48 protein-coding genes and 1 pseudogene (2 of these 49 cut by a window edge) are annotated in these 57,671 nt (G+C 44.8%); 24 read left to right on the top strand and 25 right to left on the bottom strand.

What is annotated here, in order from left to right:
* Window positions 1-179 carry the beginning of an NAD(P)H-dependent oxidoreductase gene (locus OC193_RS17330; RefSeq protein ID WP_048663379.1) on the bottom strand. The gene continues 439 nt to the left of window position 1, outside the view, so the window shows 179 of its 618 coding nt (coding positions 1-179); the start codon lies at window positions 177-179; its stop codon lies beyond the left edge, outside the window.
* A gap of 303 nt (window positions 180-482) precedes the next feature.
* Here OC193_RS17330 and OC193_RS17335 point away from each other — a divergent pair, with 303 nt between their 5' ends.
* Window positions 483-1,559, top strand: coding sequence for a threonine aldolase family protein (locus OC193_RS17335; RefSeq protein WP_048663380.1), 1,077 nt, complete (start codon window positions 483-485; stop codon window positions 1,557-1,559).
* A 116-nt stretch (window positions 1,560-1,675) separates the two neighbouring features.
* Here OC193_RS17335 and OC193_RS17340 read toward each other — a convergent pair whose 3' ends face one another.
* Window positions 1,676-1,801 (bottom strand): hypothetical protein, encoded by a 126-nt coding sequence (locus OC193_RS17340; protein WP_259739748.1) that lies wholly within the window; start codon window positions 1,799-1,801, stop codon window positions 1,676-1,678.
* Between the two features lie 234 nt (window positions 1,802-2,035).
* Between OC193_RS17340 and OC193_RS17345 the strand changes: the two genes are divergently transcribed.
* A complete protein-coding gene (locus OC193_RS17345) occupies window positions 2,036-2,470 on the top strand; it encodes a YccF domain-containing protein (RefSeq protein ID WP_004730224.1) in 435 nt (144 codons plus the stop codon).
* A 143-nt stretch (window positions 2,471-2,613) separates the two neighbouring features.
* Here the strand turns inward: OC193_RS17345 and OC193_RS17350 are convergent, their stop codons facing one another.
* The 3 genes from OC193_RS17350 to OC193_RS17360 all read right to left on the bottom strand — a co-directional run bounded on the left by OC193_RS17350 (window position 2,614) and on the right by OC193_RS17360 (window position 5,293).
* Complete coding sequence (locus tag OC193_RS17350; protein WP_048663381.1) at window positions 2,614-3,537, bottom strand: hypothetical protein; 924 nt, start codon at window positions 3,535-3,537, stop codon at window positions 2,614-2,616.
* A gap of 193 nt (window positions 3,538-3,730) precedes the next feature.
* Window positions 3,731-4,879, bottom strand: coding sequence for an L-threonine dehydrogenase (gene yiaY, locus OC193_RS17355; protein ID WP_048660391.1), 1,149 nt, complete (start codon window positions 4,877-4,879; stop codon window positions 3,731-3,733).
* Between the two features lie 237 nt (window positions 4,880-5,116).
* A complete protein-coding gene (locus OC193_RS17360) occupies window positions 5,117-5,293 on the bottom strand; it encodes a hypothetical protein (protein ID WP_165904223.1) in 177 nt (58 codons plus the stop codon).
* Window positions 5,294-5,528: 235 nt separating this feature from the next.
* Here OC193_RS17360 and yjjG point away from each other — a divergent pair, with 235 nt between their 5' ends.
* Together yjjG and yddG are read left to right on the top strand one after the other, a co-directional pair.
* On the top strand, window positions 5,529-6,203 hold the full coding sequence (yjjG, locus tag OC193_RS17365) for a pyrimidine 5'-nucleotidase (RefSeq protein ID WP_048663382.1): 675 nt from the start codon (window positions 5,529-5,531) through the stop codon (window positions 6,201-6,203).
* Window positions 6,204-6,390: 187 nt separating this feature from the next.
* Window positions 6,391-7,323: an aromatic amino acid DMT transporter YddG gene (gene yddG / locus OC193_RS17370; RefSeq protein WP_048660388.1), complete on the top strand. Its 933-nt coding sequence runs from the start codon at window positions 6,391-6,393 to the stop codon at window positions 7,321-7,323.
* A 23-nt stretch (window positions 7,324-7,346) separates the two neighbouring features.
* On the opposite strand, the gene OC193_RS17375 is transcribed toward yddG, so the two are convergent.
* The gene (locus tag OC193_RS17375) at window positions 7,347-8,243 is read right to left on the bottom strand and encodes a cation diffusion facilitator family transporter (protein WP_017629660.1); all 897 of its coding nucleotides are present in this window, start codon (window positions 8,241-8,243) and stop codon (window positions 7,347-7,349) included.
* A gap of 288 nt (window positions 8,244-8,531) precedes the next feature.
* Here OC193_RS17375 and OC193_RS17380 point away from each other — a divergent pair, with 288 nt between their 5' ends.
* Complete coding sequence (locus OC193_RS17380) at window positions 8,532-8,882, top strand: hypothetical protein (RefSeq protein WP_048663383.1); 351 nt, start codon at window positions 8,532-8,534, stop codon at window positions 8,880-8,882.
* A 120-nt stretch (window positions 8,883-9,002) separates the two neighbouring features.
* On the opposite strand, the gene OC193_RS17385 is transcribed toward OC193_RS17380, so the two are convergent.
* Window positions 9,003-9,881 (bottom strand): LysR family transcriptional regulator, encoded by an 879-nt coding sequence (locus OC193_RS17385; protein ID WP_019825766.1) that lies wholly within the window; start codon window positions 9,879-9,881, stop codon window positions 9,003-9,005.
* Between the two features lie 162 nt (window positions 9,882-10,043).
* Here OC193_RS17385 and OC193_RS17390 point away from each other — a divergent pair, with 162 nt between their 5' ends.
* The 3 genes from OC193_RS17390 (at window position 10,044) to OC193_RS17400 (ending at window position 13,479) form a co-directional block, all read left to right on the top strand.
* Complete coding sequence (locus OC193_RS17390; RefSeq protein WP_048660386.1) at window positions 10,044-10,643, top strand: class I SAM-dependent DNA methyltransferase; 600 nt, start codon at window positions 10,044-10,046, stop codon at window positions 10,641-10,643.
* Between the two features lie 299 nt (window positions 10,644-10,942).
* Window positions 10,943-12,508 (top strand): YjjI family glycine radical enzyme, encoded by a 1,566-nt coding sequence (locus OC193_RS17395; RefSeq protein ID WP_048663384.1) that lies wholly within the window; start codon window positions 10,943-10,945, stop codon window positions 12,506-12,508.
* 56 nt (window positions 12,509-12,564) lie between these two features.
* On the top strand, window positions 12,565-13,479 hold the full coding sequence (locus OC193_RS17400) for a YjjW family glycine radical enzyme activase (RefSeq protein WP_048663385.1): 915 nt from the start codon (window positions 12,565-12,567) through the stop codon (window positions 13,477-13,479).
* Window positions 13,480-13,537: 58 nt separating this feature from the next.
* Here OC193_RS17400 and OC193_RS17405 read toward each other — a convergent pair whose 3' ends face one another.
* The 5 genes from OC193_RS17405 to yccS all read right to left on the bottom strand — a co-directional run bounded on the left by OC193_RS17405 (window position 13,538) and on the right by yccS (window position 19,092).
* Window positions 13,538-14,449: a LysR family transcriptional regulator gene (locus tag OC193_RS17405; protein WP_048663386.1), complete on the bottom strand. Its 912-nt coding sequence runs from the start codon at window positions 14,447-14,449 to the stop codon at window positions 13,538-13,540.
* Between the two features lie 75 nt (window positions 14,450-14,524).
* Window positions 14,525-15,787: a hydroxymethylglutaryl-CoA reductase gene (locus tag OC193_RS17410; RefSeq protein WP_048663517.1), complete on the bottom strand. Its 1,263-nt coding sequence runs from the start codon at window positions 15,785-15,787 to the stop codon at window positions 14,525-14,527.
* A gap of 161 nt (window positions 15,788-15,948) precedes the next feature.
* A complete protein-coding gene (locus OC193_RS17415) occupies window positions 15,949-16,269 on the bottom strand; it encodes a hypothetical protein (RefSeq protein ID WP_048663387.1) in 321 nt (106 codons plus the stop codon).
* A 121-nt stretch (window positions 16,270-16,390) separates the two neighbouring features.
* Window positions 16,391-16,552: a hypothetical protein gene (locus OC193_RS17420; protein ID WP_165690294.1), complete on the bottom strand. Its 162-nt coding sequence runs from the start codon at window positions 16,550-16,552 to the stop codon at window positions 16,391-16,393.
* A gap of 356 nt (window positions 16,553-16,908) precedes the next feature.
* A complete protein-coding gene (gene yccS / locus OC193_RS17425) occupies window positions 16,909-19,092 on the bottom strand; it encodes a YccS family putative transporter (protein WP_048660380.1) in 2,184 nt (727 codons plus the stop codon).
* A gap of 177 nt (window positions 19,093-19,269) precedes the next feature.
* Between yccS and helD the strand changes: the two genes are divergently transcribed.
* Both helD and OC193_RS17435 read left to right on the top strand, forming a co-directional pair.
* Complete coding sequence (gene helD, locus OC193_RS17430; protein ID WP_048663388.1) at window positions 19,270-21,345, top strand: DNA helicase IV; 2,076 nt, start codon at window positions 19,270-19,272, stop codon at window positions 21,343-21,345.
* An 87-nt stretch (window positions 21,346-21,432) separates the two neighbouring features.
* Complete coding sequence (locus OC193_RS17435) at window positions 21,433-21,783, top strand: VOC family protein (RefSeq protein ID WP_048660378.1); 351 nt, start codon at window positions 21,433-21,435, stop codon at window positions 21,781-21,783.
* An 86-nt stretch (window positions 21,784-21,869) separates the two neighbouring features.
* On the opposite strand, the gene OC193_RS17440 is transcribed toward OC193_RS17435, so the two are convergent.
* A complete protein-coding gene (locus OC193_RS17440; RefSeq protein WP_017064778.1) occupies window positions 21,870-22,325 on the bottom strand; it encodes a methylglyoxal synthase in 456 nt (151 codons plus the stop codon).
* A gap of 60 nt (window positions 22,326-22,385) precedes the next feature.
* A complete protein-coding gene (gene torT, locus OC193_RS17445; RefSeq protein ID WP_243655950.1) occupies window positions 22,386-23,333 on the bottom strand; it encodes a TMAO reductase system periplasmic protein TorT in 948 nt (315 codons plus the stop codon).
* On the opposite strand from torT, the gene OC193_RS26085 reads away from it, so the two are divergent.
* Together OC193_RS26085 and torS are read left to right on the top strand one after the other, a co-directional pair.
* Window positions 23,278-23,442, top strand: a complete 165-nt coding sequence (locus OC193_RS26085; protein WP_243655949.1) for a hypothetical protein — start codon at window positions 23,278-23,280, stop codon at window positions 23,440-23,442. The two genes, torT and OC193_RS26085, sit on opposite strands and share 56 nt — an antisense overlap.
* A 64-nt stretch (window positions 23,443-23,506) precedes the next feature.
* Complete coding sequence (torS, locus tag OC193_RS17450; RefSeq protein WP_048663390.1) at window positions 23,507-26,518, top strand: TMAO reductase system sensor histidine kinase/response regulator TorS; 3,012 nt, start codon at window positions 23,507-23,509, stop codon at window positions 26,516-26,518.
* 174 nt (window positions 26,519-26,692) lie between these two features.
* Here torS and OC193_RS17455 read toward each other — a convergent pair whose 3' ends face one another.
* The 3 genes from OC193_RS17455 to OC193_RS17465 form a co-directional block, all read right to left on the bottom strand.
* On the bottom strand, window positions 26,693-29,047 hold the full coding sequence (locus OC193_RS17455) for a fatty acid cis/trans isomerase (RefSeq protein WP_048663391.1): 2,355 nt from the start codon (window positions 29,045-29,047) through the stop codon (window positions 26,693-26,695).
* 200 nt (window positions 29,048-29,247) lie between these two features.
* Window positions 29,248-30,912: a VRR-NUC domain-containing protein gene (locus tag OC193_RS17460; RefSeq protein ID WP_048663392.1), complete on the bottom strand. Its 1,665-nt coding sequence runs from the start codon at window positions 30,910-30,912 to the stop codon at window positions 29,248-29,250.
* A 57-nt stretch (window positions 30,913-30,969) separates the two neighbouring features.
* Complete coding sequence (locus OC193_RS17465; RefSeq protein ID WP_048660372.1) at window positions 30,970-32,208, bottom strand: L-lactate MFS transporter; 1,239 nt, start codon at window positions 32,206-32,208, stop codon at window positions 30,970-30,972.
* Window positions 32,209-32,802: 594 nt separating this feature from the next.
* On the opposite strand from OC193_RS17465, the gene OC193_RS17470 reads away from it, so the two are divergent.
* The gene (locus OC193_RS17470; RefSeq protein ID WP_048660371.1) at window positions 32,803-33,183 is read left to right on the top strand and encodes a hypothetical protein; all 381 of its coding nucleotides are present in this window, start codon (window positions 32,803-32,805) and stop codon (window positions 33,181-33,183) included.
* A gap of 180 nt (window positions 33,184-33,363) precedes the next feature.
* Here the strand turns inward: OC193_RS17470 and OC193_RS17475 are convergent, their stop codons facing one another.
* Window positions 33,364-33,708 carry a YajD family HNH nuclease gene (locus OC193_RS17475; protein ID WP_017060876.1) on the bottom strand — a complete coding sequence of 115 codons (345 nt, stop codon included), beginning with the start codon at window positions 33,706-33,708 and terminating at the stop codon, window positions 33,364-33,366.
* Window positions 33,709-33,983: 275 nt separating this feature from the next.
* On the opposite strand from OC193_RS17475, the gene yghU reads away from it, so the two are divergent.
* From yghU to OC193_RS17520, 9 genes and pseudogenes are all read left to right on the top strand, one after another.
* Entirely contained in the window at window positions 33,984-34,841 is an 858-nt protein-coding gene (gene yghU, locus OC193_RS17480; RefSeq protein ID WP_048663393.1) for a glutathione-dependent disulfide-bond oxidoreductase, read from the top strand.
* 330 nt (window positions 34,842-35,171) lie between these two features.
* Entirely contained in the window at window positions 35,172-36,308 is a 1,137-nt protein-coding gene (locus OC193_RS17485; RefSeq protein ID WP_080967373.1) for a hypothetical protein, read from the top strand.
* A 16-nt stretch (window positions 36,309-36,324) separates the two neighbouring features.
* Window positions 36,325-37,230, top strand: coding sequence for a metal ABC transporter solute-binding protein, Zn/Mn family (locus tag OC193_RS17490; protein ID WP_132957303.1), 906 nt, complete (start codon window positions 36,325-36,327; stop codon window positions 37,228-37,230).
* A gap of 2 nt (window positions 37,231-37,232) precedes the next feature.
* Entirely contained in the window at window positions 37,233-38,030 is a 798-nt protein-coding gene (locus OC193_RS17495) for a metal ABC transporter permease (protein WP_048663518.1), read from the top strand.
* Window positions 38,031-38,181: 151 nt separating this feature from the next.
* Window positions 38,182-38,505 (top strand): DOPA 4,5-dioxygenase family protein, encoded by a 324-nt coding sequence (locus OC193_RS17500; protein ID WP_048663396.1) that lies wholly within the window; start codon window positions 38,182-38,184, stop codon window positions 38,503-38,505.
* Window positions 38,506-38,785: 280 nt separating this feature from the next.
* Window positions 38,786-39,673: an ABC transporter six-transmembrane domain-containing protein gene (locus OC193_RS17505; protein ID WP_048663397.1), complete on the top strand. Its 888-nt coding sequence runs from the start codon at window positions 38,786-38,788 to the stop codon at window positions 39,671-39,673.
* Window positions 39,663-40,818: pseudogene (locus OC193_RS17510) on the top strand (efflux RND transporter periplasmic adaptor subunit). The gene OC193_RS17505 and the pseudogene OC193_RS17510 overlap by 11 nt, the downstream one beginning before the upstream one ends.
* Window positions 40,815-44,000, top strand: coding sequence for an efflux RND transporter permease subunit (locus tag OC193_RS17515; protein ID WP_048663398.1), 3,186 nt, complete (start codon window positions 40,815-40,817; stop codon window positions 43,998-44,000). Before OC193_RS17510 ends, OC193_RS17515 begins: the two are co-directional and overlap by 4 nt.
* Complete coding sequence (locus tag OC193_RS17520) at window positions 43,997-45,019, top strand: helix-turn-helix transcriptional regulator (RefSeq protein WP_048663399.1); 1,023 nt, start codon at window positions 43,997-43,999, stop codon at window positions 45,017-45,019. Before OC193_RS17515 ends, OC193_RS17520 begins: the two co-directional genes overlap by 4 nt.
* 89 nt (window positions 45,020-45,108) lie before the next feature.
* Here OC193_RS17520 and fruA read toward each other — a convergent pair whose 3' ends face one another.
* From fruA to fruB, 3 genes are read right to left on the bottom strand one after another with little or no spacing between them, the layout of a single operon-like run.
* The gene (gene fruA / locus OC193_RS17525; protein ID WP_048663401.1) at window positions 45,109-46,866 is read right to left on the bottom strand and encodes a PTS fructose transporter subunit IIBC; all 1,758 of its coding nucleotides are present in this window, start codon (window positions 46,864-46,866) and stop codon (window positions 45,109-45,111) included.
* A gap of 15 nt (window positions 46,867-46,881) precedes the next feature.
* A complete protein-coding gene (pfkB, locus tag OC193_RS17530) occupies window positions 46,882-47,859 on the bottom strand; it encodes a 1-phosphofructokinase (protein WP_048663402.1) in 978 nt (325 codons plus the stop codon).
* 9 nt (window positions 47,860-47,868) lie between these two features.
* Entirely contained in the window at window positions 47,869-49,002 is a 1,134-nt protein-coding gene (fruB, locus tag OC193_RS17535; protein ID WP_048663403.1) for a fused PTS fructose transporter subunit IIA/HPr protein, read from the bottom strand.
* Window positions 49,003-49,386: 384 nt separating this feature from the next.
* On the opposite strand from fruB, the gene cra reads away from it, so the two are divergent.
* The gene (gene cra, locus OC193_RS17540) at window positions 49,387-50,391 is read left to right on the top strand and encodes a catabolite repressor/activator (RefSeq protein ID WP_048663404.1); all 1,005 of its coding nucleotides are present in this window, start codon (window positions 49,387-49,389) and stop codon (window positions 50,389-50,391) included.
* A 50-nt stretch (window positions 50,392-50,441) separates the two neighbouring features.
* Here the strand turns inward: cra and OC193_RS17545 are convergent, their stop codons facing one another.
* From OC193_RS17545 to nirB, 4 genes are all read right to left on the bottom strand, one after another.
* Window positions 50,442-52,232 carry a bifunctional protein-serine/threonine kinase/phosphatase gene (locus OC193_RS17545; protein ID WP_048663405.1) on the bottom strand — a complete coding sequence of 597 codons (1,791 nt, stop codon included), beginning with the start codon at window positions 52,230-52,232 and terminating at the stop codon, window positions 50,442-50,444.
* Window positions 52,233-52,379: 147 nt separating this feature from the next.
* A complete protein-coding gene (locus OC193_RS17550; protein ID WP_048663406.1) occupies window positions 52,380-53,849 on the bottom strand; it encodes a NarK family nitrate/nitrite MFS transporter in 1,470 nt (489 codons plus the stop codon).
* Window positions 53,850-53,991: 142 nt separating this feature from the next.
* Window positions 53,992-54,336, bottom strand: a complete 345-nt coding sequence (gene nirD, locus OC193_RS17555; RefSeq protein WP_048660354.1) for a nitrite reductase small subunit NirD — start codon at window positions 54,334-54,336, stop codon at window positions 53,992-53,994.
* A 138-nt stretch (window positions 54,337-54,474) separates the two neighbouring features.
* Window positions 54,475-57,057, bottom strand: a complete 2,583-nt coding sequence (gene nirB, locus OC193_RS17560) for a nitrite reductase large subunit NirB (protein ID WP_048663407.1) — start codon at window positions 57,055-57,057, stop codon at window positions 54,475-54,477.
* A 473-nt stretch (window positions 57,058-57,530) separates the two neighbouring features.
* Between nirB and OC193_RS17565 the strand changes: the two genes are divergently transcribed.
* Window positions 57,531-57,671 carry the 5' portion of a molybdopterin oxidoreductase family protein gene (locus OC193_RS17565; RefSeq protein WP_048663409.1) on the top strand. 2,457 nt of this gene lie beyond the right edge of the window, so only the first 141 of its 2,598 coding nucleotides appear in the window; its start codon is at window positions 57,531-57,533; its stop codon lies off the right edge, out of view.

A 57,671-nucleotide genomic window follows, 5' to 3' on the forward strand; every position in this document is an offset into this window, starting at 1 on the left:
TGGTCCAACAGGCGTTTCTGTTCGCGATCGATATTGATCTTGAAGGTTGGGTATTCAGCATAAAGGTCGACACAGGTGACGCCTTCAATACGTTTGGCTTGCTCAAATAAGGGTTTGTTAGCTTCAGAGCGATGCTGAGAAGGGTGGGCGAATAGCACCAAGACTCGATTTTTCGACATATAGCCCTCTTTGTCCATTAACGAATAATATTTATTGGAATTATAGATATACAATAATAGAAGAATGGTTGAACAACAACGAATTAGCCCATACTTATCTAGTTAGAAGCGCGTGTTTTTAGGGACTTAATTATATAAAACACCCGTCAATTTGAGTATTTCCGGCACACGCAGCCGGTGACTGAGTAAAACTAATTATTCGCTAATAATAAAAGCGAATAGGTGTACTTTATGTCACCGTTGAAGGCTAACGTAAATAATTCAATCACCCTACATAGAACGACAATGAATAAAGGAAAAGGTATGAGCACGGACTTGCGTCAACAATGTAATTTGTTGCTTTCTGGTCACTTTGAACCGACTCCAGCACAAACATTTGCTCAGATGGCTGAATGGTGTGAAGCGAACAATGTGCGTCATGACAGTTATGGCGACGGTGAATTCATCGAAGGCTTTGAAGCCAAAGTTGCAGACCTGCTTGGCTATGAAGCGGCGGTGTTTGTTATTACTGGCACAATGAACCAACCGACGGCGTTAGAGATTGCCTGCCAAGAGAAAAGAAACCCACTCGTTGCGATGCATGAGTCGAGTCATATCATGCGTCATGAACGCCAAGGGTATCAGCTCCAGAACCGTTTCAACGTACTTCCGGTTGGTAATGTATTTCGAACTTGGAATGTTGATGATTTAAAAGCTTGGCCAGATGAGATCGCGGCGGCGTTGTATGAACTACCGATGCGTGAGATTGGTGGGCAACTGCCAGAGTGGGAAGAGCTTGAAGTAATAAAGCAATATTGCAAAGAACAATCGATCCATCTTCATATGGATGGTGCACGTTTGTGGGAGTGCGGCGCGTATTACCAAAAGCCTTACAGCGAGATCGCGAAGGGTTTCGATACGGCTTATGTTTCGCTCTACAAAGGGTTAAATGGCCTTGGAGGTTCACTCTTATTAGGTGATAAGGCTTTTGTAGCGAAAGCGTCGGCATGGATGAAGCGTCAAGGTGGCAATGTGTACCATAGAACGCCTTACGTGGTTTCGGCAGCAATGCAGTTTGATCAACGGATTGAGTTGATGCCAGCATTGTATGAGCGTACTAAGCAAATCTATCAAATCTTACAAGATTACCCGCAGTTCAAAGTGAACCCGCAGGAACCCCAAGTAAACATGCTTCACCTCTATTTACCAGTGAGCTATGAAGACGGTATTATTGTGAGAGACAACATAGCGAAGAAATACAAGATTTGGATAGGAAACCCAGCGATCAGCGAGTTGCCAAACCAATGTAAGATTGAATGGTATGTTGGTGATAACTTACTGAATCTGCCTGATCATGAGCTGATCGACATTCTTGATTTTATTAACGAAGAGCTGATTTGATTACGGAAAAGTTGATTTGATTACAGAAGAGCTGACTGCAGAAGAACTGATTTAATGGAAATGGATACAGGAAATCGTTCCGGCATCCATTTATGCAGCTAGGCCGGCGGGCTCTGTCACATGTACTGGTTGATGTACACGTCGACTAAGAACATGAACACTGGAACCGTACTGAGAAGCCCGAAGAAGACGATTGGCACCCAGTTTTTCATGTTCTTTTTAGGTTGCTCTGTATTGTTCATAGGTTCGGCCTTAAATTCGTTGTTGAGTCTGCGCTTAGGTTAGATATGAATGGTATCAAATAAATGGGTTGAGCCCTATGCGGATTTAGAGAACCGTGGTGTGTATCAATCACATAAAATGTAAGTGATTCATAAACGGTTCATAAAGGTTCAACAATAATGAACCTATTACAACAAGCATTGCCTTACTCGGCATATGAAATAAACAGCATTCAAAGATTTGGAGAATACAGAATGAAAACAATAGGAAACATCATTTGGTTTCTGTTCGGTGGCGTATTTATGGGACTAGCTTGGTGGTTTTTCGGACTGCTCGCATTCCTAACCATCGTTGGTATTCCATGGGGTAGAGCGTGTTTTGTTATGGGTAACTTCTCATTCTTCCCATTTGGTCAGGAAGCGATTTCACGCGATGAACTGACCAATGAAATGGACATTGGCACGAGCCCGCTAGGTGTGATTGGTAACGTTATTTGGTTCTTATTTGCGGGAATCTGGCTTGCGATTGGTCACATCATGTCAGCTGTGGCGTGTTTCATTACCATCATCGGTATTCCGTTTGCGATTCAGCACCTTAAACTAGCGGTTATCTCCTTAGCGCCAATTGGTAAAACGGTTGTTGACAAGCGTGAAGCAGAAGCGGCGCGAGTAAGAAACTACAAAGGTTAAGAATACAGGCTTAGCCTTGATTGAACTGGGAAAGCACATCGCATGATGTGCTTTTTTATTAGCGCTATATCAATTTTATAAACGTAAGCTAACTGTTCGTAATAGCCAAGTGTTTAGACATTGTTGAGCTATACATTATTGAACTATACGTTGTTGAATAAGACTTCAAGCCGAAGGGTTATATTGGCTTCTTCAGTGTGCTTCTCATAAGGTTCTCGTTCCCATTGATAACGAGGAATGAGTTCGTAGAACAGCCATTCTTTCCATACGTTCTGTCGGTAAGTAATCGAAACCTGAGCGTATTCGTAGTGATTATAAGGCTCATCCGTTGCATTAATCGTGGCGCTATATTGGAGTGCTTGGTCTTGAGAAAGGTAATGATACAAGCTTAATCCCGTACCATAGGTCCAACCTTTAAGATCGTCGTTATACCCAGCAAAACTTGACCATCGGGCCAGGAACTTATCACTGAGCGATAGGTCAAAATCAATATCAGTGATCTCGCCAGTTTCTTGTTTTTCCTGATAAATACGCTGAGTTAACCTAAATACCACATCGGTTGTAAGAGGGTAGGTAAAGCGGTAACGAGCTTCAATGCGTGGTCGTAATGTCGCCTTAATATTGAAGCTGCTATAGCCTTTGGCGTACGCGTCGTAACGCAGACCTAACGCACTTTCTAATTCATCTGAATCATTCGGAAAAAAATCCAAGAACTCTTCATCGCTGACAGACTCGTAGATTAATTTCAGCCGCTTGCTCACAAAGGGAAGGTGTAAACGCGCTTTGAGTTTTGTGGAGTAGTCGACATCGCCGCCTTCCAAGTAAATGAAATCGTTGTACCAACGCACAGAGGTGCCCGCACGAGCGTCTTCAGTTATTCGGTCATCCACAAAGAAGCTGTCAAACCACAACGCAGGTTGGCAAAATTTACTGTTCAGGAAATGGTAAGCCTTTTCGACAGGGGCGTCTTCTAACGGCTGACTGTGACACTCATTTTGTTCCTCTGCTTGAGCGGAGTATGCAAGGAATGACGTCAATAATGAGGTGCTAACTATCCTACGACTCAATGGAACCTATTGGTTATTCTATTTATCAATGGTTTAACTATAACTAAGCAATTTGGGTAATGCGACTTTTTATGGCTAATATCTGGTAGCTAATGTTGAAGGTAAAGGTTTGAAAGGGGTTGGACGGACAATTGAAAACGGACTCAGAAGGTGAGCCCGTTTGTTTTAGCTATAAGAGTGACTTGTATCTAGATTACATTGCCGCTTCGAAGATCGCTGAGATTTCTTCGTGAGTCGCTTGTTTAGGGTTAGTAAAACCGCATGCGTCTTTCAGTGCGTTGTCTGACAATGTAGGAATGTCTTCAAGCTTAGCACCAAGTTGCGCGATACCGGTTGGGATGTTCACGTCGTTTGCTAGTTGAACAATCGCGTTGATAGCCGCTTCTGCGCCTTGTTCTGCTGTCATACCTTCAACATTCACGCCCATTGCTTTTGCAACATCACGTAGACGCTCTGGGCACACTTGTGCGTTGTAGCGTTGAACGTGTGGCAGTAGGATAGCGTTACATACACCGTGTGGAAGGTCGTAGAAACCACCCAGTTGGTGCGCCATTGCGTGAACATAGCCAAGAGAAGCGTTGTTGAAAGCCATGCCAGCCATGAATTGTGCGTAAGCCATTTGCTCACGCGCTTCAATGTCTTCGCCGTGTGCTACTGCTGTTCTTAGGTGTGCTTGAACAAGCTCGATTGCTTTAATTGCTACCGCGTCTGTAATTGGCGTTGCGGCGATAGAAACGTAAGCTTCGATTGCGTGTGTTAGCGCGTCCATACCCGTTGCTGCAGTCAGTGATGCAGGTTTAGCAAGCATCAACTCAGGGTCGTTTACTGAGATAAGCGGTGTTGTGTGCTTATCAACGATAGCCATCTTAATGTGACGCTCTTCATCGGTGATGATGCAGAAACGTGTCATTTCAGATGCTGTACCTGCTGTCGTGTTGATAGCAATAAGAGGCATCATTGGTTTTTCAGACTGATCGACACCTTCGTAATCTGCGATCTTGCCGCCGTTAGAAGCAACTAGTGCGATGCCTTTTGCACAGTCGTGTGGAGAGCCGCCACCTAGAGAAACAACGAAATCACAATCGTTGTCAGTCAGCAATTCTAGACCATCGTTCACGTTAGTGATGGTTGGGTTTGGTTGAGTGCCATCGAATACAACTGCGTCTACGCCGCGCTGGCTAAGAAGGTCTTGTACCTGCTTAACTACACCAATTTGATTCAGGATCTTATCTGTAACGATCAGACCTTTTTTAAAGCCTTGAGACTGGATGCTATCAGCAGCATCTTTCAAACAGCCAGTGCCCATGAAGTTGATTGTAGGGATGTAAAATGCAGTAGACATTGGAAAACTCCGTTAATTATGATTTTTAATTTCCTACATGTTGTCGGCATTCAAGTGGTCGACCATTGATCTGGAACAACTTTGATTCCGAACTACCACTTTGTGGCTAGTCGTTGTGATAGGACTCATATAGCAATCGTTTTTATGGTTTTCTGGTGTGTTCTTTGTCAGTAGTGGATCGTGATAAATTGACTCGATCAGAAACAGAATTGCGCTCTATAACAATGAAAAATAAGCTTATTCACTGAAAGTCGGTTCAATTTCAGCCAGGATTGAGCTTTTCTCTGAGTTATCACTGCATTCAGTTTGAGGAGCTTGTGACTCTTCAGAGTTAGGGGGGTCTTCTGGTTCCTCATCATAGTATTTGACAAGAAAAGGGGTGAGCATGACAGATGACGGTAAAAAGTGCTTCATAATACCTCCCGGTACCTAACGTGTATTTCTTGTATGGTATTGGTTTAATATGTGGCAAAATTTGCGATACATCATGACTTGTGGCTTGTTATCTATAAATTATTAGATTTATATACAGGATCACAGATTTGCGAGTAAAGTGATTGCCAGCCTACAAGGCGAAAAGAAAAATTAAGCAAAACTACGATAAAAACAGACACAGCATTGCTCAACAGCGCGAATAACAGGACAGAAAATGAAGTACGATTGGATATTCTTTGATGCGGATGAAACCTTGTTCCACTTTGATGCTTTTCAAGGAATGAAGCTGATGTTCTCCCGTTTTGGTGTGGACTTTAGTGAACAGGATTATTCGGTTTACCAAGAGGTGAATTTACCACTTTGGGTAGATTACCAAGATGGGCGCATTACGGCAGCTCAACTGAAGCACGCGCGTTTTGAAAGCTGGGCAACAAAGTTAGAGACGACAACAGCAGAACTCAACAGTGCATTTTTGACCGCAATGGCGGATATCTGTTCTCTGCTCCCTGGTGCAAAAGAGTTGATGGAGTCTTTAAAAGGCAAAGTGAACATGGGCATCATCACGAATGGTTTTACCGAACTGCAATCTATCCGTTTAGAGCGCACCGGAATGACAGATTACTTTGACCATGTGATCATCTCTGAAGAAGTAGGTGTTGCTAAACCAGACGCTGAAATCTTTGAACATGCACACAAGCTTGTTGGTTTACCAGCAAAACAACGCGTATTGATGGTCGGAGATAACCCGCATTCAGATATTCTAGGTGGTTTGGATTTTGGTATTGAGACGTGTTGGTTGAACAGCCAAGAGAAAGCGGCACCATCAGGTATTAACCCTCATTATCAAGTTAAGTCTTTAGCTGACCTGCAGACACTCCTATTGGCATAATTGCTAATTGCTAATTGCTAATTGCAAATTGCTTTTAGATTTTTGAGTGAATGATTGATAGCCGAGTACAGTTATGTGCTCGGCTACTTATTTTTACCTACTGCAAGTTATCGATAGTGGTGCTTAAGCCTATCTTTGCTTTAAGCTCGCTTTGATTACCCAATAACAATAAAGAAAAGGAAGAGGCGTGCTGAAATCTCATCGCCATAGCTGCTACGGCATTGCTGCCATTTTACTTTGGAGCTGCTTAATCGCGCTATCTCGTAGCGTATCAGAACAACTGGGCCCAATCGGTGGCGCTGCCAGCCTTTATACAGTGAGCTCACTGTTGTTGGTCTGTGTTATGGGTTTACCTAAGTTGTCGCGCTTCTCTAAGTCGTATCTGTTGATTGGTGGTGCTCTGTTCGTTTGTTATGAGATCTTCTTGGCTTTGGCTTTAGGAATGGCAAACAACCGACATCAAGCTTTGGAAATGGCCGTTATTAACTACTTATGGCCAGCATTGACGGTGTTGTTCGCAGTATTACTGAGCGATAAGAAGATTAACTGGTTGGTTTACCCAAGTATCTTCTTAGCCTTCTTTGGTGTGGCTTGGAGTATCAGCGGCGATCAGGGACTTTCTGTTGAACAAATCGCTGCCAATGTTGCTACTAACCCTAAAACCTATTCAATGGCGTTTTTCGGTGCGATTATTTGGGCGGTTTACTGTAATTACACTCAAAAAGTGGCGAAAGGGCAGAATGCGATTGTGTTGTTCTTTATCGCGACGGCAATCACCTTGTGGATCAAATACGCATTGAGTAATGAAACCGGCATGATGATGACAACCAGTGCTGCAATTGACTTAGTGTTGGCAGGCGTGTGTATGGCCGCAGGTTACGCGCTTTGGAATACAGCGATACTTGGCGGTAATATGGTCTTCTTGGCGACCATGTCGTATTTCACGCCTATTTTTGCGACCTTACTGTCTTCTATGATTTTGGGCTTGTCATTGAGCATGACGTTTTGGCAGGGCGTTTGTATGGTAACGATTGGCTCTTTAGCTTGTTGGTGGGTAACCAGAGACAAAAAGCCGACGGTTACGGCGTCGGCTTCTAAAAAGGTTCAATCAGAGTCTTAGTTAGTAAGAGGTTTTCTTGACTCTTAACTCGCGATATTGAGATTCAATTGAAGCTCATAAGGCATCTTCGATAAGCGTCGCTTAAGTTGGCGGCGCGTACGTTCAATATCATCAACCGCAATCGCATCTTGGTCATTGGTATGAATATCAACGTTGATTCTTAGCTCAGGACCAACTTTAGTCACGCCCATTAGCTCCAAATCTTGATCCGCTTCTTTGTCTACAGCGACCACGTTTTTATCTACCGCATCACAAATGTCTTTGGTTGCCGACATCATCAGCAGTTCACGCATCGCTTCTCTTAACATGTCGAATGGCACTTTGATGAAGTAGAAAGACATCAGTAACATCATCATTGGGTCGGCATATACTGCGTATGACGCAAGAGGCGAGAATGTCATTGCCCACGCTACGACGAAACCAGCTGTCACCGCGACACTCAATAGTGTATCCATCTGCCACTGTTTAGATTCCGCTTGAATCAAACCTGAAGAGATACGTTTGCTCTTGTTAGCGATGTACCACCAAGCGTAACCACAACCCAACACGTTGAAAATACCAAACAGAGTTGCGATAGAGGCATCGACCTCACGACCACCTGTCATCAAGGCACCAATCGCAGAGTAAAGCGAATAACCAACCACAAGTAGAATCACCACGGCTTTAATCGCAATCACAATCGGCTCGATGATAGCTCGACCGAACGGAAACTCTCTATCTGAAGGGCGATTAATGTATTTTGAAGCAGCTAGTGACAATAAAGTTAACAGTAAACTGATAAGAGAATAGACACCGTCAAATACTATGACCAGAGAGCCAACGATAAGACCCAACACCAATCCGCCAATAGCGAAGCCTGATGCTAAAAGGGCTGAGAACAATAGTACTCGATTTTCGTTTTGGCTTTTCCTGTCACACATAATATTTTCCAGATGTTTTTGATAACTTCATTGTTCTAATATTGAGCTAACTTTACAAACTTTATCTGATGACGTTTATATGTCTTATTTAACCAATACATATAAATTCATTAAATTCAGTGGTTTAAGTTGAAAGTCAGGTGTCAATAAAACTGACGTTGAGTGTTTTTTGGGGATGATGTGCAACTGAAATAGGATCGTTTATGATTAATAAAACACATTAGTCGCTAAGGTCTTATTAGTCCTCTAGATTTGGCTGCGACTGCGATGGACAAGGAATGAATCGATATGAAGTTTGACGATATCAATGATAACGAGTTGTGGGCGATTGCTAACCCGATCATGGATAACCTGATGGATGGTTCAACCAAGGTTGATCATGAACAGCACTGTCGAGACTTTACTCAAAGAATGAAAGACATTGTTACGCCAGAATATTTAGAAAAGGTGTGTCACCATTATCAGCACAGTAATGGCTTTTTTGCTGAGCGTGAGCCAGTGGCGCTATTCAGACGCTCTGATTCCATCGCCTTTGTCTGGAAGCAGGCTTATACCATCGCCAAAGGTGAGTTTGTCGCCGAAATGGTATTGGTTGAAGAGGATGGACGTTACTTGGTAGATCACGTCATGGTTTTCTAAGCGGTTCAGTCTTTGGTTATATCAGTATGAGGTTACATCAGTATTAGGCTGTATAAGGCTTAGATCGCAAAAGATGGCGCAGGCAATAGCACGCGCCGCTCTTATATTTGGAAGATAAAATTAGAAATCGAACAAGTAGTCGCTGAGCTGATCCGCGAGCCAGTTCATACCAGGGTGTTCTGCCATGCCTGCAGCGGTAAACATGCAGTAGTCTTCTTGAGTCAGGCCGTAGGTGTGTTTGATCACCGCTAACTCTTGTTCACGTAGTAAGTGACGAATCAGTGGCTCTGGCATTACGCCCCATGCTTCTTCACGCAAAATTGTATCCAGCATAAAATCAAAGCTAGAGAAGCCGATGTAACGGCGCGAGAAGGGCTCAAGTTCAGGATTATCCTTTTCATTGAGATAAACCATGGTCGCTTGCATCGAATTTCTTAACACCTCATCTGAAACACGTCGCATCGCGCTCAAATCATGCCCTTTCTTACAAACAGACATCATTCGAATCTTACCAAGTGGGTTGTAGATAATTCTTGGGTCATCGACACGTTCGTAATCGACGCCAAATGCGAAGTCGACTTGCTGAGTTTCAACTAGGTTAGCTAAATCGCCGCTCGACGCGAGAACGAAGTTGAATGAGGTCGAAGGGTACTTGTTATTGAGAGCGTGCGATAAATCCTGCCACATCTCATCGGGTAATGAGTCATCTCGTGCAATCCAAATCTCGGCGTTGAATTCGCCAGACACATGCAAGCAGGTTTGTTTAATACGTGCCGCTGTCACCAACAGGCCTTCGCAATCTTTGTAAATCGCTTTGCCTGCTTCAGAAAGTTCAACGTGGTTTCCGCTACGTACAAACAACTCGACATCTAACTCTTTTTCCAAGGCTTTAATCGACATGCTGAGCTTGGTTCGGTTGCATTCTAGCTGGCGTGCAGCTTCAGAGACTGATCCTAAATCAGCAACGGAACAAAAGGCTTGGACTTGAGAAAGGTTCATTTCATTTCCATATTAAGCGGGGGGCTGGTGCATATTATCTGAATATTGTGCTGACTATCTTAGAAATAGTCCATCTTTGCATGATAACTCTATGACGAATTGACTAATTTGGTTTACTCTGGGGGGGTTCCGAACCTACAAGAAGTAAAGATGGAGGCCATGATGGCGAAACAATGGGACGAGTACGCCGTTGATTGGGATAAAGATCCCGCGACCGCAGTATTCGCACAGTCCGTATTTGACCAGTTAACACAGCTCGTTGACTTAAACGGAACCCGTGTCCTTGATTTTGGTTGTGGTACAGGACTACTCAGCCAGAAAATATCTCCTTTAGCAAAAGAGATCATCGCACTCGACATCTCCGAAGGGATGATTGAAGAGTTAGATAAGAAAGAGCTACCTAACGTTGAACCGGTTGTTGATATTTTATCGCGCGGACTAGCAGCGCAGCATCCAGCATTCAGAAACCAGTTTGACCTAGTGGTCGCTTCTTCGGTGTGTGGTTTTATCCCTAACCTACAAGACACAGTCAGTCTGATTTACACGTTGCTTGAAAATGATGGCACGTTTGTACACTGGGATTGGTACTTAGAAAACGGCAGTGAAGACTATGGCGTAAGCCAACAGCGCTCAGAGAATGTCTTGAGTGCGGCAGGTTTCTCTGTTGTTGAAGTGTCGACACCGTTCTCGGTTGATACACCACAAGGTGAGTTAAAAGTACTGATGGGCGTTGGACGCAAACAAGTGCTTCCTCATCTGTAATTGCTTCCTTTATCTGTAAAGAGTATTGCCTTTAGCTAACTCTGACAGCGCTAACCTAAATAACGAAACCCACATTAACGGCCTTAAAGCCAGTTATGTGGGTTTTTCTATTTTTACGGCTTCGTGTTTTAAACGGACTATTCCTATTCCTATTCCTATTGCTATTCCTAGTGTCTTAATGCCGGTTAACTTCAAGTATCTAATTTCCATTTTGGAAAAGCAGTCTTGCATACATTTCATTAGTGGAAATGTAACGGTGAGATATAGAATAAGCCCATAACAATTTTAAGGGTTTAATCATGAGCCACCAATCTGCGTCATCTACTTCTTCACCACTTTCAGAGCAACAACAACGCTTTAGCAATATCATTTCAGATGTCAATCTGTCTCCAAAACAGAAATCGAGTTATCTTGCCTTAGAAGCTGAAGCTAGCCTACCGTACATGCCGGTAAGCAATGAAGTAGAGCAAGCCTTACAACAAGGTGTGCTATGTGACATGTTTGAAGGTCACGCCCCATTTAAGCCGCGCTATGTGCTTCCCGATTATTCTAAATACTTACATCAAGGCTCAAAGTATTTAGAGCTTAGCGCGGCAACTAATTTTGATGAAGCATTGAACATGCTGACCATCCTTTATCATCACGTTCCGTCAGTGACTTCCATTCCGGTTTACTTAGGTCAACTGGACGATGTGTTGATGCCTTTCGTAGTCGACTTAACGGAAGAGCAGGTTTATCAAAAGCTCAAGCTGTTTTGGATTATGTTGGATCGCACGCTGCCAGATGCCTTCATGCATGTGAATGTAGGCCCTACGGACAACATCATCTGCCGTACTATTTTACGTGTCGATGCTGAGCTCAAGCAGATCGCACCTAACTTAACCTTTATGTACGACCCTGCAGTAACGCCTGATGATCTGCTGCGTCATGCTGCGAGTAACATCTGTGAATGCAGCAAGCCACACATTGCCAACTATCCTGCACACGCTGCGGCATACGGTGATAAGCGCTTTGGTATTGTGAGCTGTTACAACTCTCTACCTTTGGCGGGTGGTTCAAATACGCTAGTACGTATGAACCTGAAACAAGTGGCGTTAAAGTCTGAGGAAAGTGTCGATTTCTTACAACAAGTATTGCCGAACTACAGTAGCATCATGGTTGAGTTGATGAACGCACGTAGCCGTTTCTTGCATGAAGAGTCTAATTTCTTCGAAGGCTTCTTAACCAAAGAAGGTTTGATCGAAGAAGATCGCTTCGCACCAATGTTTGGCATTTACGGCATGGCTGAAGCTGTCAACATCTTGATGGAAAAAGAGGGCAACGCAGGGCGTTATGGTCATGACGAACAAGCTAACCAACTTGGGCATCGTATCTCAGAAAAGCTGGCTGAGATTGTTGAAAGCTCTGAAGTGAAGTATGGGTTGGAAGGCAAGGCTCTGTTGCACGCTCAAGGAGGTATCAGCTTAGATGAAGATGTAACCCCAGGCGTTCGTATTCCTTATGGAACAGAACCTGATCCTGTCTCTTACGTGCGTGCTACTGCGGGTCACCACAAGTTCTATACCTCAGGTATCAGCGACATTCTGACCATCGATGAAACAGTGAAATCTAACCCAGAAGCGATGTTTAACTTGTGCAAAGGCGCAATCCAAGCTGGTTACCGTGAGTTTACCGCTAACGTTGCATCGAACGACTTAGTTCGTGTGACGGGCTATATGATTAAACTGTCTGATATTGCGAAATACGATGAGCACGGCTCACGCACCAATACCACCTTCTTAGGTGCTGAAGCTGCGAAGAACACGGGCATATTAGAGCGTAAACCACGCGTGGCGAGCTTAGAGATGTCGCCGACATACGAATAGCTTTAACGTGCGTACGTTATGTGTGTGATGCGTTTCGAATACGAACAATGTGAATTATGAAAGTTTCTGATCTAACAACTCAAATGGCTAGGGTTAAAAATAATAAGACAGAAAGACAAGCGAAGGTCAGCCGTGTGCTGACCTTTTCTTGTGTTGATGGCCCGGGAAACCGCTTGGTGCTGTTTCTTCAGGGCTGCAATTTTGACTGCATTACTTGCCATAACCCTCATACAATCAATCACTGTAACCATTGTGGAGACTGCGTTAGCGGCTGTCCAAGCAGTGCTTTAAGCATGATTGATGGCAAAGTGAAATGGGACCCGGCAGCCTGTACCAATTGCGATCAGTGCATTGATGTTTGCGATCATAAGTCGAGCCCGAAAATCACCACAATGGCAGTCTCTGAGGTGCTTGAACTCGTCAGGCATAACCAATTTTTCTTAAGCGGAATCACTATCTCAGGTGGCGAGGCGACCATGCAGTTGCCGTTTATCATTGAGCTATTTCAAGCGATAAAAAGCGACGCGCAGTTGGCACACTTAACGTGTTTTATTGATAGTAACGGTTCGTTGTCTAGACAAGGTTGGGAGAGAGTATTGCCTTACCTTGATGGCGCGATGATTGACTTAAAATCGTGGCAATCAGAAACACACCAATGGTTAGTCGGTAGAGGCAATCATCGAGTGATTGAAACCATTAACTATTTGGCTGAACAAGGTAAGTTACATGAAGTTCGGTTACTGCATATTCCAAATAAAAGTGACCTTGAGGACGAGATAGAGCAAGTTAGCTATTACTTGAAAGGATTGCCAAGTGACGTCCGGATTCGGCTCAATGCGTTTCAACATCACGGTGTGATCGGCGAAGCGCTAAATTGGCCAAAGTGCACAGAGCAACAAATGCAGAGCTTTCACGACAAGCTCTACGCGATAGTTCAAAGACCGATGCAAACGCCAGAGGTTTATACCTAGCTTTTAAATTGTTTAGATGCTCAGTCAGGCTTCAAAGAACGTTAAGTCTTTAAAAGGATTAAGCTTCTAAGAACAAGTCACATAGCCATTTGATCGCTTGATCATTCATGTTTGGCTTGTTCCACACTAGGCTGTACGCCACTTTACCGTAATCAAAGGGAAGTGGCTTACTCACCAAACCTTGTGCTTGTTTTGCATGCTCAGCCCATTGTTTTGAACAGGTGAACAAGAAAGGCGTGTGATGACAAAGCACGGCTGCAGCACCAAAGTCCGCTACCGATATCGCCATTTCTCGCGGCTGGTGGCACTGAACTAAGTTTTGCTCAAAGTAAGGCTGAGACAGTTCATTATCTAAAATACCAATGTGCTTGTAATCTAAATAGCCCTCGACCGTCAGCTTTTGTTGAGCGAGCGGGTGATGGGCACCCATCAAACACACCATCTCATCAGGAAGAATCGTTTCCCAAACCAGCTCTTTGTTATCGGTTGGCGGCTGAGAGATATCATGGGGCAACAAGATCAAATTTACCTTGCCGCTAAGCAAAGCATCGAAGCCAAGTTGCTGTTTCGAATAGATATTGAGTTTAGCTTTAGGCGCAAGCTCTGTGGTGATTTTGCTGATCTTTGAGGCGAACACTTCAAAGGTGCTTTCACGCATCGAGAGCGAAAAGCTGCCTTGGTACTCCTCTGGAGTAAAACTCTTCTGATGAAGTAGTCCATTCATACTGGAAAGAATGGCATGAACGGTTGGGGCTATCTTTAAGGCAAAAGGTGTTGGGATTAGCTTGGTGCCGTCTCGATAGAAGAGTTCATCGTTAAGGATGTCACGCAGTTGCGAGAGTGTTTTACTGACACTCGAAGGGCTCACACAAAGCTGCTCAGACGTTTGAGTCACACTGTGGGTGTTCAGCATAATATGCAGAGCAGTGAGGTGCTTAAGGCTCACTCGCGATAAGTGTAAGTAATCCATGTGTGACTCACGTATTTAGGTTGGCTTGTGATTTTGCATGAACGACAAAACTGCACAAGCCAAATTGGATTAAGGTTATTTACGAGCTAGCTTATGGTGCGCTCGTGAAAAGTGGCCAGCACAAAACGCACCGACAATCGACAGTTCACCCGCCAAACATAGCGCAGCACAAACTTCAGCGAGTGCTTGTGATTTACCGTTGCCATGAAGCTCAAGCAAGTCCAAACATGCTTTTTGACTTGGTAAGCCGGTACCACCGCCAACAGTCCCTAGCATTAAGTTAGGTAGTGTTACGCTCGCGTATAAACCACCTTCTTTATTGAGTTCCATGCGAGTCATACCAATCGCTGATTCAGCAACACAGGCAGCGTCTTGTCCGCAAGCAATGTAGAGCGCAGCAAGTGCATTTGCATAATGAGCATTAATACCAATCGTACCGCTCAAAGCACCACCGACTGTGGTCATTTGTCCGAACTGCACCATTTTCTCTGGTGTGGTGTGAAGGTACTTCGCAACAAGCTCAGCAGGAATGTTTACTTCGGCTGTTACCTTTTTGCCACGAACGCTGCGTAAGGTTTGGGTATTGGCTTTTTTGTCGCCCGATAAGTTGCCATCAAGAAAAGCATGGTCAGGCTTAACTGGTGTATTTTCAATGATGTATTCAAACACAGCATTAGTTGCGATGGTTACCATGTTCTGACCAGAAGCGTCTCCAGTTAGAAATTCAAACACCAAGTAGACATGGTTGCCTTCGATGTTGATGTTGATGTCGGTAAGCTTGCCGTGTGATGTTGTTGATTCTGCCAAGATCTTGAATTGGTCATATTGAGTCACAGCCCAAGCCACAAACTGCCCAGCTTCAACTAATCCTTGGAATGCGAAACCAGGAGTGCGCGTTACACCTTCATTGAGCAACATAGCACTTGCGCCACCACAAGCCGTAATCAGCTTGGAACCACGATTGTAAGAGGCGACAAGCGCAGCTTCTGTGGTTGCGAGTGGTACGAGGTAATCACCCTTAGCAAATAAGCCATTGACTCTTAAAGGACCAGATACACCGACAGGGACTTTAACCGTGCCAATGAAGTGTTCGATGTTTTTCTCATAAGCTTGAATCTGACTTTCGGTATGGGAGTCGAGTAGCTCTTTTTGTGATTCTGAGTTATCGAGAGCAGTCCAACGGCGTGTGAGATTCTTTTCTGTCAGGTAGGGGCTAGGTGTCAGTTTATTTACTGGCTTTTCAAAATGAGGTTGAAGCTTTTTTTCTAATTCGTCTGCGGAGATGTCGCCTCCTAAAATAGAAACATAGTCACGGCGATGCAGATTTAGTTTTGGCATAAATAGTATGAAGTAAAGTTTGTGCAGAAAATTGGTTTGCGCTGATTCTACCGAGTAATAAACCAGAAACAAGCGCCTGATATAATGAGTTACAGTTTGTGTGGTTGTTGAAGCAAAAAGCAGCAAAGTTTCGCAAAATATAGGCTGTATTTGAGTGTAATTTAGATATGAATGTCGAGAAGGCTACCGATGGCTTCGTTTTGACGATCAACCACACTCGCACCAACGCGGTTGTAACTTGCACTTTGTGTCAGTTTAATCAAGGAATCGGTTGAGGATGAAGCGGGTTCAGGTTCTTTATCTTTAAAGGAAATGGATTGTTCAGGCTCTATTTGATTAAAGCTGAGATCGCTAACTTGGAAAGTGTCGTCGGATTCTAAAGAGTGTTTGGAGGCTTGGTTGAGCTCGATTGCAGCTTCTTCAACCATGTTAGTTGACTGCTGAATAATCGCGTAACCAGATTGAATACCAGATATCGACATAGCAGAACCTTTTATTGACGTATGAAATGAGTCTAGGCGGACGATATTTTGAGCGCAATGGTGAACAGATGAAATTTACGGTGAAAATGTGAACTTAAGCTAAAATAGTGATGTCTGTCTATTAACTGAACAGGTCATTTAGCGCGTTTAACTCTTCTTCAGTAAGCAAACAAGGCTTCTCCGTTTCAAGGTTGCCGTCGATTTCACCTTGAAGTGCTTTTAATTGCTGTGGACTAAGAAGCTGTATTTGCTGCTTAAATGCTTCAAATTGCTGTGTATTCATAATGTGACCTTAGTTCAAATCCATATGCTCTATAGAGCATAGCCTACTGATACAGGAAATCAAACAAGATTAATCGAATATTAAATGGTGTTTGAAATTTCCTGAAACTAAGACAACTATAAATTCCTGTGGTCGTTTTTTGTCCGAGAAATGTTAGGCAAAGTTAAGGCTTGGTCAATCAAAGTCAGAGAATTCCTACAATGTAAAAACTCCTGTAACCCTTGTGGCATAAGGGTAGGCAAGTAATTGCTCTACCCAGTTTGGGGTATGGGTAAAGCAATGTATAAATACGGCTGGTGATCAAAAGGTGAGCGATTGGCGTTATCTTTTTGTTTTTACAGTATTTTGTTTGTTACTCATGAAGCTTCTGTTTCAAACGGTTTATCGATCTTAACCTTGACTGCAAACTTGGTCGCTAAGGTATGCAGTTCTGGAAGCATTCGATAAATCAAATGGAGCTGCTGTAGAACCATTCTGACAGAACTCTCATCTTCTTCTCGCCACTCACTCAGACGTTTATCCAGTTCAGGGTCATAAGCGTTTTTCACTTCACACTGTTCTTGATGAGAATAGAGTTGATCATTTAGAGCGTCTAGATGCTCGTGGATTACTCTGTGCGCATCTAACACCAGTTTGTGTGTCGCCTCATCATCAATACGTGTTCTGTGAGCCCCCAGAGCCGAAATATAGCTGAGTAGAGCGTGGTTGAGTGTTAGGAATCGGAAGCTCTCATCTTCAGAAGTACGGTACTTACCGGGTTCAACCAGCATGCTACTGATAGCGGCAGTTAGGTTTGCATCATTATTATGGGCACTACGACGAGCGATACGATAATTGAGGCTGTCTTTCTTACCGACACGGTATTGACCAATGATCTGAGCGAGATAATTCTTATTGGAATCGAGCGCATCCGCCATCACTTTGTGCAGTCGCTTCGATTGCCAATCCGGTAATACGTAAATGACCGCAAGTACGGCGAGGGCACAACCAATAAAGGTATCCGCTAGTCTTGGTAACACCACCGCGTAGCCTTCCCCTAATTGGTTAAAGCAGAAGAGCACAAGCAGTGTGATAAAACCGGTCGCGAAGCCGTAGTTATTGATTCGGAAAGCAAAGAACATCACGCCACTGATCACAATGAACACCAATTGGCTTTCTTGGGAAGGAAAGAAAGTCAGTAGCGGTACGCCAACCAATAGGCCTGCCACAGTACCAATAACACGGGCGGTCAGCTTCTGGCGGGTTGCGCTGTAGTTTGGCTGGCAAACAAACAGTGTTGTTAGCAGGATCCAGTAACCACGCTCAATATTAAACCCTTGGATGATTCCGTAGCCGAGTGTCAGCGTGATCGCCATACGAATCGCATGACGAAACAGCATAGAGTCGGTATGCAGATTGGCTTTGATTTTGTGCCACATTGCCGTCAACGTGTGTGGGTTGGTGTCGTCTAATACACCTTCTTCAATCTTCTCTGCGTCTGGGTTACTGATATTCGATAGCTGTTTTTCAACCGTTGCCAGGTTATTGAATAAGTAATCCAATTGGTTTAACAGCGATTTCCACTCGGGCTTGTTCTGTTGGTGTAGATGGTTAAGTGAAGACATCAGCTCATCAAGTGCCAGTACAGATTTGTCACCATGCTGGTATTCAGCGCCCACTTTCAATGAGCTCGCCACTTCTTTACAAGCTGTGGCTTGGGCTTCCAGTAGATACTTAAATCGGAACAACACGTCAGAACGTTCAAAGTGCTTTGCCAGTTCTTGATAACGATAATGGCTTGAACTTACGCGTTCATGAATATCTTGTGCGATGAAGTAGGTATTAAGAAATCGGTCACTTGGTCCATCAATGTGTCCGCGTTTAGAGCGATTAAGTAGTGTCGCTTTACACATGTTGAGTGCATTAACGGTACTCGCGTTGAGCTTGGCTTCAATGATGCGGTGTGGTTGAGGAATCAAGTCTGAAACGGGGTAGAAGAGTTCCGCTTTTGAATCGATGTAATTACCGATTTGATCGAATACCGTGGCTAAGTTTTGCTGCACAGGTTGCATTGGCCACACTATCTGCCAAATCATCGACATGAAGTAGTACCAAGCGGCACCAGTTAACAGTAGAAGCGGTTGAAACCAAAGGTTGGTGCTCTCATGGGCACCGAGCATGGTATAGATGGCAACTAAGAGAGAACCAAACGCGATACTCGCGTATTTAGGGCCAATTGCCCCGAGAATGATAAAGGAGAAAGTTGAAACAAAAAGCCCTATCGCAAACAGCCAAGGCGTATTGAAGAGAAGCTCAATAGAGAAAGCCGCAACCGCGAAACAGATAAAGGTCAGCGTAAGTGCTTTTAAGCGTCCGGTAAAGCTGTCATCGCTTTCCGCAAGAGCCGCTGCAATGACGCCTAAGATCAAAGGCGTGATCAGTGTGTTTTGTCCATAATACCAAGCAGGCACCACCACACCGAGCAGAGTGATGAGAATTAATACGCTGTAATTTATGGTTTTATTCGCCCAATAGAGGCGTAATTTGGCTGAAAAGTCCACAGTCGCTCACTTGACACACTAAAAACCATAATCCTAACAGAAATCAAGCACAAGAATTTGATACTTATCCATAATTGCCCGTAGGTGGTCATGAAAGCGTCGATAAGATATGAGATATTATTAATTCTCATTGCATCATGATATAAATTCAATATTCCCAATTAAGAGCACACTCCAATGCAGCTAAGCGCTAACAAGACTGCACAGTTTTTTATTCAAAATGAATATCATCAGGTTGAACTTGATGGTCCACGCTTGCTGTTATCTTCAGTAGGCAGTGAAGAGCGTATCCCGTTTACTATTTGGAGTGGCAAGATCGCGATCAAACGCGGATTGTTTTGGGGCTCGCTACAATTTTTTGCCAATCAACAAGACGGAACACAGCGCAGTTGGTTAGTACAAGGCCTACCTTGGGATCAATGCCGTCAATTTGCACGCGCATCGGTTGCTGCTTATCAGAAGTGGCATGACACACAATGTGAACAACTAGCTGAGCACGTTCCTCAATGGGAAACCGAATTAACGCGTCTTGAGCAGCTACCAGCCTTTCTACCGCATTCTAAAGTTAAGACTTGGGTCGATATGGTCAACTCAGGTCTAGAAAACATGACCATGACCCTTGAGGAAGCGGCGCAGCGCATGCCAAATCGCATTGCTCGCATGCAGCCATGGTTGTCTGAAACGGAAATCAAGCAAGCTGAAAGAAATCAGCAATGGCTAGAGACCGAGCGAAAAAACTGGGAAGTATTGTTCGCTCAATGTGAATCGTCACCACTGAACTTATCGCAACAATATGCGGTGTTGATGAATGATGATCACAACCTTATTTTAGCGGGTGCAGGCTCGGGTAAAACCAGTGTTCTAACGGCTCGCGTCGCGTATTTACTGCAAAGCCATCAAGCTCAAGCAGAAGAGATGTTATTGCTCGCCTTTGGCCGAGAAGCAGCTGAAGAGATGAAACAGCGCCTCGACAGTAAAATTGGTTTATCAGCAGAGAAGGTACAAGTCAGTACTTTCCACCAGTTGGGTTTAAAGATCCTTAATCAGGTTGAGCCGGAACGCGTGGTTATTTCTCCGTTAGCACTCGATGACAATCAACGCCAAGCATGGTGCATTGATTGGTTGAAAAAGCATTGGATGACGCCGACCAACTTCAAACGCTGGCAGAAGCACTTATCTAAATGGCCAATTGCTTATTTAACCGGTGATGACGAGCTTGGTAGTCATGTTTCAAACCTTAAACTTATTGGTTGGCTTGAAAAGCAGCTTGAGCAGTTGAATGCATCGGGTTTATCGAAGAAAGAAGTGCAGCAACAGCTAATTGATCACCGAGACTATACACGTCTTAACAGTGAGCTTTCACTGTGTTGGCCATGTGTGACAGCGTGGCAAAAAGAATTGAAAGAACAGAATCATATCGACTTCTCAACCATGATCAGCCGAGCGACTCAGTATATTGAAAAGGGCAAGTTTATCTCGCCTTGGAAGTTCATCATGATCGATGAGTATCAAGATATCTCGCCAGATCGTCTTGCCTTGGTTGAGGCGCTTTGCAATCAGTCTAAAGCCGAGCACCAAGCCTCTATTTTTGCTGTAGGTGATGACTGGCAGTCAATCTACCAATTTGCAGGCGCCGATGTGGATCTCACGACCGGCTTTAAAGACCGCTTTGAGAGCTCGACGATTCATCACCTCGATACCACTTATCGCTTTAACAATCAGTTAGGTGCAGTTGCCAATCGCTTTGTACAAGAAAACCCAATTCAGATTCCGAAAGAACTGAACAGCTTCAAGCAACAGAAGCAGAAGGCGGTGTATAGTGCGCCAAGCAAAGAAGTTGAGAAGATCCTCGACCAATTGAACCGCCAATCTAAAGGCAAAACCAATAAGTCTATACTGCTACTTGGACGTAACCATTACCACAAACCAGAGTTGTTGGAAGACTGGAAGAAGATCTTCACCTCCATTGATATCAAGTTCATGACTTGCCACGGCAGTAAAGGTAAAGAGGCGGACTTTGTCATTATTCTTTGTGTTGACGAAGGACAGTTCCCGACCAAGAAGAAACAGCTGCATATTGATGGCGCATTGACTGAATCATCAGACGCGTTCCCTTATGCGGAAGAGCGTCGTTTGTTCTATGTAGCAATGACGCGAGCAAAAGAGAAAGTATGGATCACGCACAGTGGCGACGGCTCTGGTTTTGTGCAAGAGCTGCATGGTTCTGATTACCCCGTTGTTCGTAAAAAGTAATGTTACTTGACGTAATTGTCTAATATTAGATCTTCAATCCCTGCCTTAATATAATAAGGCAGAGTCACAAAGCAGAAGGAGTTTGCTATGGAACACGGCTCTATCAACTACATTGAATTTGCAGCGAAAGACATCGCAGCAACTAAGGCGTTTTTCAGCCAAGTGTTTGGTTGGCGCTTCGAAGATTATGGCCCTGAGTATTCTGCTTTTGAAGGTAAAGGCTTAATGGGCGGCTTCTATTTGGCGGATCTGGCGTCGAATACGGATAACGGCGCAGCGCTGATGGTTTTCTATAGCCAAGATCTTGAGCAAACTGAACGTGACGTGATGGATGCTGGTGGACAGGTAAACCGTGAGATATTCAGTTTTCCTGGTGGTAGGCGCTTCCATTTTAGAGAGCCAAGTGGCAACGAAATGGCAGTGTGGAGTGACAAGTAGTCCATATTCCTATATTCAGACGAACAAAAAGCCTGCGATTGAGCAAGCTTTTTAGTATGTAACGTATGATTCAGTCAAACTAAGCGTTAAGTACGTTCAGCAAGATACGCTTCGTAATCTGGGATTTCGATGATCACTTCTTCTTCAAGCAGTGAAGAGTTAAATAGGAAGTTAGCGGTAGCGCGGTTGGTTGCTACAGGAATGTTCCAAACACTTGCGATACGAAGCAGTGCTTTTACATCTGGGTCGTGTGGTACAGCATTAAGTGGATCCCAGAAGAAAATCAGCATATCGATTTTGCCTTCAGAGATAAGCGCGCCAAGTTGTTGGTCACCGCCCATAGGGCCGCTGATCATGCTCTTGATTGCTAAGCCTGTCTCTTTACTCAGCAGAGAACCAGTCGTGCCCGTTGCGTAAAGGAAGTGCTTTTGTAGTTTTTCTTTGTTCTCTTTGACCCATCTTAGTAGCTCAGGTTTGAAGTGGTCATGAGCGACCAAAGCGATATGCTTGTGTGTTGGCATAGTGCGCGTCGTTTTTTGCATGAATGTTCCCTAAATTGTTGTTTCGTTTTTATTGTTTTGAGTTCTTCAGCCAATATAGCACTAAGGATTCACACTGAATACCGGACGAAACTCAGAAGGTGACAATGAGTCGGCGATAATTTGATCTTTGAGTGTTGCTGGTGTCAGCGCCTCGATAATCGGGGCGCTGTGTTGTTCGTAAGGTTGACCGCGCAAGTAACTCGTGGCTTGTTTTACCGACAAGCGACCTTGCTCAACCATTTTATCTGTTGGTGCAAAAAGTACCTTGTTACGAAGTAAACCACGGTAGGTTCCGTGACTTAAGTAACTCGAAATTAACCCAATCTCTTCTGTTTTATCGGCCGCTCGTAGCTCACTGATCGCTGCTTCAATCGCGACGGCACTTCCCACAATATATTTAATATCCGGCTGCTCAATGACTTGCTGTACTAGGTTTCTCTGTAGTTCTTTATCGTTATCTGCCCAATAGCTGATCGCAATTTTGATATCGCTCGACTTGATCGCATCATAAAAGCCAAGTGCAACAGGCTTTGTACCGCCACTTGCTTGAGGGCCAAGTAGCAGGGCGATAGGCGTTTCGCCGGATCCCTTTGGGTGTCTCTTTGACAAAAACTCGCCGACTTGAAACCCCATTTGATACCAGTCGACACCGACGGTGCCTTTCAATACCTTTTGTTGCTCTTCATTGACGGTTAACTCATTGACCGTCGCAAACACAGGCGTTGAGCCAACCCAATCAGTAAGGTTGTCATGGTAAGCATCAGGTGAAACTGTGCCAAGAATAATGGCATCGGCTCCCCATTGTGTGCAAAGCACCAGTTGCGAGGCTTGTTTGGCCACGTTGGGGTAACCGCCAGCTTCCAAAACTCTTAGTTCCACTTGCTGCTTTTCTGCTTCAGAGATCATTCCATAGTTTACCGACAACCAATAAGAGTCTTTGAGGTGCGGATAAATGGCACAAATTTTCTCTTTGTGTGATGTGGCTTCGGCGGGTTTTATTGGACTCAAAGGCTCGCTAGCACTTGCGACAGTAGTCACTGAGGCCAATAGTGAGAAAAGAATTTTTGAAGCGAAAGATCTAGATAGCATGAATTGCCGTTTTATTGGTTTTAGATAAGAAACACTGCAAAATATAGCGTATTCTGCATGGGTAAAGAAGAACGTTTTAAGGTTTAGAGTTTATGTTGTTAGCTTCAGCGAGTATTGGACGCAAGCTGCTGGCCTCATTCTTAGTGATGGCACTGTTGGTTCTACTGTCTGCATTGATTGGTGTTTCTGGTTTTAGCTTTGTAGCAAAAACCGAAAGAAACGTCGTTGATTCGGCGCTTCCTGCCATGATCGAAGCTCGTCAGGTTTCTGAGTTGAGTAACCGTATTATTTCGTCAGTACAAACGCTTTCTAATGCGAGAAATGAAGCAGAAAGAAAAAAGGCTGGCACAGTACTATTCGACCAACTTGAGTCGCTTCTTCAGCATATCAAAGATCTTGGTGTCGATAGTTTCGATTCTCAACTTCTTAACAAACTCGAAAATAATGTTCAAAGCGTTATTAATACTCTGGCTGAGTTGGGTGTGTCGGTTGAGCGTAAGCTTTGGTTAAACAAAGAGCTGTCGTCTCGTGTCGAAGAGATGCGCTTACTTGCCGAAGAGCTAGAGCAGTTGACGCGAACCCAAGTTTTGAACACGGCTACCATCGCGGTTGCTAACGTAACGCACATCTATGACCTGCTAGAAACCAAAGAAACGGATAAAGCCTACCAAGCCCTGGATGCGCTTGTTGAGGTTGATCTTGATTTGTCAGAGCGTCTGCATGAATTGCATTTGCTGGCGTTCAAAATGCTCAATCAAATAGAAGAGACACAGACTGTCACCAACGTTGAACGTATTCATCAAATCCAATCTGAGTTTGATTCCAATCTAAGAATCATGGCACGCCGCGTTAAAGCGGTCGAAGATCCTACTCGTTCAGCGCAGATGTCTCAGCTTCTTGAAGAGCTCAGAAAACGCCAAGTCGTGTTCGATATTTCGTTAGAACAATATGAGAACACCAAAAAGTCAGAGTTTCTGATGCAAAATACCTTAGAGTTGTTCTCTCAATTGAATACAACAGTTAACCAACTGGTTGATGATTCAAACCGAAGCACCAAAAAAGCGGTTGATGAGCTGACCAGCACGTTGAATCTTGCTCAATGGTCACTGTCTGTGATTTCGGTGATTGGTTTGGTTATCGTCGCATTTATCGTGTGGCGTGTGGTGTATATCTCGGTTGTGAAACGTCTTACTGAATACTCATCGGCTTTGATGTCTATCGCACAAGGTCGCCTGAATATTGATATCTCGGTTAAGGGTAATGATGAGTTGGCTCATATGGGCGAGGCGATCATCACTGCCAGAAATACCGCGCAGGCGCTGCAAGTGGTTGCGGTGGGTGAAGCAAAGGCGAAACGCGAACTTGAAGAGCACAAAGAACACTTAGAAGAGTTGGTCACAGACCGAACCTATCAGCTGCAGAAGACCAATGAGAAGCTGAATGTCGAGGTGGGCAATCACGCGAAAGCTCGCAACGCCGCAGAACAAGCAAGCCGAGCGAAATCCGCTTTTCTTGCGACGATGAGTCATGAAATACGAACGCCGATGAACGGTGTGTTAGGTACCGCAAGATTGCTCAAAGATACCGGGCTAGATCCGTTGCAATCAGGCTACGCTGACATCATTAACCGCAGCGGTAAGAACCTACTCGCGATTTTGAATGATGTGTTGGATTATTCCAAGATAGAAGCGGGACATTTAGAAATACGTACAGCTTCGTTTGATCTCCATCAGATGGTTCAAGACACCTACCAATTAATGGAAGGGCGAGCTGCTGAGAAGAAGCTAAATTTTGATTTCCATATCGAAAGTGATGTTCAACGCTATTGGCGTGGCGACGTAACACGAATCAGCCAAATCTTAAATAACTTGGTCGGCAATGCGATTAAGTTTACTGAAAGTGGTTCGGTCGATATCTTCATTAGCTTAGATGTCGAAGATGAAAATCGCGTCATGTTTGAAGTGTCAGATACCGGTGTCGGTATTGATGCAAGTGAACAGGCGTGTTTGTTTGATGCCTTTACTCAAACCGACAGCGGTCGCAACAAAACCGGTGGCACAGGGCTTGGATTGGCGATCAGTAAAAGCATCATGTTGGCAATGAATGGGGATATTGGCGTTCATTCGGAAGAAGGCGAGGGCAGTCAGTTTTGGTTCTCATTGCCACTTGAAGTAGGTGAGAAAATTGAAACGAAAGCAACGGTCATTGAAGCTTGCATCCGAGCGAAGGTCATTCTGATTGAAGACAACCCTGTGAACTGTATTGTTGCCGAAGGCTTTTTGAATAACCTGGGGCACGATGTTGTGATAGCGACAACGGGACAAGAAGCGAGAGCCATATTCAGTGAGCAAGAGTTTGATATTGCGCTGGTGGACATTAACTTACCGGACTGTGATGGCGTCGAGCTAATTCAACAACTCAAAGAAGATGCGCTCCAACATGAGCAAAGTGCCACGCGTAAAGTACCACCTATGATTGCAGTATCAGCTCACGTATTCAATGAGGAAGTCGAGAGTTATTTAGCCTCAGGATTTGATGGTTTCTTGCCTAAACCGCTAGAAAAGGAAGCACTTTCTCAGCTCATCGTTGCTCAACTCGATGGTAAAAAACTATTGTTGCCACAGCCCGATCCAAATGATGCTGTGTGTAAGCAAAATGGTAACCGTGTTATTAAGAGCAACCATGATGAACTGCACTCGACACAGGTGGCTGATGTTTTGACGAAACGCGCGACGACTACTGACGCTCAAGATGAAGGAGACACTCCGGTGAAACTGATCGATTCCAAAGTGATAGAGGGTGACCTATCGATTCTTGGTTTAGAGAAAATGAAGCAAATCGTTGTGCTTTTCGAGGAGAGCAGCAACCTTACTTTGAATGAATTAGTCGAGGCGAGTGAAGCCGATAATGGACGAGAAGTGAAGTCTTTGGCGCACAAGCTTAAAGGATCTGCAGGTAGCTTGGGTTTATCAGCACTGTACAGTTTATGTCAGAGCATTGAAGCAAGTGAAGCCCCATTACTGCATTACAGAGATAACGACCAAGCTTTATCCGAATTGGTTAAAGATTCGTTAGAGGCCCTCCTCCCTTATGTTTCTGCTTAATGGTGTAAGTTTGTTTTAAGCAATACCCAATCAGCAAGACCAACAAAAAATCCTCTGTACGAATATCGTCAGAGGATTTTTTGTATCGAGCAAGTGAGCCTTCTTTCATAACGACTAGCCTCTTAAAACTAATCTCTCCCAAGAGCTTGAACTAAAACCAAGGCTTATTACTTATTATCTATTTTCAAAGCGGTTGTAATCCAACAAACCAAACTCAATTGGTTGGTCTTGTTGATACCAACGATGCACTCGGTCACTGAATGGCCAGAACTCGCTAGAACTGCGTCGTACCGCAAACTTGTCTAGCAACGCCACGTAGTCTTCTTCTGTGTTTAAGTTTTGTAGCGCTTTAACCAGAGTCGGAATCTCATTCTCAGTTAATGACAGGTAAGCCGCAGGGTAGCTACCGACAACGCCTCGTACGAGCGTAAGGTCATCATTGGCATAATCGCGGTTACCTTCTTCATTAAAAAGGCTAGAAATGTTGCTGTGAGCGTTATTGTGAATCATGGTGAACAGCTGCTCTTCGCCGTTTTCGCCTTCAATCATGATCATGACTAATTGAGGTACATGACGTAGGCCTTCTCCCTTAATCAAATTCACTTGATTAAGCAGTGCTTCATTCTTTTTACCAAAACCTGTTTCAACAATATCAAAGCGATTATCGAGGACAGGTGCGAGCTTATCTTTGATCATGTTAAGCAGTTCACGCTTAGGATCGGCCGTTTTGTAAACCACACTGGTTGGTTGTTCAAAAGGTGCAATATTACGCTGCAAGTAGTCGCTCAATTGTGTGCTTTGGTTTTTATACCAACTTGAGTGTTCAATATGTCGCACGTCTTTAGGAAGAAGGGTTAAGAAATTACTCTCACCTTCAAGGCGTAAGAAGTCCATGAACATGCGTGTAATCAGTTGGTGGCCAAAGTTACCGTAGACATCGAAGCCTGCGACGAGAAGATAATGAATGCGTTCTAAAAGAGCATAATCAAGAATCCATGCCGTCTTAGGTTGCGTGCCAACTAACCCTTGCACAACAGATGCGCTATCAAAATGTCTAAAGATGGTGAGGGCTGCATTTGGGTTGACGCCATCGCCATCCCAAATGATGTCAGTGTCCAGGTTTACGCCACTTTCAAACCATTGGTTGGTGAAGTCTGATTTGGCATTTAGGTATCGTGCTTGTTGCTTCGCGTATCTTACCCAATTAGTGACAGGAACCGTATTGCTGTCTAGCTCACTAGGTAGCTTTAAGTTTTTCTTTTGGCTCGCGTAGAAGGCGTTTATTTCTGGTAAGTCGGCTTTCTCAGGGTCAATGAAGAAAATCCAAAAACGATCGTTAATCACGTTTAGAGCAAGTTGACCTCGACACACTGGCCCTTTGATAAAGGCCATGATGGTGTTTTGAGCATTGTCCAACATGAAGTGGAAGCGCGAGTTTACTGGCAGCGCTTCAAACGAAGTCATTGGGTTAGCAGAAACATCAATGTTGTAACTAGGAAGTTGTTTTACTGAGTAATTCGCATCGACAAACCAGTTATTCCACTTTTGTAGACGTTCTTTACTAAGTGCGAAAGGCATGTGCGTTTTGTCGACGATGCTGCCTTGCTCTGGAATCAGGCGGTAGTAAACACGGTCTACTTTTGGATCGTCATAAGGGCGACGAGTCGTGATGCGTTTTACCGCTTCACCTGGTGGTGTTGCAGAGCGAACAACAGTGAAGAAACGTGTGGGTTGAGCTAAATCAGAAAAATAGACGTGAGATAAAAACAGGTGCTCATAGATGTAACGAGCTGAAAGTTGGCTCTTATTGTCACTTTTATTTAAAAAGCTTTCGTAGACATTAACGAGCTCTTGTTCCGCATCATTCAGCGGGATATGGTCGTTCATCAACGCGCCATTTTCTAACCAACTCATTAAAGTTGCGTATTCTGTTTTATCTAAATTCGGCATCCCATACGGCATTCCCCAAGTTGGGTAATCTCTCTCATATTGGGCATACTCTTCAATCGTTGGGCACTGTTGGTCTCGGTCGGTTGAAAAGTCGAAACCTTCTAGCTGGGTTTGATCGGGTAGAGGGTGATTCTCTTTCTGGATCAACATACGAGAAACAAGACCTGCATCGAGGTTAGCGGTTGAGTTCTGCATACGCTCATTGAGGACAGGATGAAAATCCGCATCACGCCACTCTTGTGTGGTTATAGCATCTTCAAACAAGCGAGTAGGGGCAGAAGCAGTTAAACGGGTACCTTGATAAACGAGTGCTTTGCTTGCACCTCGGTCTATACCTTCTACTGAAGACATCTTTAACTGGCAGGGCGCATCATAACAAGCGTGACAAACCACGCATCGGTTATCAATGATGGGTTTTACTTCGTTAATGAAGTGCTGTGCTTGAGCCGAAAGAATAGGGGCTTGGCGATCGCGTACTTGTTGCTCACCAAACAACTCGTCGAAGTTTAAACCCGCGTAGACGGCACAACCTGAGAAGACGCTAACAAAAGCTAAAATGAAGAGTTTTTTCAAATTCATACGTATTTATATATTAAGCATTTTCTCTAATTATATCGAAAATGATTGAAAATGCTCATGTTCTAACAATCTTATAGATAAGATCTTGATGGAACCGAGTAACTTGTCGATGCACGTCACTCGCTTTTGCTCATAAATTAGGGCTTAGACCCAGCCAGATTAAGCACTAAGAGCTAACAGCCATGAGCTAAGAGTAAGACTCATTGATTGACGTAACAAACAGAGAAAGGGACAGACAATCGCTCAAACTCTTTGATCCAGCGCCACTGGTTGTCTTGCAGCTTATCTCCTGGGCCTTTGACTTCAATCCAATGAAACCGTTCGTCTTTGAACGCAATCAAATCGGGCATCCCGGTTCTAAATAGCTTTAAGTCACTCAATAACACTTTGAACAGGTCGATAATCAAGGCGTTAGGAATAGCTTCCATGCTGTGTTCGATGAGTGCTTTAGGGAAATGATTCCAATGAACAAAGGGATTAGCCATGCCTTGCTTTTCATCGTAGTTCTCAAGTAAGTGGTTCAGCCCGTGTTCGGATAGGGTTTGGAACACAGCTTCAATTTGCTCGGCTCGTTTGTCTATAAAGTCTGAGTGATACAAGTCCAGTGGCCGATGTTGGTAACGATTGATAAAAGCACCTTCGACATCAGAGAAAATGACATCCCAAAAAGCCAAACCGAACAAACCACACAGAAAACTGTTTTCAGAAAAGTAGACATCCCAGCCTTGGCTTTCAAAATGTTGCTTTACCGCAAGCTCGACTCGCGTTTGGCTGAGGTCTAATTCCAGTTTTATCTGCGCGCAACTTGGCTTTGAAGGGCGAGGGACCTTGTGGCCCTGCTTCCGTAATAACCTCTGTTCAAGCTTAACCGCGACCTCTAGCTCTGACACATCCGATGGAGTAGCTTGCATTTGCGTGACAATGTCACACATTGAGTCTAACTCGCCTTGTTTTTCATAGATGCGCGCAAGTCGTTCTCTGCTCGGAGGAAGTTCCGATTGTTTGAACCAAAAGATAGCTCGTTCGTTTAGGTTTAATCTTTCTAGATCACGGGCAATATCATTGATCAAACGCGATCGTTTTCTGGCAATGCTTTTGTGTTCTGATTCTGCGGGTATCGACTGTAAAAGCTGCTCAAGAAACTCACTGTCTTTGCGGTCACCTTCTGAATACAAGCGTTGAATATCGCGTATCTGGAGCAATTGATTGAGTTGATCTCTAGAAGTGAAGAAGCGGCGCTGTTTGCTTAATGGATAGTTCTCAAAGGTATTGAACCCAAGGTCGCTTAACACGAATTGGCTTAAGTCTTGATAGGTGTTGGCAAAGAATAGCAACAGTAATACATCAATCACTTGAGATTGGACGACATAAATACAGTCGAAGGTTAGGTTTCGAAATTGGTCGAAAGGCTGCTGATCAAGCAGTAACAACAGCTTATCTTTCTTGGCAGAACTGTTGCTCTTAAGGGCGGGGAATACATTCAACAGCTCTGGTTTAGTGAGTAAGTGTAACCCGAGTTCGACCTCATTAATTACGAGGTTATGTTGCTTTGTGGGATGACTTAACATAATAAAGCCTGAGTTGCTCAGCTCTTGTAGTGTGCTATTTAAGTCAGGAATTTCTAGATAGTTGAGTTTATCGCTGCGAAACCAACAGCCTTTACGAGAAAGTAAACGAACCATTAAACATTGGCTTGAAACAGAAAGACGTTTGTATTCAGACAACCAACGGCACTCATCGTCACTCAGAAGATCAGGGTAGAGCGTTTGCGCGTGTTCAACCAATCGATTGAAGTTGTCGAGATAATAAGTAGGGGAGAGCTGAGGAGTGGTTGCTATCGTCAATGGAGAAGTCGCTTGATACAAAAAGAGCCTAACCCTAAGGTTAAGCTCTTCAGTAACAAATTCAATCTTTTCTGTTGATTAAGCTTGTGATGCTTTTAGTTCAGCAACTTTAGCTTCAGAGATTGGCTTAGTGATGATTGCTAGAACAATACACACTGCCATCATAACTGCTGAGATTGTGTAAGCTAGGCCGTAACCTTCGCCGTTTGACATTGAGAAGCCAACAACTGCTGCACCGATAGCGCCGCCGATACCCCATGCCGTGTAAAGCACGCCGTAGTTAGTACCGTAGTTTTTCAGACCGTAGAACTCAGCAGTAAGAGTTGGGAATACTGCTAGAAGCGTACCGTAACCAACAGCTGCGATAGCCGTACCAATGATTAGCGTGAATTCAGAGTTGAACGTAGCGAATAGAGCCATGTTCGCGCCTTGAAGGATGAACGCTAGAAGTAGAGTACGTACGCCACCAATTTTATCTGCAAGCATACCCGCAGCAACACGGCCGCCTGAGTTGAATACTGCAAGGATAGACGCTAGGTAAACTGCGTTTGGCAGGTTAGCTTGAACGCTAGCAATCGTAGTGATGTTACCGATGATCATTAGACCAACAGATGCAGCGAATGCGTACATGATCCATAGAGAGTAGAACTGAGGAGTCTTCAGCATTACTTTCCAAGTTAGGTCTTCAGTCTTCTTAACCGCTTTAGGAGCTTGGCCTGCTTTTACTTTAGGCTCAGCTGGCGTGTAATCCGCTGGTGGGTTGTTGATTGTTGCTGCTAGAGGTACTGCGATTGCAAGTACACCAACACCAAGAATCATAAAGCTTGTTTGGATACCCATGCTATCGATTAGCGCAGAAGTTAGTGGTGCTAGGTAAATAGCAGCAAGACCGAAGCCAGCAGCGATTAGACCGTTAACCATACCTTTCTTAGAAGAATGGAACCACTTCATTGCTGATGGAGAAAGACATGCGTAACCGAAGCCGATACCAGCACCTGTCATCACGCCAAACGTTAGGTTTAGCATCATAGGTGTTGTTGCGAAACCAGAAGCAATCATACCTAGGCCAGTAAGCGCTGTACCTAGGATAAGGATCTTACGTGGACCCATACGGTCTTGTAGGATGCCCGCAACAAGAAGACAAACAGAGAATGTGATAGTTGCAATAGCGTAAGGTGAAGATGCTTCAGCAGCACTCCAACCAGCTTCAGTTACTAGCGCTTTGTTAAATACACTCCAAGCATACAGGATGCCAAGACAAAGGTTGATACAGAAGCCTGCTAGCAGGATACGTGTTGCTTTATCAATCTTGCTCATTTTTATTCTCAGTTTTGTCATCGGTTAGTGGAGAGCCACTTAACTAAAGACGGGTTATTGTGATTGTTTCTTCAAAATTAGTTTGCGTTTATCAACAGATAGCGCAAAAGAGCGCGGATTATAACCAATAAAAATGTGATTGGAATCTCTTTTTCCATTTTTGGTAAATTAACTTCAGTTTGTTAATGGGTTGTTTTTCATTGGTTTTCAAAATGTTTTTAACACCTTTCTATTTTGTTCTTTTTCGCCCTGTTACCCAATTATTCCTGGGATTTCGAGGTGATAAATTTTTAGTAGACTCGTATTCCGTGCGGATATCACAGAGTTGCAAAAAATTTTAATTAATTTCCAAGGTTAAATTTGTGTAACAAAATAAATCGAAGTAGTGCTTTTTTCATATGAGACAAGGAGTAACGGAGTTCTATTAGAAACAATATGTTAACCAATTGTTAATGGTGGTTTTTGAAGGTGCCTTTGCTTACATTTTGTTCGATCTGAGGGGTTGTGTTGTTGGGAAAAAGTGGGAAAATAGTACGCAAACTGAGATTCCAAAAATGAAAGGATGCGTTTCTAGTCTATTACGAGGCGAGTATTATGAAACTATTTTTAATTCTATTGATGTCGATTACTGGTGGTGTAGCAGCGGCTGATCATATTCATTCTTTCTTGTTCGGCTTCTACATCGCGGCATTGGCTGTAGGCAGTTGTTACTGGCTTGCATTCCGCAGCACGCGTTTCCCACAGTTGGCATTAGTGCTATTGATGTGTGGCTTTTTTGCAAAAATTGCAGTGACGGTTATCGGTGTTTCTTGGGGTATCTCGAACGATATCATTCAATCGCCGTTCATTTTCTCGTTGTCATACCTGTTCTTCTTAGTGGTTGTGTCTTACGTTTGGTTTGCATACCGCGATAAACTGACGATGAAGAAGCGCGCTAAACAGGTAGAAGAGTCTCGCAAACAAGCGGCAGCATAATTCGATTTGATTCTTATAAAGCCTTCTTCGGAAGGCTTTTTTGATCCTGCTTACCTGAACTCTATTATTTGGTTGTGACGGCAGATAAAAGAAACCCCAGTATGGTGACATACTGGGGTTTCTTGTTATTTATCTATTATCTAACAGTTACCATCTACCGAAGACAACTCTGAAGTCGTGTTACTTCTTCATCATCTTAGCGAGATCGGCGAACGGGTTGTGTGTCGCTGACTGATGATCATCTAAACTCGCTTTTGCATCCACACCATAACGTTCATGGTCAGTGTATTTTGAATGCTCATGATCGTGACAGTACAGGCACAATAGCTCCCAGTTACTGCCATCTTCAGGGTTGTTTGTATGGTCGTGATCCACGTGGTGAACGGTAAGCTCTCGGAGGTTTGAGTAAACAAATTCACGCGCACATTTACCACATACCCAAGGGTACAGTTTTAGTGCTTTTTCGCGGTAGCCTTTCTCTTGGCGAGCATACGCTGCACTCGAGCCTGTGAAATCAGAAGACATTGCCAAATCCTTATCAATTGTAATCTCCCGATTTTATCACAGCTTTCTTTAACCTGTAGGCATGTCGTGACTAAATCATGTTTCGTACTAACCGTTCTGTGGCTTAGGTTTGATTGGGCACTTATCTTTTACGTGTGCTATCTCATAAAGCAGGTTATGTCTTTCTGGAATAAGCCATGCTTAACAGTTTGAAAAGAAATTGTATTTAGGGGTTTTAACCAAGGGAGCGTGACCTAATATCAGTTAAAGCTACCCTATATTAATAAGGAAATATCATGTCAGAACAATACACACCGCCAAAAGTCTGGGTTAACGATACTGATGGTGGTAACAAGTGGGCAAATATCAATAGTCCTGAATCTGGCGCTCGCTTTGATAAAGAGCTTCCTGTTGGTGACCATGCTTTTCAATTGTATTCTCTTGGTACACCTAACGGTCAAAAAGTCACTATCTTGCTGGAAGAGTTGTTAGCGGCAGGTGTTAAAGAAGCGGAATATGATGCGTATTTGATTAACATTGGTGAAGCTGAACAGTTCTCTTCTGGTTTTGTTGGAGTGAATCCAAATTCCAAAATACCGGCACTCGTTGATAAGTCTGGTGCTGAAGACGTGAATGTTTTCGAATCAGCATCTATCTTGATGCACTTAGCTGAAAAATTTGGTCACTTCTTACCAAAAGAAGGGGCAGCGAGAACACAAACCATTAACTGGTTGTTCTGGGCTCAAGGTTCAGCACCATTCTTAGGTGGTGGTTTTGGCCACTTCTACGCTTACGCTGATGAAAAGCAAAAGTACCCAATTAACCGCTTTGCGATGGAAGCTAAGCGTCAACTAGACGTGTTAGACAAACAACTCGCAAATAGCACATTTGTGGCAGGTGAAGAGCTAAGCATCGCTGATATCGCGATCTGGCCATGGTATGGCAACCTTGTGTTGGGCAAAATATACGATGCTGCTGAGTTCCTACAGGTTGAGTCTTACACCAACGTTGTACGCTGGGCTAAACAACTAGAAGCGCGCGAAGGTTTTCAACGCGGCCGAGTGGTTAACCGTTCATTTGGCGAAGAGTGGGAGCAAGTACCAGAGCGCCATTCTGCGGAAGACATTGACCGTGTTTTGAAGCTACGCCCGTAGTACTTTAAAGCGATAGTCGACACCACATTCATAGAGTTTGTTTTAGCGGTCAACGTTAAATCAAACTCTATTTTTTGTTTCATCTAATCAACCTTTTCTTTCCTTTCTATATCAGCCTTTCGATAAATACCGTTACGACTCTCCTTCACACTATCATTCGTATTGCTAATTATTTTTTATATCTTTGATTACTAGAGGTTTTTATTCATATTTATGCCTTTTTACTAAAGCGATTTCATATTTTGTTACATCTCAACGATTAATTATTTATTGAAACGTTATAACATAACAATAAGTTTATTGGTGATGTATCTTAGAAAGGAAAAAGTTGTGAATAAAAAATTGGTTTCTCTAGCGGTTGGTAGCATTCTCGTTTCCCCTGTTTTTGCCGACACGTTGTCAAACCCTCAAATTGGCGTTGTTCTTGATGGTTATTATCAAGACGGTCAACGTAATAACTCGGAGCGTGATGAAGGCTTTGGTCTTGGCCATACCGAACTCAACATGTCTGCGAATATCGATGACAAGTTTTATGGCTCTTTGACTACGGTTATTGAAACTCACGATGATGAGACTGAATTACTGCTCGAAGAAGCTTTCATTGAAACACTGACGATGCCTTACGGTTTAAGTATTCGAGGTGGTCGTTTCCTATCAGACTTTGGTTACCTGAATAACCAACATATGCATACTGATAGTTTTGTTGAGCGTCCTGCTGCTTACCGCACATTCTTAGGCTCTCATTATTACGATGATGGTGTTCGTGCGAACATCGTTCTACCTACAGACCTATATGTGAAGTTCGGTATTGAAGCGCTAAGTGGTAGCAAGATGTCGTCTGTTGATGATGGCTCTGATGTTGGTGTTTACACTACAACTCTTAAGCTGGGTGACGACTTTTCAGAGTCATCAAGCTGGCAGTTTGGTTTGAGCTACTTACGAAATGAAAACGGTAAAGTACGTGAGTTTGGAGACCATGATCACGGGCACGAGCATGACCACGATCATAGCCACGGCGCGGCGGTAACGGGCTCAAACTTATACGGTGCTGATTTTGTATGGAAGTGGGCTCCAAACGGTAACTACAAATACCAAAACTTCACGCTTGCAGCTGAGTACATGCTGTTGGATGGCATCGTTGATGACAAATACAAAAATGATGCGGAATCACCAGATACGCTAGCAGGCTATTATGTATCGGGTGTTTACCGATTCAGCCCAAGCTGGTCTGCTGGCCTGCGCTATGGTGAAGCGGAAAGCTATGATGGACACGCACATGGTGACCACATGCACTTTACTGCAATGAACGACAAAGAAGCGGATGCAATGATCGCTTGGGATTCATCTCATTTTGGTACAGTTAGAGCGCAATACTCTCGCGTTGAAAACCAAAGTAAAGAGACAGATAACGTATTTACCCTTCAGTATGTGATGACCTTTGGGGCGCACGGTGCTCATGCATTCTAGGAAACTCCGACTTACAATGGCAACGGGTGTTGCCATTGTATCCTCATCGATAATTGTATCTTCGCCTGCGATGGCGTTGAATATTTTCGTTTGTGAGCCTGAATGGCAAGCACTTGTCCACAGTCACGCTCCTGATGCCAATATCTACTCGGCGACTACGGCTAAGCAAGACCCGCACTATGTTCAAGCAAGACCATCACTTATTGCCAAAATGCGTCAAGCCGATATGGCGATGTGTTCAGGGTCTGAATTAGAAGTAGGCTGGCTGCCAATGTTGCAAGTACGTAGCAGTAACCCTGCAGTGCAAGATAGTGCGTCAACCATGTTATACGCGAGCGATATGGTAGGTATGCTTGATACCCATGACCATGTCGATCGAAGCATGGGAGATATCCACGCTCACGGAAACCCACATGTTCAGTTTGCTGCTGAGTATATGATTCCTATCTCGAGAGAAGTCACCAAGCGTTTACAACTGGTTGATCCTGACAATGCACATATCTACATGCGGAATGGTATGAAGTTTCGTGCCAACTGGCGTAATAAATTGGCAGAGTGGGAAATGAAAGCAGAGCCGTTACAAGGTAAAAAAGTGGTCGGGTATCATGCTACATATCGTTACCTCTTTGACTGGTTAGATATGGCGCAAATTGCTGATCTAGAACCTAAGCCTGGGATATCACCGACTACCTCACATTTACAGTCATTGACCAAATTGGATCCAGCTTCGTTTGATGCGATTGTGTATTCATCACACCAAGACCAGCGGCCTGCTAATTGGCTTAACCAGCAAATCAACAAGCCTACTATACAGCTACCATTGACGGTTGCAGAAGGTCAGAGCCTTGATCAAATGTACGATCAAGTCATTGATGAGTTGCTGAGAACGCTCGTTAACCCAGACACATCAACGAGATCGTAATGTTGATTGAATATGGTTGGCTAGCACCTGCAGTTTTGTGTGGCTTAATCGCGTTAGTCGGTAACATTGTGCTTGGGGAGCAAGTTCTCAAACGCCAGATTATCTTTATCGATCTTGCGGTCGCACAAGTGGCTGCGTTAGGCGCGGCATTGAGCCAATATTGTTTGAGCCGATTTACACTGTTTAGCGGTTCTTGGTTTGCAGAGATGATTGGCCCGTGGGTTATGTCATTACTGCTTTGTGGATTAATTGCACTCATGGAAAAGCGTTACAAACAACACTTAGAACCAATGATAGGAAGTTTGTTTGTGGTATCGGCTTCATTAGCGATTCTATTGGTCAGCAAAGATCCTCATGGCGCCGATTTTATTCAATGCATTCTCAACGGGCAGCTGTTGTGGTCTACCTGGGATGACGTCTGGCCATTGGCAATAATCACGACCGCGATGTTGGTGTTAATTAGTGTAAAGCCTGAATTTATGCAGGGTAGTGGCTTTTACCTTATCTTCGCTATATTGATGCCGATCACCGTAAAGCTGACTGGGATATATTTGGAGTTTGCGTTACTGGTGATTCCTGCGTTATGTGCAGCTGCGTATAAAGGCGTTCGCTTCTTTATTGCGAGTATTGGGATTGGCACTGTCGGTATTTTATCGGGCTTAGCGGTGTCGGCTTATTATGATTTACCGAGTGGCGCCAGCATTGTCATCACGCTGTTTTTAACGGGATTAGTGTTCAATATTGTGTCCCAGTTGATTAGACGTAAGTGCATGGCTAGTTCGACAAAAACTTGCGGTTAGCCGAAGGTTTTATTTGGTAGTGATTGCGAGTCTGAACGTGGACATGGAGTATTTTTTAGAACCGATAACGCTGGCATATTATATTTAGATTTAGCTATTGCAGGCTATTTAGGTATAAACTTGCGACATCATAATTCTAAAGGATGGTGCCATGTACCACGGTCATATCTATTTCCCTCTTCGCTTTGCAGAGCAGGCAGAAACACTGCGTCAGAAAATTCTATCGGAACGTAAAGATGTGTTAGAGACTTTCCCATTAATACAACGTTTGGTCGGCCCACATAAGATGCCGATGTTTGAGATTCACTTTTCGAACAAAGAGTCGGGCATTGTTGAGTGGTTGGAGCAAGAGCGCGGTGATATGTCGGTGCTTATTCACCCAGTAACCGGTGGCGAAGAAACTCTAGACCACACAGTACGTGCGACTTGGCTTGGTCGCGAGCTCGGTGTATTTGAAGATACACTAAGTAGCTAATTTAATTCGCGCCCGATAGTACGTATCTAATAAAAGTAACTGCTGTCGGGCGTAGCTCTCAGATTCTTCTCCAAATAAAATATCCTCCTTCAATTATAAATATTTCCTGCTGATCCTCAATTACGCTCTGCGATTCCTCAGTTAGCTAATACATCAAACACTCCATTTACTGGAGCCATTTCCCTTTGGGTTGCGTGTTATTTCTAATACAGCAATTTGGGACACTTTTTTCCATGTGGGATTGGTAATACTGACGCCATATTCATTTATGGGCTCAATAATGCTATTCAAACATCCCATCTCTTTGCTAACGATTATTCGGCTTAACCCATTAAAGGTTGCTGCGACTTGGTTAATGGTTTTGGCTGAAAACGTGATGCTTATTCTGTTGCCATTGTTTATTGGTTACGCCATCGATGGCGTGTTAAACCAAAGCTTCCAGCCTTTGACGATGCTGGCTGCGATTCTTTTTGTGCTGGTAATCATCAGTGTTGTTCGTCGTTTTTACGATACCCGTGTTTATGGGGCGATTCGGGTCAAACTGGCAAATATCGTTGAGCGCAATCTACGCGGTTTATCTATTTCGACCAAAGACGCTCGACTCACCATGTCGCGTGAGCTGGTTGATTTCTTAGAAGACGATTTACCTGCTTTGATGACGGCTGTGGTTCAGCTTGTTGCGACTGTGGTGATTCTCTCTACATTCCATTTCTCATTGGCGCTTTGCATGTTGCTTGCCGGCCTGTCGATGCTAGCGATTTATGGCGTGTTCCACCGAACCTTTACCCAACTTAACGGCCAATTTAACGATCAAGTTGAACAGCAGGTTCAGTTGCTGAGTGGTGTTCGCTTATCAGCGCTTCGTTGGCACTTTGAGCGACTAAAACAGTGTGAAATCAAACTCTCAGACACCGAGGCCATTGTCTACGGACTGATCTTTACCGTGTTGTTTGGCGCGGTAGTGGGGAACTTGTGGATGGTGAGTCAGCTTATCGAGCCGACTGCAGGGCAAGTGTTCTCCATCGTTACCTACTCACTGGAGTTTGTTGAAACCGCAGTGATGCTACCAATTACGCTACAAACCCTTTCTCGCCTTACGGAAATCAGTCAGCGACTCAATCATACCTTCGTCCAACAGGCTACCAAGGAGATGCCTTATGAAATTTAAAAAGCCACTTTCGGTATTAGTCGGTTGTGCGGCTATCTTTGTTGCCTTGATTGTTGTCGATGAATTAGAACCCGAGGCAGCAGAACCAGTGAAGAAGCAAGCAGTATTAGCACCGGTCTCTGTATTGGAGGTGACACCCTCGCAGCTAGAATCGACGTTAACGGTATTAGGCTTAACTGCTGCTCGTTGGCCAATTCAGCTGAAAGCGTCGAGTAGCGCACAACTAAAATGGCTGAATGAAAATATTGAACCGGGACAGCTAGTGAATAAGGGCGATGTGTTGGCGAGGCTAGATACCAGCGCCGTTGATGCGAACTTGGCGCAAGCGTTAAGTGCGTTAAAGCAAGCGGAGCTGGAATTGAAACAGACTAAGCATGAACAGACCGTCGCGCTCAAAATGCTCAACCCAAAAACAAGATCATCCTTTGCACGCAGCGAAAGCCAACCTACAACAAGCCAAACAGGCTTACGTAAGTGCGAAGAAGCTAGTGGAAGAGTCGACGATCACCGCGCCTTTTGATGCGGTTATCATGAAGCGCCACATTAGCCCAAGAGAGTGGGTAGAAGCTGGGCAAGTGACTTTTGAATTAGCCGCTAGTGATTCGATTGATGTCGAGCTTCCAATCTCTGAAATGCATTGGCAGCAAGTGCAAGCTGCTTTGGTTAAGCCAAGTATTCGTGTCGTGAGTCGCTCTGGGAATCAATGGCCCGCGAAGGTGCGTTATGTATCGCCTGAAGTGGATTTGGTGACGCGTCAAAGGCAAGTTGTGCTATCGGTTGAAAACCCTTACCAAGACAAGCTTAGGCTATTCCCTAATCAGCAGGTTCAGGCCGAAGTTAACCTCGGTCTACAAGATGACGTCATAAGCGTACCTTTGAGTGCGATGACGCGAGACGGGTATGTGTGGACATTGGATACAGAAGATCGCTTACGAAAAGAGTCGGTAACGCTTATTGGGCAAGGCAGCCGAGAGCTTGATATTCGCTTCAATGATCGAAGTGATGAGGCTCGCCGTGTGGTGCAATATCCGCTTTCTTCCATGCTTAACGGTAAACAAGTCGCGCCTAGGTTCAATGGAGTCCATTCTGAAGCCATGCTCGCGGGTAAATCTGATGCAGCTCAGATTAAGGAATCAAACCAATGAGTTGGATGACAAAATGGTTCATTAATAACCCAGTCGCTGCCAATCTGCTGATGATGGCGATTGTGATCAGTGGCGTATTAGCATTTGGACAACTGCGTGTTGAGTCGTTCCCACAAATTGCACCATCATCAATCAGTATTACTGTGGCTTATCCTGGCGGTACCGCACAACAGATTGATGAGAGCGTGACGCAACGAATCGAAGAGTCGATCAGCGGAATTGCTGGCATCAAACAGATCACCAGCCAATCGAGTGCTGGAATGTCACGAGTCGTGGTACGTAAAACCAACAGCACAGATTTAGACAAGCTCCTGGATGACATTCGTAACCAAGTTAACGCCATCAACGGCTTTCCCGTGCAAGCAGAAAGACCGCAAGTGGTGCGTAATGAATTTACCAACTTAGCGGCGTTTGTGGTGGTGTCAGGTCCAAGAACCGATGATGAATTACTACCAATTGCCAAGCAACTTGAGCAAGCGCTGAAGAAGAACCCTCAAATTTCCAAGGTATCAAACTGGGGAACTCGAACGCCTCAATTGGTTATCGAGCCTGATCCTGACCAACTGAAAGCGTTAGGGCTGAGCTTGGAAGATCTAGCAAGACTCGTAGAGCAGCGTTCGCTTGAATCTCGTAGTGGTGAGCTAATTAGCGACAAAGGCCGAATGGTGATTCGTGGTGACGGTTATGCCGATGATTTACAGAAGTTGAATCAGCTTGTTGTGATTTCAGGAAGCAACGGAAAAATACTGCTGGGTGATATCGCCAAGTTAAGTCGTGGTTACCAATACAGTGGCTCTATCGTGCGTAACAACGGCTCTAACGCCATTGCATTATTGGTCAGTACGAGCCAAACCGACAACCTGCTCAAAGTCAGCGAAGCGATCAGCAAAACACTGGATGCCCAACGCGCGATTTTGCCGTCGGATATTGAGTTGAATACCATGGCTGACATGGCGCCTTACATTGAAGAGCAGCTATTTCGTTTGAGTGATAATGCATGGCAAGGCTTATTGATCGTCGTCGTTCTACTTGGGATCTTTCTTGAGATTAGGCTCGCGTTTTGGGTCGCGATGGGGATTCCGATTGCGCTGACAGGGACGCTCGCCGCAATGCAGCTTTTTAATTACAGCATCAACGACATCACCTTGTTTGGTTTTATCTTGGTGCTCGGTGTGTTGGTGGATGATGCGGTTGTCGTAGGTGAAGCGATACATGACAAACGTACGGGAAACGCTGGTCATTCTGGTGCCCCAAAGCTCAATGGCTCCTCAAATATAAACGGTCTTTCTAATATAAACGGAAAGATAGCCGCTTGGCAGGGCGTGCATTCTGTGTCGGTGGCGACTGTATTTGGTGTGCTAACGACCATTGCTGCATTTTCTCCAATGCTTTGGATTAATAATGAATTAGCTAAGGTGCTTGCTGGGTTTTCGGCAGTGGTGATCTTCGCTTTGCTCTTCTCTCTGATTGAAAGCAAATTCATTCTACCGTCGCACTTGGCTCAGCTTTCTGTGAAAAAGCCATCCACAAGTATTTTTGCCAAGGTTCAGAATGCCGCCCAAGGCGGGTTACAGTGGTTTAATCTCAACATCTACAAGCCAGTATTGGAGTTTGCACTTGGCTACAAAGTCGCGTCTTTACTTGGGTTTGTGGCAGCTATCTCACTGGCCTACGGCATGTGGTCTAACGGTGCGATTCGCAGTGCATTGTTCCCTGAAATTCCGGGGCGTTACATCACCGCGGTTATTGAGTTGGAAGATGGCGCACCGTTGCCTTTACAGCGCCAAGCCTTGTTGCAAGTTGAGCAAGCAATGACACAAGTAGAAAAAGGCTTGATGGACGATTACCCATTACAAGAAAAGCCCGTGGTGAACCTGCTTGCTTGGTCTGATGGCTATGGTGAAATTGAAGTGACGGCTGAGCTTACTAACGAGTCTTTAAGCTCACTGCCGGGTAATTTATTGTTGAAGCGATGGAGAGAAAACACAGGCCAAATCGAAGGCGCTTATTCGGTTAAGTTCAGCGCGGCAGAGGAACCTGCTGGTGGAACATTCTTAACGATCTCTTCCAATGATCGTGAGCTTGCTTCTCTAGTTAGCGAGGAGCTCGCGGATACTTTGACTTCGTTGAAAGGCGTATCGGATGTCTACGACGATGGTCAGGATGGTTTACCGCAAGTACGCTTGGTATTGAATCAATATGGCCAGCAGTTAGGGTTAACTCAAGCGAAACTGGCTCAGCTAGCAGGCGAAGCGTTTGGCGAAAGAGAAGTCCATCGCCTGTTAGAAAACGGGCAAGAGACCAAGGTGCTGCTGCAATATCCAAGAGAGGAGCGCAGAACCTTAGCTCAGCTACAACAAGCAATTATCATGTTACCTAATGGCGGAAGCGTGATGATGGGTGATATTGCTGAGTTTCGTCACGAGCAAGAACCGCAAGTGGTTTACCGCCGCGACCGAGAGCAAGTGATTAACCTGCATTGGAAGCAGAACCGAGATCTGCAATCACCGGAGAAAACTCGTGAGCAACTCGAAGATATGATTGAATCTCTGCACTTACAGTTTCCAAGTGTGACGATAAAAGCGGGCGGTGAGTTTGAAGAGATAGGGGAAGTGTCGGATGGCTTTAAATCGGCAATGATTCTGACTTTGCTGATGATCTACATCTTGTTGGCGGTGCCTTTGAAGTCTTACTGGCAACCAATGATCATCATGGCGGTCATACCGTTTGGATTCACAGGCGCGATTTTTGGTCACTACTTGATGGACTTGCCGATCAGTATTCTTTCGATGTTCGGAATGATGGCCATGACGGGGATCGTGATTAACGATTCGTTGGTGCTGATCACGCGTTTTAATGCTGAATATCGCCAAGGCGTGCCATTACAGCAAGCGTTAGTGATTGCCGGTACTAGCCGTTTGAGAGCTATCTTCTTAACCACGATAACCACTGTGTGTGGGTTGTTGCCATTACTAAGTGAAACTGCGGAACAAGCACAATACTTGAAGCCTGCTGCGGTCTCACTGGTGTTTGGAGAATTGTTTGCCACTGCAGTAACGCTGATTTTGATCCCCGTGCTGCTTGGCCTGTTTTGCTGCAAGCCGCCTCAGGTTGAAAATCTAATTGCACAAGAACCACGTGAACAAGATGCATTAGAAGAACTCAGTTTGGAGCGCTCGTGATTGATTTTATAAAGGACAAAGACGATAGTGAAGCCAAGCGATCGAATTCAATCAAGTCGACAGATACAAGAGCTTCTATGCCTGAGAACAAAGATCGTATGACGCAACAGAGCAAACCTGATTATCAATTGGTGCCCGGTTTTAAACTGGTGCCTGAGATTGCATTGATTGAATCTTTGCCAGAGCATCTTCAAAAACGCTTTAGTCATGCGCTTACTTTAATGCATGAAGAGTGGGGTGAGCGTCGTACATGGGAAGAGATAGCAACCGAAAGTGCAATTTCTCCTTATCACTTTCATCGTCAATTTACTGAGCTGTTCAATGAAACACCGGGTCAGTATCTGAGTCGCGTTCGATTACAAATCGCAGTGGGCTTGCTGATCAATGATGAGCCGTGGAGCGTGATTGAAATAGCTCAGTATTGTGGCTTCTCATCGTCGCAGTCTTTAGGTAAGGCGCTTAAGCGTGAATTAGGGGTTACGGCAAAGCACATTCGAGAAATGGGCTACAACGCGACACCTAAGGAGACGGCGGATTTCATTCAGAGATTGGCGCATCCGGGTGTGCAGTCTTCAATGGAAAAAGAATTGGTTAAGTCTATGCCGACCGAACTGGTTTGGTATCCAGAACGCGGTATGCAGAAGCTTAAACTAGACGACCCAGATTGGGATACCGTATTTGAGATGTATGGCAAAAAATCGACACAACTCATGGGTACCACACCAATAAAACAGATGAGAAACAAGTGGGATGATATCGACGCGGAAATCGGAAACTGGCAAGTTGCTAGAGACCGTTACGACAAGATCGTTCCAGAAGGCTACTACTTATGTAGCGATGTTTATCTGGTTTCAGATGTGGCTTATAGCACAGCCTTAGAAGCGCTGTTTAAGGCTGTTGAACAACAAGGCTTAAAGCTGGATGTACAAGGGTATTTGGTAGAAATGATTCGCCACATTGATGATGACGAAGTGGAAGGGGTGACCTTCTCTTTTCAGCTACCCGTTTTAATCCCGTAATACGGTGAACAATAAAAAGGCTCCTCAATTGAGGAGCCTTTGTTTAATAATAAGCCGCTTTATAGAAGGAGCTTAACAGAGTAGGGGGATTAAGCCTCTGCCGTTACTTTAGAGCTGCTCATCTTTTTAAGTGCTGCGTAGCCAAAGCCTGTAACTAGCGTACCTGCTGCAATCGCCACTAGGTACATGAGAACTGGAGAGATAGCGCCAGGAATCAGTAGTACGAATAGACCGCCGTGTGGAGCCATTAGCTGTGCACCAAACATCATTGATAGAGCACCCGTTAGTGCACCACCTGCCATACAAGCTGGGATAACACGCATTGGATCTTTCGCTGCGAATGGAATCGCACCTTCAGAGATGAAACATAGGCCAAGAACGAATGATGCTTTACCCGCTTCACGCTCGCCTGCTTCAAACTTGTCTTTCACTAGGAAAGTTGCAAGGCCCATACCTAGAGCTGGAACCATACCTGCTGCCATGATAGCTGCCATTGGTGCGTAAGTTTGTGAAGCCAGTAGACCAACACCGAACGTGTAAGCGGCTTTGTTTACCGGACCACCAAGGTCGAAACACATCATTGCGCCTAGAATCACACCTAGAAGAATCGCGTTAGACGTACCCATGTTGTTTAGGAAGTCTGTCATTGCGCTCATTACGCCAGAAACAGGACCACCTACGATGTAAACCATCACAAGGCCAGTGAACAAACTCGCGATAAACGGAATGATCAGGATTGGTTTAAGCGCTTCCATAGATTGTGGAAGCTGAACTTTGTCAGCAATGAACTTCGCAGAGTAACCCGCAATGAAACCAGCCGCGATACCACCTAGGAAACCTGCGCCCGTTGAGCTAGCCAGCATACCGCCGATTAGACCTGGAGCCAGACCCGGACGGTCAGCAATCGAGAATGCGATGAAACCAGCAAGAACAGGAATCATCAGTGCGAATGCAGAACCACCACCGATAGTCATCAGTGCCGCTGCTAGTGTGCCTTCTTCTTTAAACGCTTCGATACCGAATACGAAAGAAAGAGCGATGATCAAACCACCCGCAACAACCACAGGAAGCATGTGAGATACACCAGTCATTAGGTGCTTGTACACGCCTTTCTTCTCGTCAGCAGGCGCTGAATTTGAAGAAGCTGTGTGTTGGTATGGTTTAGCTTCTGCGAACGCTTTTTCCATCTCTTGCTTTGTTTTCTTCAAAGCAGGACTTGTCGTTGTTTTGTATAGCGCTTTGCCGTTAAAACGATCCAGTGGAACGTCGATGTCTGCTGCGATGATAACAAGGTCAGCGTCTGCGATTTCTTGGTCTGTCAGTTGGTTCTTCGCACCTACAGATCCGCGAGTTTCCACTTTGATTTGGTGACCTAGGCGTTTGCCTTCTGCTTCAAGCGCTTCAGCCGCCATAAAGGTGTGTGCAACACCCGTTGGACAAGCGGTGATCGCTACGATCTTTTTACAGCCTGTAGTTTCTGTTGAAGCATTTGCAGAAGTACCTGTCACTTCAACAGTGCTTTCAACTTGAGAAGCGTCTAATACCGTTGCTTCTGCTACCGCTTTCTCTAGAAATGCTTTTGCATCTGCTGTGCATTCTGAGATAGCCGCTTGGTACACTTTCTTACCAACAAGGCGCGCTTTATCAACGTTTGTGTTAGCTGCGATAACCACAACGTCGCTGCTGTCGATAGCGTCTTGTGATACTGGAGATTCAGGTAGCACGCTTGATTGACATTCAATAGCGGCGTTCCAACCCAGTGCTTTTGTCGCTTGCTCTAACAAGCCTGCGGCGATGATACTGTTTGCTACGCCACTTGGGCAAGCTGTGATAATGGTAATATTCATAATAAACCTTTTGTCCTATTTGCTTGTGTCTAACTGGCTAGTTGGAGCACTAAGCGCCTGTAATTGGATATTTTGTAGTACTGAATCCAGCTCTTGTTGGCTGGTGATGCCCACGCCTACCTGTGAAACTGCTAGAGCAGATAGGGCGGTTGCGAATTTAATAAGTTCTGTTTTTGGCATCTGTTGCATGTGACCCCAACATAGGCCAGCAACTAAGGTGTCGCCTGCGCCTACCGTGCTTACTACTTGCATGCGCGGTGGTTGAGCATGTAACCATTCACCTTGGTTTAGCCACATCACGCCTTCTGCGCCAAGTGATACCACGATGTTTTCAATACCTTTTTCACTTAGGGCTTGGCCCGCGTGTTGGCATTGGTCACGTGTGGTTAGCTCTGCGTTGAACAGTTGAGACAGCTCTTCATCGTTTGGCTTAATTAACCAAGGTTGTGCATTGATACCGGCTTTAAGTGCGTCACGGCTGCTATCAAATAGCACCTTCTTACCTAAATCGTGTAAACGTTGAACCCAAGAAGCGCAAAGCTCTGGTGATACGCCTTGTGGCAAGCTGCCTGCAATCACGAAGTATTCGTGGTCTTCAGCCAGCTCTAGCAAGGTTTCTTCAAACGCTTTAATCGCTTCAGCGTCAACAGGAACACCTGGGAAGTTGATGTCGCTAACTTGGCCTGAGTTTTCTACCAATTTCACGTTGATACGAGTTGCGCCATCAACACGGATAAAGCGGTCAGTTGCGCCCATCTGTTCGAACAGTTGGCAGAACGCTTCTTCGTTATTGCGACCAAGGAAACCTGTTACGGTCACTTTAGCGCCAAGCTCTGAAAGCACTTTTGCTACGTTTACGCCTTTGCCTGCTGCATGCAGAGAGCCTTTGTTTACTAGGCTCACTGAACCGACGTTAAGTGCGTCGATAGCACCTGTTAGATCCAGAGCAGGGTTTAGCGTTACGGTAACGGCTTTGATTTGTTTATCAGACATATCGATTCCTTAACCTTCGCCAAGGCCTGAAGCGATAGCTTTGCCGATCGATTCAAGTGCTTGTGCTGCGTCATCACCTTCAGCAACAAACTGAAGCTGGTGGCCGTGTTTAACGCCAAGAGCGATCACTTTCATCAAGCTCTTCGCGTTCACTTCTTTTCCGTCACCATCTAGGTTTGAAACGCGGATTGTTGATTCGAATTTCTTCGCTTCAGCAACCAGCATTGCGCCCGGACGAGCGTGTAGGCCGTGTGCGTTTTTGATTTTGAATACTGCGCAGTTGTCATCGTCCTGAGAAGCTGTAGAAACCGCTTCACCTTTCAAAAGGCCAATCACTTGCGCTGCATCCGCGGTTAACAGTTGTTGCTGTTTACCTTCGAAAACCATCTTGCTTAGGTTTGCCAGAATTGATTGGTGCGCGATGTTACAAGCCGCGAATGCCACTAGGGCTTTCACTGGTGTGCCTTCGAATTCGCAATCGTTCGCTGTAGAAACAAACGATACGCCAGTGCGAGTTACGCCCTTGTCGCTGCCCAACAACCATAAGCCTTGGCCTAGATGAGTCGGTGTTTTCGTTACTAGGTCAGCAACGAATGCGTTGTCTGTGCAACCTGTGTTCTTAAGTAGGCCGCCCGCAACTGCAGACATTTGAATCATGTCGCTTGCAGGGAATAGTAGCTGAACTAAAGAAGCGTCTAGGTCGGCTTCTAGCTGAACTTCGCCATTAAGTAGGGCGATGATTTCGTCTTCTGATTTCGCTTGCTTTAGTTTCTCTTCAACACCGTCTGCCGCTAGAACTTTAGTTAGCTGTTTAAGGATGCCTAAGTGCTCGTCAGATTTCGCTGCAATACCAATTGCTATGTAAACACGGTTGCCGTCTGCCCAATCAATACCTTCAGGGAAGTGGTGTACCGCTACGCCTGTCTCTTTTACTAGGTTGCGAGTGTCAGTCGTTCCGTGAGGAATCGCGATGCCGTTGCCTAGGAAAGTAGAGTTCTGGTTTTCACGGTTCAGCATTCCTTCAACGTAGCCAGAATCCACTAGGCCTTTAGCAGTTAGGTCGCCAGCAATGTTCTGGATAGCTTTGAATTTGTCATCGGCCGTTTGACCAAGAGTGATGTCAGATTTTGATAATTTAAGCATGGTGCCTCTTTAGCGTATCGCTTGAGAATTTGTGTATCGCTACGATTCAGTCTAGAGCAAGATTCATGGAGCTTAATTCTTTGCTTGCTCTTTGCTTTATGCTTGCTGAATCGGTTCAGCATTCAGTGTAAAAAAATTCAGCAAAGCCAATTCTGTTAACCAAAATAGTTTTGCTGCGTGTCGTAATTTCCGTTTCATTCATAACGAGAAGTTGAATCACGACAAATGACGCTCAATCCATTCAAAAGGATGATTGAAGTCACTTTTCAGATTTTGCTGAATCCTTTCAGCTATTATACTGAATCGATTCAGCATATAATTCAACTAATCCAAGGATCAGAAGATTGGTTATATGATCCTACGCACAAAATACAGGTCACCCATATGACACTAGATGAGATTGCCAAACTAGCCGGTGTGTCGAAAACCACGGCCAGCTATGTGATTAATGGCAAGGCGCAGAAATACAGAATCAGTGAGAAGACTCAGCAGAAAGTAATGGCGGTGGTAGACGAGTATAACTACCGTCCAGACCATGCTGCTTCGTCGCTGCGTGCTGGGAATAGCCGTTCATTTGGTTTGATTATTCCTGACCTGGAAAACAGCAGTTACGCGCGTTTAGCAAAATTGATAGAGCAGAACTCACGTAAAGTGGGCTATCAAATCCTGATTGGTTGTTCTGATGATGACGCCGAAACTGAACGCAAAGTAGCGGAAGCGTTGGTGAGCCGTCGTATTGATGCTTTGCTGGTGGCGAGCTCTATGCCAGACGCTAACGAATTCTACTTAAAACTGCAAAACTCAGGCACACCCGTAATCGCGATTGACCGTCCGTTAGACGACGAGCATTTTGCTTGCGTGATCAGTGAGGATTTTGAAGCGGCGTTTGAGCTGACGCATTCGATCCTTGATGACAATATTCATAGCATTGGCTTGATAGGTGCACTGCCTGAACTGAACATTTCACGTGAACGTCAGTTAGGTTTTGAAGCAGCGAATAAGGCTCATACACAGCAAACAGGGCTCGATGAAAATAAGCCAACCGTTGTTGGTTACGGTGAGCACTTTGACCGTGAATCTGGACGAGAAGTGTTTGAAGAGTGGATTGCTAAAGGTACAGTCCCTGATGCGATCGTCACTATGTCTTACACCTTACTAGAAGGTGTGCTTGATGTGATGGTCGAAAAGCCAGAGCTAGTGAATCAGGTGAAGCTGGCGACATTTGGTGATAACCGCTTATTGGATTTCTTACCATTTAAAGTTCATTCACTGCCGCAGCAATTCGAAGTCATCGCAGACAGCGCGTTTGCCTTGGCATTAAATGCGTCCGCTAAGCGTTACCAAGCCGGGATTGAGCTTGTGCCAAGAAGCTTAGTCAAACGAGGCTAGCTTTTGTTTAACAGTTATTGAGAGTTTGACGGTTAGCCAGAGCTTAACCGTTAGCTAGAGCCTAGTAACAAAACTAACTCTACGATAGCGATAACGCCGAGTAACAGAGCCAACACCTTCCAGAATTGAATTGGGTGGCGGTTTATCAAAGGTTGCTTGGCTTTATGCTTCAATAGATTTTGATTGGGAGTGTAGAGATCTGCCACAAAATCGCCTAGAACCTGATATCGCTCGGTCGGTGATTCTGCACACGCCTTTTGTAAAACCAAATCAATCCAAGCCGGTAAATCCGTTCGTTTTTGTGTCAACGGTTGGTATTCCCATTGGTGATGGCGTGATTGCTTGAGAGATTGCGCGCTCATTTCAGAGTAGGGCAATTCACCCGTTAGCATTTCATAACCGATCACCGCGATAGAGAACAAATCTGAGCTTGTGGTGGCTGTGTTGTACTTAATACTTTCTGGTGCGATGTAATTTACCGCGCCGAGTGGTGTTGGGTCTTTGTCTGTTTGTTCTCCCTCTTCAATCCCTCTTACTAATACCGCACCAAGGTCGATGATCTTGATGTCGCCATCACGCTGAATCATGATGTTTTCTGGTTTTAAGTCTCTGTGTACCATGTCAGCACGTTGTAATACACGAATACCTTGTGTGATTTTTTCTAGGATCTCGCGAACCTGTTCGAGCGAAGGCTTAGGGTTGTCGTACATCCATTGTCTTAGCGTGATGCCTTCTACCCATTCGCAGATTTGGTATAAGAATTGCGAGTTCTCTGGCGTCGGGTAGACCTTCATTACCTTCTTATTGTTCAGCAAGATGCCCGCCCATTGTTCATTAAAGAAGGCTCGGAGTTGCGACGGGCTATCGTGATATTGAACGGAAGGGACTTTTAACACGAACTCGGTTTGTGTCTCTTTCTGCATCACTCGGTACACATGGCTTCTTGAACCTGCATACAACACCTCAAGCACCATAAAGTTGTCGATACTTTGCCCGAGTTTTAACGCGGGTGGGATGGCACGTTTAGCCAGCTTCTCATGGAATTCAATGAGCGAAGGTTTAGGTAGATGACTGACTTGAACAATCAAGCAGCTTACGTTGTCCGAACTGTTATGGCTTAACGCTGTGTTACATATGGTTTGAGCGGCGTATTCGAAATCTACACCGGGCTTATCGATGTGTTCTTTAAAGGTATTTGGAGACACAAACTCGTGTACGCCATCAGATGTCAGGATAAAACAGTCGTTTTTTTTAATAGGAAGCGTTTGATAGTCAACGTTGAGTTGGTTATCGATGCCTAAGGCGCGTGTTAGATAATGCTTCTGTCCCATATTTTTACGGGTGTGGTCACGGGTCAGTTGGCGTAATTCTCCATCTCTTAGTAAGTAAATGCGACTGTCGCCAACATGGAATATATGCGCTGTGTTCGATTTTAATATCACGCTGCTAAAGGTGGAAACGAGCGCATTGTGGTTAACTTGTTGTGCGGGATGAATATTAGAAACAGACGTGTTGAAGAGCCAAGAATTGAGTGAAGTTAAGACTTTCTGTGCTGAACGCTGAATGCTCCAACTTTGTGGGGTGGCGTAATAGTCGTCGATAAACTGCATCACGCTGGTGTGACTGGCTTTCTGGCCGTGTTCACTGCAACTTGCGCCGTCGGCTATACAAGCAACACTGCCTTTTAGCTCTTGCTCAGCACGAGTTTTAGGGTGTTTTACAATGATGGCGTCTTGGTTTTCATCACGTACGCCTTTATTCGAATAACCACCAAACTTGAGTGTGAGCTGATTGCTTGATTCCGGCGTGACGACTTGCCCTTGGCTGAATGAAATTGTCATAACTGGTCTTCTTCTTAACTGGCCGTCTTCTCATTTTCTTGAGAGCACATCTGAGAAAGAACAAAAGCCCTAGCGAATGCAGAGCCTTTGAACGCAGTACCAAAGTGGTGAAACACACCTTGGTACTACTCCCGATTCAATGAGTGGTTAGCTCGATACGTTAATCAAGGTTACGCTACCATCGTCGTTCACTTCTGCGATTTGACCGTTAGGCTCTTCCATGAACATCAGAGTAACGAAGCCAAGTACCGCTGTTCCTGCAATCACTAAGAAGAAGGTTTGGTAACTTACGAATGAAAGTACCGTTAGGTAAACCACCGCACCCACGTTACCGTAAGCACCCGTCATACCGGCAATTTGACCTGTCATGCGACGTTTAATCAGTGGTACGGTTGCAAACACCGCACCTTCACCCGCTTGCACGAAGAAAGAACACGCCATCGCAGCCACAACCGCTAACCATACTGGCCATGTGCTGTCGACTTGACCCATTGCAAAGTAACCCACAGCAAGACCAATCGTCAGAATAAGCAGTGTTGGTTTACGACCGAATTTGTCTGAAATCCAACCGCCACCTGGGCGAGACATTAGGTTCATAAAGGCATAAGCCGATGCAACCATGCCCGCAAGAACCGGCGTTAATTCAAAGGTTTCAGAGAAGAACAGCGGCAGCATAGAAACTACAGCCAGTTCAGAACCAAATGTCGCGAAATACAACACGTTCAACACAGCAACTTGCTTAAATTTGTACTGGTGAATTTCTGGCACTTCTTCTTTGAATACGTTCTTATTCACCTTCCAAACTTGCGACACTTCGTACACGTAAAGTGCAGCTAAACCTGCATATACTGAATACACCGCCATGTCAGACAACATGTTGATGTTGCTCGGTGATAGCTTCCATGTCAGTAGCGCTAAAGCGGCATACATCGGGATCTTCATAATGAGTAGGAAGAAAAAGTCACCCTTTGATGTCACTTCCATTGCCGTTACTTGAGCTGGCTTGAAGTAAGTCGAACCTTTTGGTGTATCCGATACGTTTTTGTAGAAGACAAACGAGAACGCTAAGCTCATAAGGCCAGTAATACCGACCGCATAACGCCAACCATCTTCGCCACCAAATGCTAGAGCAAGAGTTGGAAGTGTAAATGCTGCCGCTGCTGAACCGAAGTTACCCCAGCCGCCGTAAATACCTTCAGCCGTACCCAGTTCATTGTGTGGGAACCACTCAGACACAAGACGAATGCCGACCACGAAGCCTGCACCGATGAAGCCTAATAGGAAACGTGCAATCGCGGCTTGAATGAAAGAGTCTGCCATAGCAAACATAAAACAAGGGATTGAACAGACGGCGAGTAGCGAAGAGTAGACCAATCTAGGGCCGTATCGGTCGGTTAACATACCAATCGCGACACGCGCCGGAATGGTTAAGGCAACGTTGAGAATAAGCAGTGTTTTGATCTCTTCAGTAGAAAGACCAAGCGACGTTTTTACCATTTGCAGTAGTGGGGCAAAGTTGAACCACACAACAAAGGTGATAAAAAAGGCCATCCAACTTAGGTGTAAGGTTTTCATCTTACCCGTAAATGAAAGCAGCGAAAATTTTGTGTTATCCATGGTTTAAATCCTTTAAATCTGGAAAATTACCCGGTTTTAGCTCGTGCGTTACTTCCGAAATTCGAACGCATTAATGTGGCTAAACCCTATGCCGAAATTGTTCACGTCTATAACGTGTTTACATGATGATGTCGGCGTTTAGTTAACTGGCGATAGCAAGTGGTGCGAGAACCTGTACTTGCTCTCCTTGCTTGCGAACTTCAAACTTCACGAGCTTGAGATCAGGCTGTTCAAGACATTCGCCAGTTTCTAAGTGGTAATGCTGCTTGTATAAAGGTGAGGCCACGTAAGGCTCACCGCTTAATGAACCAATTATACCACGTGACATCACATTCGCCTTGCCGATGGGGTCGTAATTAGAGAGCCCATAAAGTGTGTCGCTACGCTTGCAGTAAAAAATAGCCACTTGGTTATCGTCTACTTTGGCGCAAATTCCCCCGTTTGGGGTTAGGTCGCGGGTGCTGCATACGGTTGTCCAATTTTCCATGACTTTCTCCTAGTCTAAACATAAAGCTAATAATCAATTTAATTAGGGTGATAGCCGACAGCAGTTTTCTTTGGCTGCGCGACTGTCGACTATCGATATTGGTTTAGTTGTTACTGATTCACTCACCATCCATTCGGTTTACGAAACTTCCGTAACTTCGATTTGGTCGGCTTTAGCAAGCTTTTCATCGCGTTGTGAATTCGAAGAATCACTCAAGCTCGGATTAGGAAAGCGTTGCTCTCGCTCTTTGATGAAGGAGAGGCTAGTGTCCATTTCTTCACTGTTGATGTAGTGCTGGAAGCGCTTTATCTTCTCAGGGCTTTCAATGGTGGTTTTCCATTCACACTGGTACTTCTCGATGTTGAGTGCGATGTCCGCTTCGAGTTCTTCAGCAACGTTGAGCTTGTCTTCAATCACGACTTGCTTGAGGTATTCAATGCCGCCTTCAAGGTTCTCCATCCATACCGATGTACGTTGTAGGCGGTCTGCGGTACGTGTGTAGAACATCAAAACGCGGTCGATGTATTTAAGGAGTGTGGTTTCGTCCAAATCAGTGGCGAATAGGTCTGCATGGCGAGGGCGCATGCCGCCGTTACCACAGATGTAAAGGTTCCAACCTTTGTCTGTTGCGATAACACCAATGTCTTTCGATTGCGCTTCTGCACATTCACGAGTGCAGCCAGAAACCGCAAACTTGATCTTGTGTGGTGAACGCAGGCCTTTGTAGCGGTTCTCTAGTCGAATCGCTAAGCCAACACTGTCGTCGACACCGTATCGACACCAAGTGCTACCCACACACGATTTTACGGTACGAACCGATTTTCCGTAGGCGTGACCCGTTTCGAAACCTGCATCAATCAGCTTTTTCCAGATGATAGGCAGTTCGTTAAGTTGTGCGCCAAACAAGTCGACACGCTGACCACCGGTGATCTTGGTGTAAAGGTCGAACTCTTTAGCGACTTCACCAAGTACGATCAATTTATCCGGTGTGATTTCACCTCCAGCAATACGCGGAACCACTGAGTAGGTACCGTCTTTTTGCATGTTGCCAAGGTAGATGTCGTTGGTGTCTTGCAGTTCGATGTGTTGATCTTCAAGGATGTAATCGTTCCAGTACGAAGCCAGAATCGAACCGACAGCAGGTTTACACACGGTACAGCCTAATCCGTTTCCGTGAGAATCTAACAGCTCATCAAAGGTCTTGATTTTGTTGACGCGGATGATGTCAGTCAGCTCTTGGCGAGAGTAAGCAAAGTGCTCACAGATATCGTTAGAGACTTCAACACCCAAGTTACTCAGTTCGCTATCGAGAACTTGTTTCGCAAGAGCAGAACAGCCGCCACAACCTGTTGAAGCATTGGTGGTTTCTTTCAGTGCAGCCATCGTGGTGCAGCCAGCAGATACCGCGTCTTTAATGTCGCCTTTAGTCACATCAAAACATGAACAAATCACAGCGCTATCAGGCAGAGCTTCAACACCCATTGCAGAGCCTGAATCATCGGCCACATTAGGCAAAATCAACACTGATGGGTTTTCAGGAAGGGGCATATCGTTTTGCTTGATTTGCAGTAGCGAGCCATAGGCTTCTGCATCACCGACCAATACCGCACCGACAATCTTTGTGCCGTCAGCTGAGATGATTAGGCGCTTATACACTTGTTCGATTTCATCGTTATAGGTATACGATTGAGCGCCTTCTGTCTTGCCGTGTACTTCACCAATACTGGCAACATCGACGCCAAGCAGTTTGAGCTTAGTGCTCATGTCTGCGCCAGTGAATGCAGCGTCGTCAGTACCGCCAGAGACAATATGCGAAGCCGCGATTTTTGCCATCGAATAACCGGGCGCCACTAAGCCGAAGATCTTGTTATCCCAAAGGGCACATTCACCAATGGCGTAGACGTTTTCGATATTGGTTTGGCAGTGGTTGTTGATGACAATACCGCCGCGCTCGCCAATTTCGACATCAGAGCTTCTTGCTAACTCATCTTGAGGGCGAATACCCGCAGAGAATACGATCATATCGGTTTCTAAATGGGTGCCATCGGCGAAGTTCATACGGTAGCGAGCATTTTCGCCATCGACTATTTCAGAGGTCGCTTTATCGGTATGAACTTGCACACCAAGGTCTTCAATTTTTCTGCGTAATAGGGCACCGCCACCGTCATCTAATTGAACCGCCATCAGGCGAGGCGCAAATTCAACCACATGGGTTTCTAAGCCAAGGTTTTTGACTGCGTTTGCGGCCTCTAAGCCAAGCAGACCACCACCAATCACCACGCCAGACTTGCTACCTTTGCTTGATAGTTCAATTGCGTCTAAGTCTTCAATAGTACGATAAACGTGACAGTGTTCTTGGTCGTTACCGGGAATAGGGGGAACAAAAGGGAAAGAGCCCGTCGCCAAGATTAGCTTGTCGTAACTTTCAACGTGGCCACTTTCAGTGATGACTTGTTGATTGGCAGTGTCTAGCTTGGCAACCTTCTGGTTCAACAAGTAGTTCACGCCGTTACTTTGGTAATACTCTTCACTGGTCAATGACAGGTCATCAGCACTTTTACCATTAAAGTAAGCCGTCAGTTGAACACGGTCGTACGCTAACCTTGGCTCTTCACTAAAAGTAATCACATCAAATTCATCACTGTCTGATTGCAGGATGTTGTCGATAAATTTGTGTCCAACCATGCCGTTACCAACAACGACGATTTTCTTCTTGCTCATAATCCATTCCTTATTCTCGGCGTTATCATCACTAGCATCTAATTTCTAGTAGTTAGTAAATGAATGCCGGGTTGAGATTCCACTCAATTCATAATCATCAAGAAAAACAAAAAATGTTTTTTCTAACTCTTGGTTTTTAGTTGAGCAAGGAGGGTGCCAGATTACGTTTTGTTCATTTAAATAAAAATTAATGCATGTTTTTCAATGCTTTAAAAAACGCGGGTGGCACGTAATTACCCCTAAAGTAGTATGTAATTTTTTTGTTAGATTTATATAAATGAGCATTTGTGGTGCAACTTTCTGCAAGATGGTGCAAAAATTAAGTTTCTATCTTGGTTAATTTCTGTTTTGTTCATTTCTGATAGGTTTGTTTTTATTAAGCTTTTGTTTTTATTGGTAAATATTTCTTGATTGTTGATTGCTATGAAGTGGCGTGTTATTTGCTTGGTTTGAATTATTACAATTATGGATAATTGAGCGAGAAACGGATGACCGATTCAAACAGCGGCTGGATAAAATCAACCTGTGCTTATTGTGGTGTAGGGTGTGGAATAGAAGCGAGACCGACATCGCTAGGAAAACTAGAAGTACGAGGTGATAAAGATCATCCATCT

It is taken from the genome of Vibrio crassostreae, assembly GCF_024347415.1.
GTDB classification, from domain to species: Bacteria; Pseudomonadota; Gammaproteobacteria; order Enterobacterales; family Vibrionaceae; genus Vibrio; species Vibrio crassostreae.

Excerpts from the sequence above, each read along its gene's own strand:
- OC193_RS17375 (WP_017629660.1), bottom strand. The coding sequence starts at position 8,243 with ATGTGTGACAGGAAAAGCCAAAACGAAAATCGAGTACTATTGTTCTCA.
- OC193_RS17475 (WP_017060876.1), bottom strand. The coding sequence starts at position 33,708 with ATGTCTTCTGATTTCACAGGCTCGAGTGCAGCGTATGCTCGCCAAGAG.
- yghU (WP_048663393.1), top strand. The coding sequence starts at position 33,984 with ATGTCAGAACAATACACACCGCCAAAAGTCTGGGTTAACGATACTGAT.
- OC193_RS17390 (WP_048660386.1), top strand. The coding sequence starts at position 10,044 with ATGGCGAAACAATGGGACGAGTACGCCGTTGATTGGGATAAAGATCCC.
- OC193_RS17405 (WP_048663386.1), bottom strand. The coding sequence starts at position 14,449 with ATGGATTACTTACACTTATCGCGAGTGAGCCTTAAGCACCTCACTGCT.
- OC193_RS17440 (WP_017064778.1), bottom strand. The coding sequence starts at position 22,325 with ATGCAAAAAACGACGCGCACTATGCCAACACACAAGCATATCGCTTTG.
- OC193_RS17420 (WP_165690294.1), bottom strand. The coding sequence starts at position 16,552 with ATGAATACACAGCAATTTGAAGCATTTAAGCAGCAAATACAGCTTCTT.
- OC193_RS17345 (WP_004730224.1), top strand. The coding sequence starts at position 2,036 with ATGAAAACAATAGGAAACATCATTTGGTTTCTGTTCGGTGGCGTATTT.
- OC193_RS17415 (WP_048663387.1), bottom strand. The coding sequence starts at position 16,269 with ATGTCGATATCTGGTATTCAATCTGGTTACGCGATTATTCAGCAGTCA.
- nirB (WP_048663407.1), bottom strand. The coding sequence starts at position 57,057 with ATGAGCAAGAAGAAAATCGTCGTTGTTGGTAACGGCATGGTTGGACAC.
- yjjG (WP_048663382.1), top strand. The coding sequence starts at position 5,529 with ATGAAGTACGATTGGATATTCTTTGATGCGGATGAAACCTTGTTCCAC.
- OC193_RS17490 (WP_132957303.1), top strand. The coding sequence starts at position 36,325 with ATGGCAACGGGTGTTGCCATTGTATCCTCATCGATAATTGTATCTTCG.
- OC193_RS17465 (WP_048660372.1), bottom strand. The coding sequence starts at position 32,208 with ATGAGCAAGATTGATAAAGCAACACGTATCCTGCTAGCAGGCTTCTGT.
- OC193_RS17410 (WP_048663517.1), bottom strand. The coding sequence starts at position 15,787 with ATGCCAAAACTAAATCTGCATCGCCGTGACTATGTTTCTATTTTAGGA.
- OC193_RS17385 (WP_019825766.1), bottom strand. The coding sequence starts at position 9,881 with ATGAACCTTTCTCAAGTCCAAGCCTTTTGTTCCGTTGCTGATTTAGGA.
- yiaY (WP_048660391.1), bottom strand. The coding sequence starts at position 4,879 with ATGTCTACTGCATTTTACATCCCTACAATCAACTTCATGGGCACTGGC.
- helD (WP_048663388.1), top strand. The coding sequence starts at position 19,270 with ATGCAGCTAAGCGCTAACAAGACTGCACAGTTTTTTATTCAAAATGAA.
- OC193_RS17335 (WP_048663380.1), top strand. The coding sequence starts at position 483 with ATGAGCACGGACTTGCGTCAACAATGTAATTTGTTGCTTTCTGGTCAC.
- OC193_RS17505 (WP_048663397.1), top strand. The coding sequence starts at position 38,786 with ATGCTATTCAAACATCCCATCTCTTTGCTAACGATTATTCGGCTTAAC.
- OC193_RS17515 (WP_048663398.1), top strand. The coding sequence starts at position 40,815 with ATGAGTTGGATGACAAAATGGTTCATTAATAACCCAGTCGCTGCCAAT.
- nirD (WP_048660354.1), bottom strand. The coding sequence starts at position 54,336 with ATGGAAAATTGGACAACCGTATGCAGCACCCGCGACCTAACCCCAAAC.
- OC193_RS26085 (WP_243655949.1), top strand. The coding sequence starts at position 23,278 with ATGGCACAAATTTTCTCTTTGTGTGATGTGGCTTCGGCGGGTTTTATT.
- OC193_RS17395 (WP_048663384.1), top strand. The coding sequence starts at position 10,943 with ATGAGCCACCAATCTGCGTCATCTACTTCTTCACCACTTTCAGAGCAA.
- OC193_RS17545 (WP_048663405.1), bottom strand. The coding sequence starts at position 52,232 with ATGACAATTTCATTCAGCCAAGGGCAAGTCGTCACGCCGGAATCAAGC.
- cra (WP_048663404.1), top strand. The coding sequence starts at position 49,387 with ATGACACTAGATGAGATTGCCAAACTAGCCGGTGTGTCGAAAACCACG.
- OC193_RS17435 (WP_048660378.1), top strand. The coding sequence starts at position 21,433 with ATGGAACACGGCTCTATCAACTACATTGAATTTGCAGCGAAAGACATC.
- OC193_RS17500 (WP_048663396.1), top strand. The coding sequence starts at position 38,182 with ATGTACCACGGTCATATCTATTTCCCTCTTCGCTTTGCAGAGCAGGCA.
- pfkB (WP_048663402.1), bottom strand. The coding sequence starts at position 47,859 with ATGTCTGATAAACAAATCAAAGCCGTTACCGTAACGCTAAACCCTGCT.
- torS (WP_048663390.1), top strand. The coding sequence starts at position 23,507 with ATGTTGTTAGCTTCAGCGAGTATTGGACGCAAGCTGCTGGCCTCATTC.
- OC193_RS17400 (WP_048663385.1), top strand. The coding sequence starts at position 12,565 with ATGAAAGTTTCTGATCTAACAACTCAAATGGCTAGGGTTAAAAATAAT.
- OC193_RS17455 (WP_048663391.1), bottom strand. The coding sequence starts at position 29,047 with ATGAATTTGAAAAAACTCTTCATTTTAGCTTTTGTTAGCGTCTTCTCA.
- OC193_RS17550 (WP_048663406.1), bottom strand. The coding sequence starts at position 53,849 with ATGGATAACACAAAATTTTCGCTGCTTTCATTTACGGGTAAGATGAAA.
- fruB (WP_048663403.1), bottom strand. The coding sequence starts at position 49,002 with ATGCTTAAATTATCAAAATCTGACATCACTCTTGGTCAAACGGCCGAT.
- OC193_RS17340 (WP_259739748.1), bottom strand. The coding sequence starts at position 1,801 with ATGAACAATACAGAGCAACCTAAAAAGAACATGAAAAACTGGGTGCCA.
- fruA (WP_048663401.1), bottom strand. The coding sequence starts at position 46,866 with ATGAATATTACCATTATCACAGCTTGCCCAAGTGGCGTAGCAAACAGT.
- OC193_RS17470 (WP_048660371.1), top strand. The coding sequence starts at position 32,803 with ATGAAACTATTTTTAATTCTATTGATGTCGATTACTGGTGGTGTAGCA.
- OC193_RS17380 (WP_048663383.1), top strand. The coding sequence starts at position 8,532 with ATGAAGTTTGACGATATCAATGATAACGAGTTGTGGGCGATTGCTAAC.
- OC193_RS17360 (WP_165904223.1), bottom strand. The coding sequence starts at position 5,293 with ATGAAGCACTTTTTACCGTCATCTGTCATGCTCACCCCTTTTCTTGTC.